Source organism: Rhodoferax sp. XS2R6, from assembly GCF_056521365.1.
Genome location: NZ_JBWMAY010000004.1, coordinates 395,602 through 452,721, shown reverse-complemented (window position 1 = coordinate 452,721; position 57,120 = coordinate 395,602). Strand labels below are relative to the sequence as shown.

The window sequence follows — 57,120 nt, the reverse complement described above, 5'->3', positions numbered from 1 at the left end:
CAAGAGGCCATCAGCGACGAGGTGGACGTGACCACGCTGCTGGACACCGACGACAACCTGAGCTTTAGACGCCCCGGCGTGGGCACCGACGTGACGCAGAAGCTGCGCAAGGGCAAGTGGAGCATCCAAAAGCAGATTGACCTGCATGGCTACCGCAGCGACGAGGCGCGCGAGGCGCTGGGTGCCTTCATCCGCGAATCACATAAACAGGGCATACGCTGCGTGCGGGTGGTGCACGGCAAAGGCCTGGGCTCGCCCGGCAAGGCGCCGGTACTCAAAGACAAGGTGCACAAGTGGCTGGTGCAAAAAAGCGAGGTGGTGGCCTTTGTGCAGGCCCAGCCCGCGCAGGGTGGCGCGGGCGCGCTGGTGGTACTGCTGCAGCCGCTGAACCGCGGCTAGCTAACCCTCCAGCCCGCCCTTGGCGTGCGACACATCCACATCGCGCGGCAGAGCCACGCCGTTTTTCACGGCCAGTATTTCGGCCATCACGCTCACCGCAATCTCGGGCGGCGTCTTGCTACCGATGTAAATACCGATGGGGCCACGCAAACGTGCCAGCGTTTGTGGTGTCTGGCCCAGGTGCTCCACCATGCGTTGGTGGCGCGCGGCGTTGTTGCGGCGCGAGCCAATGGCGCCAATGTAGAAGGCGTCGGACTTCAGCGCCTCCAGCAGCGCCAAGTCATCCAGCTTGGGGTCGTGCGTCAGCGCGATCACGCAGCTGCGGCGGTCGGGCGCAAAGGCAGTCACCACCTCGTCGGGCATGCCGCTGTTCACCACCACACCGGGCACGGCCCAGGCGCCGCGGTACTCCTCGCGCGGGTCGCACACGGTCACCGCAAAACCGCTGAACTGGGCCATGGTGGCGACGTACTCGCTGAGCTGGCCTGCGCCGATGATGAGCAGGCGGTATTCGGGCCCAAAGGTGTTGGTCAGTGTGCTGTCTGACACGCTGAGTGCCGCCGGCGTGGTAGTGGCCTGCAGGCCCACCGCGCCATCGGCCAGTTGCACCGTGCGGCGCACCAGCTGGCCCTGCTCCAGCCGGACCACCAGATCGGCCAAGCTGGCCGCATCGGGATCAAACTCCAGCAGCAGCTCCAGCGTACCGCCACAGGGCAGGCCAAAACGGTGAGCCTCATCGGCGGTGATGCCGTACTTCACGCGCTGCGGTGCGCCGCTGGGGATCTGCTGCGTGGCATCGCCACGGGTTGCACCGTCAGACGCGTAGGCCCGCGTGAAACGAAAAATTAAATCATCCTCGATGCAGCCACCCGATACCGAGCCGACCACGGCACCGTCCTCACACAAGGCCATGATGGACCCCACGGGCCGTGGCGAGGAACCCCAGGTGCGCACCACGGTGGCCAGCAGCGCACGCCGCCCGGCTTGGCGCCAGCCGCACAGGGCACGCAAGACCATCACATCAAGGTTTTCCATGGGGCTTGGTCCTTGCAGCAGGGCTAAGTGCCTACGTTGCGCATCCAGTCCGCGGTCTGGAAGAACGAGGTCTTGAGCCGCTCGCGCAGTTCGACGGGAACCCCGGTATCCCCCATGGCCTGGTCCATACAGGCCAGCCACTGGTCGCGCTCCAGAATGCCAATCTTGAACGGCATGTGCCGCGCCCGCAGCCGCGGGTGGCCAAAGCGTTCCACAAAGTAGTCGGGCCCGCCCATCCAGCCGCACAAAAACCAAAACAAGTGGTCACGCGCTTTATCCAGCGAGCTGCCGTGCGCAGCGCGCAGTGCAGCGTAGCCGGACTCCAAGTCCATCAGGTCGTAAAAGCGGTCCACCAGGCTGCGGATCACTGGCTCGCCGCCTATCCATTCAAAGGGGGTGATGCCGGTGGGGGTTTCGGATGTTTCTTCTGTCATGGAGCCATCAACTTTCGTATTTCAGTTTGTAGCGCGGGCGAGGCAATGTCGTCCAGGTCGCGCATGGCGGGGGCCAATTGGTCCAGCAATCTGCCAGTGGCACCCATGTCTTCAAACTGTGTTCGCCACTGGCGCAGCTCGCCCCAGATGCGGCGGATGATAGCCACCGCCGTGGTGCGCTGCGGAACAAATGCGCTGTAGGCGGACATAGCATTGTCCAGCGTGGCCAGCTTGCCTTGCAGGCCCACATGCAGATGCAGTTGGCGCTCAAATGCCACGCTGGGGCGCGGCACCACGTCGTAAAGCGGACTGAGGGACCAGCCGGGGAGTTGCGTGCTGCGCAAGAAACCGTGGTTACGCAGGTGGTCGTCATCGTTGCTGACAAAGATGTTGAACACCATGCGACCGAATAGCTCTTCGCAATTGGCGCGGATCTGGCTGGGGTGCACATGCTCGCGGATGGCTTGGGCCAGGTGGCCATAACCTTTGGCGCGAGATTCGAATTCATCACACGCCACCAGCGTCAGACCGCTGACAAAGGGCAGGCGTTGTTCTATGCCAGTGGCAGCCGCGATGCGGTCAAACCGGCGCACCAGCAATACGGACTTGCCGCCGATGTCCACGACCTTGGCTTCGGGTACCGCCAAGCCACAGCGACTGGCCAGTTGCAGGGTGCAGCTCTCGGCCCAGGCCATGTCCAAGGTGTCGCCCACGGCAGCGAACTTGGCCAGCCAAAGCACGCCCGCCTCGTCACGCACCGAGGCCTTGGGCCGCGCGCCACCCGCGCTGGGGCCGGCTCCAAATACATCGGCCAGTGCAGCAGGGATGGGCAGGCCTTGCTCAATGCGCTCGGCGGCCTCCAGCATGTAGGGCAGCGAGCGGATGGGCGCTGCTCCCGCGTGGACCGGACTGTCCAACGACTCGCGCACGTCCAACGCGCCCACGCGGTCGCTGCCCGCGCCCAACAAATAATCGGCCTCTGTCAGGCTGTTGGCAGGCACGCGGCGCTGGGCCTCGATGACGCGACGTCCCCACGCATCGGGCGCGGCATCCCGAATGCCGCCGAACTGGGTAAGCTGGTTGATGGGGAACAGCTCTGCACCGCGTACACGTGTTTTGTCGGCCAGACTCAGGCTGACAGGGTCGATGTCAAAAGCATCTGGCCGGTCGATATAACGAGTGCCATAGGCAAAACTGGAGGCCACCACATCGCGCTCTTGCGTGAGCGATAGTCGCCCGGCGGGCGCCCAGCCCTCGGTCAGGTGGGTGAATACATACAACGTGCGCTGCGGCATCAGAAGTCCAGCGACTGCAGTTCAGATGCTGACATGGGCCGCACGCGCTGGGTAGCCTCTGCCTGCGCCAGAGCGCTGAGCGAAGGGTCGCTCTCTTGCAGCAAGGCTGGCAGCGACAGCCCAGGGGCAATGGCCTCCAGGTAGCGATAAATCTGTGCCAGCGTGCGACTGGCGTCACCCTTTTCAATCAACACCGCGGTGGAACGGGACAAACCGGCACGTGCAGCCGCATCGGCCTGGCGGATTTTGCGGGCCTGCCGAAGCCGGGCGAGCTTGTCACCCAGCGCCTGGGCCTCTGCCAGATGCTGCGGTGTCAAAAGAGGCCGCTCTTCGTATTTCATGTCCGTAATTTCAATCTAAATCTAATTAAAGACTGATATTACAGACAAATTTACAAAACACAAGTGTGGCGTGTAGTCGTTTTCGCTTCGATGGAAGCCATTTTGGCTACACCAGCTGTGTTGCATCCATTTTCAAGTCAAATCAGCCTCTAGCGCCCATGGATATTGCGCAAGCAGCTATCAAAAGTATAGTAAATCAGGTAGCCGCGCGGCGCAGAGTCTCCACCACCGGGCGGCGCAGCACATCGCGCAGGCCCCACCACCCAGCGGCCAGGGCCAGCACCGCGCCGGCCAAAGCGCCTACCAGCGGCACCCAGAGCTGCACGGTCCAGTCGAACTCGAACACAAAACGCGCCAGCGCCCAGCCCACCGCGGCAGCCACAATGGAAGCTAGGAAGCCCGCCAACAGGCCCACACCGGCCAGCTCGGTGCGCTGCACCTGGCGCAGCAGGCTGCTGCCCGCGCCCACGGCGCGCATGATGGCGAACTCGCGTGCGCGGTCCTCGCGCGTAGCAGTGACTGCGGCAAACAGCACCACCAGGCCGGCGGCCAGCGTAAAGCCAAACAAAAACTCCACTGCACGGATCACCTGATCCAGCACCCGCTGCACCTGGTTGATGGTGCTGGTCATGTCCACATTGGTGATGTTGGGAAACGCACGCACCAGCGCGTTGTCAAAGCCCTTGGTCTCGGGCGCCTTGAAGGCGCCCATGTAGGTGCTGGGCACGTCCTTGAGCACACCCACCGGGTACATCACAAAGAAGTTGGCGCGCATGGAGCCCCAGTCCACCTTGCGCAGCGAGGTGATCTTGGACTCGGTCTGCACCCCGCCAATGTCAAAGCGCAGGCTGTCGCCCAGCTTCAAGTTCAGCGTCTTGGCAATGCCCTCTTCCACACTCACGGCGCCCTCTTCGTCCTCGGTCCAACGGCCGGCAATCACATCGTTGTGCGGCGGATTTTTGCTGCTGTGGGAGAGGTTGAATTCACGGTCTACCAGGCGCTTGGCACGGTCTTCGGTGTAGTCGTCGGGGGACACGGCCTTGCCGTTCACGGCCACCAGGCGGCCGCGGATCATGGGGTACCAGTCGAACTTGGTCACGCCACCGTCGGTCAGTGCCTTCTGGAAGGCCTCGGACTGCTCGGGCATCACGTTGATGACAAAGCGGTTGGGCGCATCGGGCGGCGTGGCCTTGCGCCAGCTGCTGATCAGATCGGTACGCAACAGCACCAGCAGCACCAGTGCCAGCAAACCGACCGACAGCGCACTCACCTGCACCACGGTGTAGGCCGGACGGGCCGAGATTTGGCGTGTGGCCAGCACCAGCCAACGCGGGGCCGTGGCCTCGTTCACGCTCTTGCGCAACACCTTCACAGCCACCCAGCTCAGGGCGGCAAACACCAGCACGGCCGCCGCAAAACCGCCCACGGCAATCAGGCCCAGCAGCAGGTCGCTGCTCACCGTCATCAACAGCGCGGCAAAACCCGCCACACCAATCGCCAGCACCCCCAGCGACGCGGGGCGCAGGTTGCCCACATCCCGGCGGATCACACGCAGCGCAGGCACCTGGGCCAGCTGCAACACAGGCGGCAAACCAAAGGCCATGAGCAGCGTGAGCCCCATGCCCACGCCCAGTAGCACCGGCCACAGCGATGCCGCAGGCAAGGCCGCATCCACCAGCCCCGCCAGCAGCGCCACAAACAGGTAATGCACACCAAAGCCCAGCGCCACGCCCAGGCCGCTAGCAAACAGGCCCACCAGCGCAAACTCAAACGCGTAGGCGCTGGCAATGGTGCGCTGGGACAGGCCCAACACGCGCAGCATGGCGCAATCGTCCAGATGGTTGGCGGCAAAGGCGCGCGCGGCCAAGGCCACCGCCACCGCGCTGAGCAAGGCGGCCAAGAGCGCCACCAAGCTCAAGAACTTTTGCGCCCGGTCCAGCGTCTGGCTCATCTCGGGGCGGCCGCTTTGCAGCGACTCCACACGCACGCCACGCACCCCGCCCTTGACTTGGGCATCGGCCCAGTCGACAAAACGTTTCACGGCAGGCTCGTTACCCGCCACCGCCAGGCGGTAGTTCAGGCGACTGGCCGGTTGCACCAGGCCGGTGGCGGCCAGGTCGGGCTGCGAGATCATGACGCGCGGCGCAAAGTTCATGAAACCGCCGCCGCGGTCGGGCTCGATCACGATGATGCGGTCTACGGTGAACTGGCTGTCGCCCAGCAACAGCGTGTCGCCCACGTTCAGGCCAATGGCTTCCAGCAGCGGCGCATCCACCCAGGCTTTGCCTTTGGCGGGTGTGTCTTTGGTGGGCGCGTCCGGGCCGTCGGCAGCCGTGCTCACACGCAGGCTGCCACGCAGCGGGTAACCCGGCTCCACCACCTTGAGCGCCACCAATTTGGCCGCCCCACCCTGCGCGTCACTGGCGCGGGCCATGGTCGGGAAGCCCAGCGTGTGCACGATCTGCAGGCCCAAGGCGCGGGCCTGTGCCTCAAAGGCTTCGGGCGGCGGGTTGTCGCTGGAGATGACGGCATCGCCTCCCAGCAGCTGGCGCGCATCGCGCTGCAGGCCGCCCTGCAAGCGGTCGGCAAAAAAGCCCACCGCGGTCAGCGCCGCCACCGCCAGCGTGACGGCCAGGATCAGCAGGCGCAGTTCGCCCGAGCGCACATCGCGCCACAAGGTACGCCAGCCCAGGGCAAAAAAAGACAATTTCAAGGGAAGCTCCTCAGGGAAGGCACACACGCCCCGCAAGTAGCCCATTATTCACCCCGCCCCCTATTCCCCAGAGCCTTAGGGGCCAGCGGAGCCAGGCGTGGGCCGACTCAGGGGGTGTAGAGGACTGCGCGTGGTGCGCGGCACAAGCCCCAGAGCTGCAGGCCAGCGTGCTGCGCCATGGCCACGGCCAAGTCGGTGGGAGCCGAAATGGTGGCCAGCAGCGGTACCTGCAGACGCACACACTTGCGCACCAGCTCGTGGCTGGCGCGGCTGCTCATGAGCACCCAGCCAGGCTCACCCTGCGGCCCCAGGCGGCCGCTGCGGGCCAGTGTGCCCAGCAATTTGTCCAGCGCGTTGTGGCGGCCCACGTCTTCCATCAGCAGCGTCACCTCACCCTCCGGCGTGGCCCAGGCCGCGGCGTGCAGCGAGCCGCAGACCGCGTTGAGCACTTGCCGCGGCGCCATGGCCTCGAACGCGCGCAGCACCGTGGCCACGGGCAGCGCACGCACCCAAGGTTGCTCGGGAATGCGGGGTGGCGCCAGGTCTAGCGCCTGCAGGCTGTCCAGCCCGCACACGCCACAACCGGTGCGGCCCGCCATGCTGCGGCGCTGGTCTTTCAGGCGGGCAAAACAGGGGGTGGCAATCTCCAGCTGCACTTCCAGCGCGGGGCTGCCGTCCATCTGCACCGGCAGTACTTCCATGCCAAAGCACTGGCTGGCGTGGTCCAGAATGCCTTCGCTCAGCGCAAAGCCCAGGGCAAAGGCTTCCAGGTCTTGCGGCGTGGCCATCATCACCGTGTGTGAGATGCCGTTGAACACCAGCGCCACAGGCACCTCGGCCGCCAAGGTGTCGCTCAGCAGCAGCCCGTCGGGCTGGCGCAGCACCTGGCTGCGACTCAGCGGGCCGGGCAGGTCCACCAGCGTGTCATCCATGGCTGCGTTGCGCACAGTGCTGGCGCCCGGCCTCGGTCAGGCTCACCACCCAGCGCCCCTCTTCATGGCGCATATGCACCCAGCCCGGCCCGACCTGGCCGCCCAGCACCGCATCGCCCATAAGCGTGAGGGCCCGCATCACCACGCTGGCCCCCACGCCCAGGCGTTTGCCCAGGCGCGGAATCGAGACCGGAGCCCCATCCTCTGCCAAGGCGCGCAGCAAGGCGCCAGACAAGTCCTCACTCATGCGGCCTGCGCCTCCTTGCGCTGGTGAGGCAGCATGAGCACAGGAATGCATTTGGACGTGGGCGTGCCCGCATTGGCCGCCACCGAGGACAGGGGCACCAGCGGGTTGGTCTCGGGGTAGTAGGCGGCCACACAGCCGCGCGGGATGTTGTAGCTCACCAGCTTGAAGCCGTCGGCGCGGCGCTCCTCGCCATCGTCCCACACGGTCTGGAAGTCGATCCAGTCACCATCTTTCATACCCAGCGCGCGGATGTCTTCAGCATTGGCAAACACCACGCGGCGCTGGCCGTAGACGCCGCGGTAGCGGTCGTCGGCACCATAGATGGTGGTGTTGTACTGGTCGTGCGAGCGTGTGGTCATCAGCGCAAACACAATCGCGTCACCCTTGCGCTCGCGGGCACGCTGCAACGGCGTGCCGGTGGGCACCTGGTGGGTTTTGAACACGGCCTTGTGGCTCGCGGTGTTCCACACCCGTTCGCTGGCGGTGTTGCGCAGGCGAAAGCCGCCGGGCACTTTGACGCGCTGGTTGAAGTCTTTGAAGTCGGGGAACACGGCCTCGATCTTGTCGCGGATGCGGCTGTAGTCTTCCAGCAGCCAGAGCCAGGGCGTCTGGCTGCGGCCCGCCAAAGTAGCAGCGGCCAGGCGGGCCACGATGGCCGGCTCGGACAGCAACTGCTCAGACGCGGGTGGGTTGATCCCCACCGAGATGTGCACCATGCTCATGGAGTCCTCCACCGTCACGCCCTGCACGCCAGCGGCCTGCATGTCGATCTCGGTGCGGCCCAGGCAGGGCAAGATCAGCGCGGCCTTGCCATGCACGATGTGGCTGCGGTTGAGCTTGGTGGTCACATGCACCGTCAGGTCGCAGTTGCGCAGCGCCTTCCAGGTCTGCACGGTGTCGGGCGTGGCGGCGGCAAAGTTGCCACCCAGCGCAAAAAACACCTTGCCATGGCCGTCGAGCATGGCCTGGATGGACTCCACCGTGTTGTAGCCATGCGCGCGCGGGGGTTCAAAACCAAACACCTTCTGCAGGTTGTCCAGCAGCGCCACCGGCGGTGCCTCCCAAATACCCATGGTGCGGTCGCCCTGCACATTGCTGTGGCCACGCACCGGGCAAGGCCCGGCGCCAGGGCGGCCGATGTTGCCGCGCATGAGCAGCAGGTTGACGATCATCTGAATGGTGGCCACCGAGTTCTGGTGCTGGGTGATGCCCATGCCCCAGCAAGCAATCACGCTGCGGGCCTGGCGGTACACCTCGGCAGCGGCGCGGATCTGCTCCTGCACCAAGCCGCACTCGGCCTCCAGCAGGTCCCACGATTCGGCGCGCAGGTCGGCCAGCAGCGCATCAAAGCCCGTGGTGTGTTCTGCAATAAAAGCCTGGTCCAGCACGTCCTCGCCCTGGTCTTGCAGCTCCACCAAGTGTTTCATCATGCCTTTGACAAAGGCAAAGTCGCCGCCAATGCGCAGCTGAAAATAGTGGGTGCTGATCTGCGTGTCGCCGCCCGTGGCCATCTGCAGCTTGTCCTGTGGGTCGGCAAAACGCTCCAGCCCACGCTCGCGCAGCGGGTTCAGGCTCACAATGCGCGCGCCGCGCTTGGCGGCCTGGCGCAGCTCACCCAGCATGCGTGGGTGGTTGGTGCCAGGGTTCTGGCCGAAGATGAAGATGGCGTCGGCCTGCTCAAAGTCGTCCAGCGTGACGGTGCCCTTGCCCACACCCACGCTCTCGCGCATGCCGGTGCCGCTGGGCTCGTGGCACATATTGGAGCAGTCGGGGAAGTTGTTGGTGCCGTACTCGCGCACAAACAGCTGGTACAAAAAAGCGGCCTCGTTGCTGGCGCGACCCGAGGTGTAGAAGATGGCCTCGTTCGGGTCGGGCAGCGCATTCAGGTGTTTGGCAATCAGCGCAAAGGCGTCGTCCCAGGCGATGGGTAAATATTTGTCAGTCGCCGCGTCATAGACCATGGGTTCGGTCAGGCGGCCCTGGTCTTCCAGGTAAAAGTCGCTTTGTGTGGCCAGCTCGGCCACGGTGTGCTGCGCAAAAAAATCAGCCGTCACACGGCGTGCGGTCGCCTCGGCGGCCACGGCCTTGGCGCCGTTTTCGCAAAATTCAAACGTGGAGGCATGGTTGCGGTCGGGCCAGGCACAACCCGGGCAGTCAAAACCATCGGGCTGGTTTGCGGACAGCAGGGTCTTGGCTCCCTTGATGGGAATGTCCTGCTTGAGCAAGGCCTTGCCCACACTGCGCAAGGCACCCCAGCCACCGGCCGGGCCGTTGTACAACACCACTTTCTGCTCACTCATATCACCCCCAGTCGTTACTGCCCCAAAGGGCAGACAGGCGCGGAAAAAAGTCTCCGCGCCTGCCTTGGTTAATACCCGCAATCCTCGCCTCAGCGCAATGCCCAACCCAAAGCCTGTTTTGCAAGTGGGGGTAAGGCTGCGCACAGCGGGGAAAGCGGTCTTCGTTACGTGTCTGCCGTTATCGGCCGATCAGGCAAAGAACTTGGCCACGCTCAGCAAGGTGCGGTACACACCCCATGCCAAGGGCAGGCCCACGGCCAACCAGGCAAAAGCCACCACCCAGGTAGGAATGGTGTCTGCGCCGCCAGAGCTGGTGCCAACTTCCGATGCCGCAGCACGCTCGTGCGCCAGCTTCTTCTCATCTGCCAGTTCAGCGTCGGTCATGAACCACTTGTTGTCCAGCGGACGCACCAGCAGGTTGCAGATCAAGCCCACCACCAGCATGCCCACCAGGATGTACATGGTCTGGTTGTAGACCTGTTCACGCGGAAGGCCCAGACCCAACTGGTACTCACGCATGTAGTTCACCACCACCGGGCCCAACACGCCAGCGGTCGCCCAGGCGGTCAACAAACGGCCGTGGATCGCGCCCACCATCTGGGTGCCGAAGATGTCCGCCAGGTAGGCGGGCACGGTGGCAAAGCCGCCGCCGTACATACTCAAGATCACGCAGAAGGCACCCACAAACAGCACAATGCTGCCTGCTGCAGCGCTGCCGGGAACGCTGAAGTACATCAGGCCACCCAACACGAAGAACACGATGTAGGTGATCTTGCGACCCATCTTGTCGGACAGACTGGCCCAGAAGAAACGGCCACCAATGTTGAACAGCGAGAGCAGCGCAGTAAAGCCGGCGGCCACCGTGGCAATTGCGGCCAGCTGGGTTTTGTCCAGCTCACCGAATTTGGCGGGGATACCGATCAAGGAACCGCCGAACACTTCTTGCAACATGGGCGAAGCCATACCGATCACACCGATGCCGGCGCTCACGTTCATGCACAGCACCATCCAAATGAGCCAGAACTGGGGAATGCCCCAGACCTTTTTCACGTGCACATGTTTTTGCGTGATCATGGCGTTGTTCACCTGTGCGGGCGGAGGGGTCCAGCCTGCGGGCTTCCAGCCAGTTTCGGGCACGCGGTAGCCAAAGGCACCGGCCATCATGAACACAAAGTAGATCAACGCCATCACCACGAAGGTCTGCATCACGCCCACATCGGTGGGGGTGGCAAAGTACTTCATCAGGTCAGCCGCCAGCGGGGAGCCGATCATGGCACCGCCGCCAAAGCCCATGATGGCCATGCCGGTGGCCATGCCACGGCGGTCCGGGAACCACTTGATCAGCGTAGATACGGGCGAGATGTAGCCCAGGCCCAGGCCAATGCCGCCAATGACGCCGGAGCCCAGAATCATGAGCCAGAACTGGTGGGTCTTGATACCGATGGCAGAGATCAACATACCGCCACACCAGCACACCGCCGACACCACGCCGGCCTTGCGCGGACCTGCACGTTCCAGCCAACCGCCCCATGTGGCAGCGCTGGAACCCAGCAACACAAAGAACAGCGTGTACATCCAACCCAGGGTGGAGATTTGCCAGTCACAACTGGTGGTGAACAGCTGCCCCCAGAAGCCGACATCGGGAGCGCATTTGATGGCGTCCTTGATACCTAAAGCTTTGGACAGGGGCAACCAGAACACCGAGAAGCCATAGGCCATGCCGATGCACAAGTGAATGGCCAGAGCGGCTGGGGGTACCAGCCATCGGTTGAAGCCGGGACCGGCAATGATCCGTTCCTTATCGAGTAATCCAGACATTAAGTCTCCTTTGGGATTGATGAAAACACTGGCTCACCAGCATCCAACGTGGCGGGCCGAAGTGTCACAGGTCAAGCCGGATGAATCCAATTGATTCATCACATGCATTGATTCAAAAAATAAATGCTGCACAGCAGCATTTATGAATGGGTCTTGAAGCTGTTAACTGCCGCGCCCAGGGTGTGAGCTTGGTCGCGCATCTTCATGGCGGCGGCGGCGGCTTGCTCCACCAGCGCCGCGTTTTGCTGCGTCATCTGGTCGATCTCGGAGACGCTGCGGTTCACGCTCTCGATGCCAGCGCGCTGCTCCTGGCTGGCATGGGCAATGCCGTCGATGTAGCGCACCACTTCAGAAATGGAGCCAGTGATGTGCTCCATGGCCTCGCGCGTCTTGTCTACCAGGGTGCTGCCAGCGGCCACGCTGCTGACCGACGCACTGATGAGGTCCTTGATCTCGTGGGCGGCATTGGCCGAGCGCTGCGCCAGGCTGCGCACCTCGGATGCCACCACCGCAAAACCACGCCCCTGCTCGCCAGCACGGGCGGCTTCCACCGCAGCGTTCAGGGCCAGGATGTTGGTCTGGAAAGCAATGCCTTCAATGAGCGCAATGATGTCGTTGATCTTGTGGGCGCTGGCCGAAATCTGCCCCATGGTGTGCACCACCTGCTGCACCACAGCACCGCCGTTGCTAGCCACCCCGGAAACTGACGCGACTAGGCTGTTGAGCTGGGCCGCCTGATCGGCCGTTTGCGCCACAGTGGCGGTCAGCTCATGCACGGCAGAGGCCGCTGCATTCACTTCGCTGGCCTGTTTTTCCGTGCGATTGGCTAAGTCCACGTTGCCATCGGCAATTTCGTTGGTGCCCATGGACACCACGGACGCGGAGCCACGCACCTTGTCGATCAACACCGTCAGCCCCACATTGATGCTGTTGATGGCCAACAGCACCTGGCCAATGTCGTCGCTGGAGTTGACATGCACCTGCTGGGTCAGATCGCCAGAGGCCATGCGCTGCGAAGCCGCCCTGCCCGCACTGAGAGGCCGGGCCACAAAGTGGTTCATGAGCCCATAGGTGCTGATCCACAACAGCACCAGCATCACGGCGGCCATCCCCCATTCCATGGGTTGGTCCAGCTGTCCGCCCAAGCCAAGAAATATGGCTTGCACCACCGCATACACCGTGGAAACACGCCATGCCATGGCGGCCGACAAACCCATGCCGGGCGAGGCGGTGATGTCCAGCCCCACAAACAAAATTCCGATCACACGGCCCGAGGCATCGTGCACCGGCTCGTAACGCGTCAGGTACTGCTTGCCAAAAATGGTGGCGTACCCCAGATGTGCACGACCTTGTAACAAATCGTTATAGGCCGGCTGCGACCGGTCCAAAGGCGTGCCGATCGCACGCTGACCGTCCTGCTTGCGCACCGAGGTGGTGATGCGGATGAAGTCATCGCCATCGCGCACAAACACCGTGGCCACCAAACCAGTGGCCTGGCTAAAACCATCGGGCAGTGCGAAGTCGAGATTGAGGGTGTGCTGGCCATTGCGCAGCACAGCGACCTGGCGGTCTTGCACCAGCACACGCTGCTTGCCATCCAGAGAAAAAACGCCTGGCAGGCTGGCAGCGAACTTGCGGGCCGCCGCATTGACCCGCCGTGCGGGACCGGTAAAAGGAAACATCGATGTCCAATCCAAAACTGCAGGACCTCCCCCGCAGACTACGAAATAACCTTTAAAAACCAGGGTCGCTAGCCGGCGTTTGTACACCAGTTTGCTTGACCAAAATCAATTAAAACGGTAACAAAAGCCCGCTATATGTCGCCGCATGGCGCAACCATGCGGCATCGTGCGCCAGCGCCTGGGCGGCCTCCATCGCCCTGGAAGGCCGCACCTGCGCATGGCTCATAAAACCGATGGGCGTGAGCACCTGCGGGCTCTCCAACGGCAGTGCCTCCAGCTCACGGTAGCCACGCACTGCCGCCACCAATGCCCCCGGCATCACACTGCACACCTGCCCGTCCACCACGCTCAAGGCCATGGTCAAGATGGAGTTGGTTTCAATGCTGGCCTGCACCTGGCAGCCCACACTGGCAAAGGCGGCGTTAACGATGGTGCGGTTGTGCATGTCGGGCGTGAGTAAGCACAGAGCGTGCCCAGCGGCGGCCTGCCAAGTGAGTGGCGCCCCCACCTGCAATTCAACCGCATGTGGCACGGCAGCACGACGTAACAAAAAGTAATGTTCCACATACTGCGGCAGGGCCTTGAGCTTGCCGCCACGCAAGCCCATGCGCTCGGTGTAACCCAGGCCCAAATCGATCGAGAGGTTGTCCAGCCGGTTCTCCAGCTCCGACGAACTAAGGGACAGCACCACAGGCATGATGCCCGGGTGGCGTGCCTGCAGCATGGCGGCAAAACGCGCTGCAATCGGCATGGCCGTGGGCACCGCCCCGATGGTCAAGCCACCGGCCGGGCGGTCCACCGTGCTCTTGAGTGTTTGCTGCAACACCAACTGTTCATGCAGCATGCGCTGCGCAGCCGACAGCACCTGCTCGCCCTCCTGGGTCAGCCCTGCAAACGTGCGCCCCCGGTGAACAATCACCACCCCAAACTCCTCCTCCAGCGCACGCAAGGCATTGGAGAGCGCGGGCTGGGTGATGTGACAGGCCTCGGCAGCGCGCGCAAAGTGGCGGTGCTCATTCAGCGCCACCAAGTATTTCATGGAAGCCAGAAGGTTCATGTCGCAAAGTCCGGTGGTTGAGGGGAGCGCGATTATGCGGGCGCGCCTGCTATTCTTGCCCCGCCATGAACACCTCCACCGCACTCGACACCCTGCTCAGCCGCTATTCGCTGGGCGTGAAACACCTGACCGAACCCGCCCCCGATACCGCCCAGCTGCAGACCATGGTGGCCGCTGCGCTGCGCGCGCCCGACCATGCCGAGCTGGTGCCGTTCCGGCTGGTGGTTGTGCGGGGCGCTGCGCGCGACCGGCTGGCCGATCTGTTTGCCGAGCATGCCCAGCGCAAGGGCAAAGACGCGGAAGGCGTGGCCATGGAACGCGAGCGCGCCCTGCGTGCACCGGTGACGGTAGCGGTGCTGGCCCGCATCGACCTGGGCCACCCGCTGGTGCCCGCGCACGAGCAGTGGATGTGTGTGGGTGGTGCCGTTACCAACTTTTTGAACGCGGCCCATGCGCTGGGTTTTGCCGGCAAGATGCTCAGCGGCGACAAGGCACGCGCGCCGCACATCGCCCAGGCCTTTTGCGAGCCTGGCGAAACCCTGGTGGGCTGGATTGCGCTGGGCACGCCCACGCGCACACCGCACGGCGAAGCACGCAAAGACACGACACAAGCGCTACGTTTTTGGTAGCTGCTCGCGCAATATCCATGGGCCTTATAGCCCTATTTCATCTAAAAATCAGCTGTTCTTGCTGATCGTGATGGTGGGGAACTTGCTGGAGAAGTCTTTGGCCTGCGCTGCAATCTTCACGGCCACCTGGCGCGCCATGCGTTTGTAGATGTTGGCCACCTCGCCATCGGGCTCGGCCACAACGGTGGGGCGGCCGCTGTCGGCCTGTTCACGGATGTGCAAGGCCAGCGGCAAGGCGCCCAGGTAGTCCATGCCGTAGCCCTCGGCCATCTTCTTGCCGCCGTCGGCACCAAAGATGTGTTCTACATGGCCGCAGTTGGTGCACACGTGCACGGCCATGTTTTCCACAATGCCCAAAATCGGCACGCCCACCTTCTCGAACATCTTGATGCCCTTCTTGGCATCCAAGAGCGCAATGTCCTGCGGCGTGGTCACCACCACGGCGCCGGTCATGGGCACGCGCTGGCTCAGCGTGAGCTGGATGTCGCCGGTGCCGGGTGGCATGTCGACGATGAGGTAGTCCAGGTCTTTCCAGTTGGTCTGGCGCAGCAGCTGCTCCAGCGCCTGCGTGGCCATGGGGCCGCGCCAGATCATGGCCTGGTCGCCATCGACCAGAAAGCCGATGGACATGACCTGCACGCCATGGTTGCGCATGGGGTCCATGGTCTTGCCGTCGTCGGACTCGGGGCGGCCTTCAATACCCATCATCATGGGCTGGCTGGGGCCGTAGATGTCGGCGTCCAGCAGGCCCACGGTGGCGCCCTCGGCGGCCAGGGCCAAGGCCAGGTTGGCAGCGGTGGTGCTCTTGCCCACGCCGCCCTTGCCGGAGGCCACGGCCACGATGTTCTTCACACCGGGCAGCAGCTGCACACCACGCTGCACGGCATGCGGAATCACCTTGGTGCTGGGCGTGATTTGCACGCTGGTGACACCGGGCACCGTCTTGGCGGCGGCGCTCAGCGCGTCCACCATCGCGGGCCACTGGCTCTTGCACGGGTAGGCCAACTCCAGGTCCAGGCGCACGTCGCCGCCCTGTAGCGTGAGGTTCTTGAGGGCCTTGGCACTGGCAAAGGTCTGCTGGGTGTTGGGGTCGATGACGCCTTGCAAGGCGTCGTGGATAACTTGTGCGGTCACGGACATGAATGAAAACTCCTGAATGCTGGGAGTCTATCGAACTGCTAGGGTTTACCCCGCGCATTTAACTGTTTACAAGCCCGGGCGGCTTTTCATAATGGACCCATGCACCAAGCCCCACCACCCCCGCCCACCACTGGCCTGCTGCTGACCGGTGGTGGCGCCCGCGCGGCCTACCAGGTGGGCGTGCTCGAAGCCATTGCCGACATCCGCCTGGCCTGTGGCGCGGGTGACCAGCCCAACCCCTTCCCCATCATTGCAGGCACATCCGCCGGTGCCATCAACGCCGCCGCGCTGGCCTGCGGTGCCGACAACTTTGACACCACGGTGCGCATGATTGCCCACACCTGGCGCAACTTCCGCGCCGAGCAGGTCTACCGCGCCGACCACCTGAGCATGCTGCGCTCCGGTGCGACTTGGCTCACGCTGCTCTCGGTAGGTTGGCTGCTGGCCAAGTGGCGGCGCATCAAGCCACGCTCGCTGCTGGACAACACACCACTGGGCGAGCTGCTGCACAAGCTGGTGCCGCTGGAGCGCATCCCTGACCTGGTGCGCGAGGGGCATCTGCAAGCGCTGGCCGTCACCGCATCGAGCTACAGCACGGGCGACCACGTCACGTTTTTTGAGGGCGACAAGCGCCTCATGCCCTGGGTGCGCACGCAGCGTTTTGCGGTGCGCGACCGCATCACCCACGCGCACCTGCTGGCGTCCAGCGCCATCCCGTTTGTGTTTCCGGCCACGCAGTTGCACATCAACGGGCGCGACGAGTACTTTGGCGACGGCTCCATGCGGCAGAGTGCGCCCGTGGCACCCGCTATTCATTTAGGTGCAGAGCGCATCCTGGTGGTGGGCGCCGGGCGTATGCACGAGCCCAAAAACGAAGCCCACCTGCACACCACCAACACCTACCCCAGCATCGCCCAGATTGCCGGCCACGCGCTGTCCAACATCTTTTTGGATGCGCTGGCAGTGGATGTGGAGCGGGTACAGCGGGTCAACCAGACCATCAAGCTGGTGCCCGAAGAAGCGCGCAAGGCCAGCGCCCTAAAACCCGTGGAACTGCTGGTGATTGCCCCCAGCCAGCGCCTGGACGCCGTAGCCTCGCGCCACGTGGGTGACCTGCCACACGCCGTGCGCACCATGCTGGGCGGTGTGGGCGTGTCGTCCCAAAAGGCGGATGTGAAAGGCGCCGCACTGGCCAGCTACCTGTTGTTTGAAAGCGGCTACACCAGCGAGCTGATGGCCCTGGGTTACGCAGATACCCAACGCCAGCGCGCCGAGGTCTGCAAGTTCTTTGGCTGGGTAGACCCCGAGGCCATCACCGAGCCCGGCGCCCTGGCCTCCACCACCCGGCCTGAGCGACGCTTGGACCCACTGCGCCTGCGCTGATCAATCGATCGAGGGGCATCCCGGCGGCAGCTTGGGCATGCCCTCGTTGTTGGTGTGTTCGTCCAAAAAATCTAGAAACCGCCGCACCGCCGGCACCATGCCGCGGCGCGACGGATACACCGCGTGGAAGATGCCGCGCGGCGGCGCCCAGCCCGGCAGCACATGCACCAGGCGGCCTTCTTCCATCTCACGCCGGCACATGTAGTCGGGCAAAAAACACATACCCGTGCCCTGCAGCGCCGCATATTTCAGGGTCAACAGGTCGTCAGCCACATAACGCGGCTGGTGCACCAAGGTATGCACCGCGCCGCCGGGGCCATGCAGCACCAGCGTGGCACGCCCATCCACCGCAGACATGGAAATCGTGTCCATGCGCGCCAAGTCATCGAGTGAGGCCGGCTGCCCCTGGCGCTCCAGCTGGAGCGGGCTGGCCACCAGCACCGTGTTGGACTCGCCCAGCTTCTTCACCACCAGGCTGCCGCTGTCGTCCAGCGTGGGGCGCACGCGCAGGGCCACATCCACCCCTTCCTCCACCAGATCGACCACCCGGTTGCTCACCCGCATGTCCACCCGCACGAGAGGGTGGCGCGCCAGAAACAGCGCCATGATGGGCCCCACCGTGCTCTGCGCCAGCGTCACCGGGCAGGCCACGCGGATGGTGCCGCGCGGCTCAGTCTGTACCTGCTCCACCGCCTCGGCCGCGGCCTCGGCCGCATCGCGCATGGCGATGCAGTGGCGCAGGTAGACCTCGCCCACCTCGGTGACCGAGAGCTTGCGTGTGGTGCGCTGCAGCAGGCGCACGCCCAGCCGGGTTTCCAGCTCGGCCACGCGGCGCGAGAGCTTGGATTTGGGAATGCCCAGATGGCGGCCTGCGGCCGCAAAACCGCCGCGTTCCACCACCTCGGCGAAGTACAGCATGTCGTTGGTGTCTTGCATGTCAGCCTCTTCATTGTTCCAAATTCAGGACAATCTAACGCAAATATGCCAACTTATCAAACATTCGACTTTCAAAGACACTAGTTCCATTGAACTAACCCCCTTTAAGGACCTGTCATGAAACTCTTGCACATCGACTCCAGCATCCTGAGCGCCAACTCTGTCTCCCGCCAGCTGACCAAGGACACCGTGGCCCAGTGGGTCAGCAACCACCCCGACACCACCGTGGACTACCTGGACCTGGCCGTGGACACCCCCAGCCACCTGTCCGCCGACTCGCTGGGCTTCCGCGCCCCCGCCGGCGCAGACCAGACTGACGTGCAAAAGCGTGAAAACGCCATCTCCGAAGCCCTGGTAACCCAGTTCCTGGCTGCCGACGTGATCGTGGTGGGCGCTCCGCTGTACAACTTCAGCATCCCCAGCCAGCTCAAGTCCTGGATCGACCGCATCGCCCAAGTCGGCCGCACCTTCACCTACACCGAGACTGGTCCCAAGGGCCTGGCCGGCGGCAAGACCGTGATCGTGGCCTCCACCCGCGGCGGCGTCTACTCCACCAACGACTGGGGCCGTGCAGCTGAGCACCAAGAGAGCTACCTGCAAACCGTGTTCGGTTTCCTGGGCATCACCGACGTGCGCTTTGTGCGCGCCGAAGGTGTGGCCATGGGTGACGCGAAGAAGGCTGAGGCGCTGGCTGAAGCGGCCAATGGGATTGCCAAGTTGGCGGCCTGATACACGCAAGCGGCGCTGGTCCACATCAGCTAGCGCCGCCAAAATAACAAAGCCCGGCACTGCCGGGCTTTGTTATTTTGGGGTCAGTGGACTTCATGTAAATCCCAAGGAGAGGACGCTCAGCAATCTACCATTAATACTGCGTGAGCCAAGCCTGCCCCAACCTACTCCTGAACTCCACTTTTCCATTGGATACAAATACGTTGGCAATAGAAATCGGATTTCGCCAGCCAGGAATGCTGATATGGATTGCATCCCCAACAATCGACCATTTGCCAGCAACCTCTCGATCCCCCGAGAAAACAATGCCCTCAGGTTTGAAAGCCAATTGGTATCTATAGTTAACTCGCCTGTCGCCAGTGGCCTCTCCTACACCAAAAAGAGTTTTTCCGGTTAAAAGGTCTTCAATTTGTCGCCCGGTAAGCTCTCCATCTGAGTACTCTTCAGCTGAAACAAGTTCAGGCGGTATATATGGCTTTGGGGATTTAGGAACCGCACCTGTACAGGCAGATAAAAGCAGAACAACACTGGCAAACAGTGTGAAAACTGTAAATGTGACAACTTTCATTGCGATGTTATTTCCGAGTTAGCCGGTATTTTTGCATGCGTGTGGGTTTGAGTTCTGATCCAAACACCGCCTGAGGATTGGCTCAACTAACCCCCTCCAAAACCCCCAACGCCTCCCTCGCCCAGGCGATGCTCCCTTCCTCGTACATGATCCCCTTCTTGAGGATCAGGTGCTGCAGCCGCTTGGCGCGCGGCATCGCATCCCCCCGCGCAAAGTCGCGCGCCTCAATCGCGCGGTAGTGCGCCAGGCGCTCTGTGTGGTGGGCGATGCGTTCGTGCAGTTCACCACTTAAATCCACCTCGCCCAGCGCCGCATCGGCGCGCAGCTTCACGGTGAATTCGTCGCGCAGATCGATAGGGGCCGTGGGTTCCTGCGTCCAGCGCACCAGCTCGGCGCGGCCGGCGGGGAGCACCTTGTATTCGCGCTTGCGGGTGGCGCCGGCGTCGGGGGCGGTGTCGGAGACGATCCAGCCTTTGTCTTCCATGCGGGCCAGTTCGCGGTAGATCTGCTGGTGGGTGGCGTGCCAGAAGTAGCCGATGGACTTGTCGAAGCGGCGCGCCAGCTCGTAGCCGGAGGACGGTTTTTCGATCAGGGAGGTGAGCACGGCGTGGGCAAGCGACATGCTGGCGAGTCTAAGGGCAGCCCTCTAACTATGCAACCAGTTGCATAAACTTCGCTAGACTTCTACACTGCTGCAACTGGTTGCATAGTTGCGCCGCAGCCACCCAACAACAAAGGAGACACCCATGACGACACCCGCCCTCACCTACCCCCACATGCTTGCGCCCTTGGACCTGGGCTTTACGACGCTGAAAAACCGCGTGCTCATGGGCTCCATGCACGTGGGCCTGGAAGAAGCGCGTGACGGCTTTGCACGCATGGCCGCCTTTTACGCCGAGCGCGCCAAGGGCGGCGTGGGCCTCATCGTGACCGGCGGCATTGCCCCCAACGACCGCGCCCGCCCCATGCCCGGCGGCGCAGCGATGACCACGCAGAAAGAGGCCGACAAACACAAGGTGGTGACCGAGGCGGTGCACGCCGCGGGCGGCAAGATTTGCATGCAGATCCTGCACTTTGGCCGCTATGCCTACCACCCCGAACTGGTCGCACCCAGCGCGCTCAAAGCCCCGATCAGCCCCTTCCGCCCGCACGCGCTGACCACCGAAGAGGTGGAACAGACCATTGAGGACTACGCCAACGCCGCCGCCCTGGCACAAAGCGCGGGCTACGACGGCGTGGAGATCATGGGCTCCGAGGGTTACCTAATCAACGAATTCATCGCACAGCAAACCAACCACCGCGACGACGCCTGGGGCGGCAGCTATGAGAACCGCATCCGCTTTCCGCTGGAGATCGTGCGCCGCACCCGCGCACGGGTGGGCACTAACTTCATCCTCATCTTCCGCCTCTCCATGCTGGACCTGGTGGAAGGCGGCTCGTCCAAGGAAGAAGTGGTGCAACTGGCGCAGGCGCTGGAGGCAGCGGGTGTCACCATTCTGAACACCGGCATCGGCTGGCACGAAGCGCGCATCCCCACCATCGCCACCAAGGTGCCGCGCGCGGCCTTTGCCTGGGTGACGCAGCAGCTCAAGGGCAAGGTGAAGATTCCGCTGGTGGCCACCAACCGCATCAACACGCCTGAAGTGGCAGAACAGATTTTGGCGGACGGCCAGGCCGACATGGTGAGTATGGCCCGCCCCTTCCTGGCGGACCCCGACTTTGTGGCCAAGGCCGCGGCCGGCAAAGCCCACACCATCAACACCTGCATAGGCTGCAACCAGGCCTGCCTGGACCACACCTTTGGCGGCAAGATCACCAGCTGCCTGGTGAACCCGCGCGCCTGCCACGAGACGCTGATGCTGGCGACCCCCGCACCCCGCAAGGAGCGCATTGCCGTGGTGGGCGCTGGTCCGGCCGGGCTGGCGTTTTCTACCGAAGCGGCCAAACGCGGCTATGAGGTCACGCTGTTTGACGCGGCCAGCGAGATCGGTGGCCAGTTCAACGTGGCCAAGCAAGTGCCGGGCAAAGAAGAGTTCTACGAAACGCTGCGCTACTTCGGCACGCAGATCAAAGCCACCGGCGTGACGCTGCAACTGGGCAAGCGCGTGAGCGCACAAGACCTGACCACCGCCGGCTTCCAGCACGTGGTGCTGGCCACGGGTGTGAGCCCACGCAAGCCCGAGATTGAAGGCATTAACCACCCAAAGGTGCTGGGTTATCTGGATGTGCTGCGCGACAAAAAGCCCGTGGGCCAGACCGTGGCGCTGATCGGCGCGGGCGGCATTGGTTTTGACACAGCAGAATTTCTTCTTCATGAGGGCACCAGCCCCAGCCTGGACCAGGCCAAGTTCTTTGCCGAGTGGGGCGTGGACACCACGTTTGCCCACGCCGGTGGACTCAAGCCCGCGCACATCGAGAAGACGCCGCGCAAGGTTTACCTGCTGCAGCGCAAGACCAGCAAGGTGGGCGACGGCCTGGGCAAGACCACGGGCTGGATCCACCGCACATCACTGAAGAACCGCCAGGTGGAAATGGTCAACGGCGTGACCTACCGCAAGGTGGACGACGCGGGCCTGCACATCACCGTGGGCGACAAGGACATGGTGCTGCCGGTGGACAACGTGGTGATCTGTGCGGGCCAGGACCCGCAGCGTGAACTGCAGGCCGAGCTGCAAGCAGCGGGCGTGACCGTGCACCTGATTGGCGGCGCCGATGTGGCCGCCGAGCTGGACGCCAAGCGCGCCATCAAGCAAGGCACCGAGCTGGCCCTGGCTTTTGGCGCCGAGAAGGCCGAAGCGCCCAAGGCCGGTGCTGCGCCCAGGCTAGAGCAAACTCTGCCCGCACCCGTGGCCGCCAGCTTGAAGCTGTGGCACCAGATGATCGAGGAGAAGAACCTGGGCGAGCTGGCCAGCATCCTGCACCCCAAGGCCGTGTTCCGCTCGCCCATGGCGCACACGCCCTACCCCAGCGCGCAGGCGGTACAACTCATCTTGGGTAATGTGATTCAGGTGTTTGAGAACTTCAAATACCACCGCGAACTGGCCAGCGCCGATGGGCTGAGCCTGGTGCTGGAGTTCAGCGCGCAGGTAAACGGCAAAGACCTGAAGGGCATTGACATGGTGCAGTTCAATGCCGAGGGCAAGATCGTGGACTTTGAGGTGATGGTGCGTCCCATGAGCGGCTTGCAGGCCCTGGGCGACGAGATGGGCAAGCGCCTGGCGCCCTACCTGGCGATGATGAAGCCTGCCAAAGCCTGACCGCGCTCACCGCAAATGCTATTGTTTTGATAGCTTCTCGCGCATATTTCACAATGGCTAGCGGCCTAAAACACTTATAAAAAGGAGACACACATGCAATTTGAAACCCTCAGCGTCACGCTGGACGCCCACATCGCCACCGTGCGCCTGAACCGACCCGACAAGGCCAACGCCATGAACGCCACCATGTGGCAGGAAATCCGCCAGGCCTTTGAGTGGGTGGACCGCACGCCCGAGGCGCGCGTGGCCGTGCTGCAGGGCGAGGGCAAGCTGTTCTGCGCGGGCATCGACCTGCAGATGATGATGGGCATGAACGCGCAGATTGCCAACGACTGCGACGGCCGCTCACGCGAAGCCATGCGCCGCGTGATCCTGGACATGCAGGACACGCTGACCAGCCTGGAGCGCTGCCGCAAGCCCGTGCTGGCGGCCATCCACGGCGGTTGTATTGGTGGCGGCATCGACCTCATCACCTGCGCCGACATGCGCTACGCCAGCGCAGATGCCTACTTCAGCATCAAGGAAATCGACATCGGCATGACCGCCGACGTGGGCACCTTGCAGCGCCTGCCCAAGCTGGTGGGCGACGGCATCACGCGCGAGCTGGCCTACACCGGCCGCAAGCTGGACGCCGCAGAAGCGCGCCAAATCGGCCTGGTAAACCGCGTGTTTGACAGTCGCGAGGCGCTGTACGCCGGTGTGCAAGAGATTGCGGCCACCATTGCCGCCAAGTCGCCCCTGTCCATCCGCGGCACCAAGGAAATGATCACCTACGCGCGCGACCACAGCGTGGCAGACAGCCTGAACTACATCGCCACCTGGAACGCCGCCATGCTGATGAGCCAGGATTTGACCGAGGCGATGACGGCGAACATGCAAAAGCGGGCGCCGGTGTTTAAGGACTGAACGTCCCTTCGCTCATCCGTCTTTGGCTGAGCCCGCAGCAGGCTTGGGGTACGTACCTCCGCTCGTGTCCCCCGCCCGCTCCAGCGGGCTCCTCCTTTACCTCGCTGCGGCACGCACCCCAAACCTGTTGCTGCGAAGAGGGGAGTTTCTTGCTGGCGAATCAAGACGCACCACGCAGGATCAGGTGGGCTGGGCGTTTTGCGCAGGTAAAGGAGGAGCTCGCGCAGCGAGCGGGGGACACGGAGCAAAACGTCCAGCCCACCTGATCCCCTACAAACGGGGGCCGACTAAAATCCCCAGTTCCTCCGTGAAAGTCGATTTCCCCATGCCCCGCCAACTCTTTGTCACCACCGCCCTGCCCTACGCCAACGGCAACTTCCATATCGGCCACATCATGGAATACATCCAGGCCGACATCTGGGTGCGGTTTCAGCGCATGCAGGGCAATGCGGTCAACTTTGTGGGCGCGGACGATACGCACGGTGCGCCCATCATGATTGCGGCTGAAAAGGCTGGCGTGACACCCGAGCAGTTCGTGGCCAACATCGCCGCCGGCCGCAAGCAGTACCTGGACGGCTTCCACATCAGCTTTGACAACTGGCACAGCACCCACTCGCCCGAAAACACAGAGCTGGCCCGCCAGATTTACCGCGACCTGCGCGACCGCGCCGATGGCAGCCTGATTGAAGTGCGCACCATCGAACAGTTCTTCGACCCCGAGAAGAACATGTTCCTGCCCGACCGCTACATCAAAGGCGAGTGCCCCAAGTGCCACGCCAAGGATCAGTACGGCGACAACTGCGAGGTCTGCGGCTCGGTCTATGCACCCACCGATTTGATCAACCCGTTCTCGGCCCTCTCGGGTGCCAAGCCCGAACTCAAGAACTCGGAGCACTTCTTCTTCAAGCTGTCAGATCCGCGCTGCGTGGAATTCTTGGAAAAGTGGACGCAAGGCCCCGATGAAAGCGGCAAGCCGCGGCTGCAGCCCGAAGTGGCCAACAAGATCAAGGAATGGTTCAGCGTTCGCACCAACCCCGATGGCACCACCAGCGAAGGCCTGGGCGACTGGGACATTTCGCGCGACGCGCCCTACTTCGGCATCGAGATTCCCGATGCCCCGGGCAAGTACTTCTATGTGTGGTTGGACGCACCCGTGGGCTACCTGGCCTCGCTGAAGAACTGGTTCGACAAGGGCGGCCCCAAGGCCAAGCACGGTGACACACGCAGCTTTGACGAATACATGGCAGCAAGCGACACCGAGCAGTACCACTTCATCGGCAAGGACATCGTCACCTTCCACACGCTGTTCTGGCCTGCGATGCTGAAGTTCAGCAACCGCAAGACGCCCAACAATGTGTTTGTGCACGGCTTCCTCACCGTCAACAACGGCGAGAAGATGAGCAAGAGCCGCGGCACCGGCCTGGACCCGCTCAAGTACCTGAGCCTGGGCATGAACGCCGAGTGGCTGCGCTACTACCTGGCGGCCAAGCTGTCCAACCGCAACGAAGACATCGACTTCAACGCCGATGACTTCATGGCGCGGGTGAACTCGGACTTGATTGGCAAGTACGTCAATATCGCATCACGCGCGGCCGGCTTCCTGACCAAGCGCTTTGAGGGCAAGCTCAGCAACAGTTTTGGTGCCACAGGCGCTGCCCTGCTGGCCGAGATCCGCGGCGCCGCAGACGGCCTGGCCACCAGCTTCGAGGCCCGCGAATACAGCAAGGCCACGCGCGAAATCATGCTGCTGGCCGACAAGGTCAACGCCTATGTGGACCAGAACAAGCCCTGGGACCTGGCCAAAGACGCCGCCAACAATGCGCAGCTGCACGAAGTCTGCTCGGTGCTCATCAACGCCTTTACCGCGCTGACCCGCTACCTCGCTCCCGTGCTGCCCGGCCTGGCGCAAGCCGTGGAAGGCTTTGTGGGCCAGAGCATGCAGCAATGGACGGTGGCGGGCGATGTGCAAGCCATCCAGCCCTACCAGCACCTGATGCAACGCGTCACCCCCGAGCAACTGGACGCACTTTTTGAGCCAAAAGAGCCTCTAGCGCCCGCGGAACCTGCGCAAGCAGCTCCTAAAAAAGTAGCAAAATCAGCACCCGCAGCTGTGCCCGCTGACCCCAATGCCCCCGGTGGCGAGGCGCTGGCGCCCACCATCAGCATTGACGACTTTGCCAAGATCGACCTGCGCATTGCGAAGATCGTCAACTGCGAAGCGGTGGAAGGCTCCACCAAGCTGCTGCGCCTCACGCTCGACGTGGGCGAGAAAAATGCCGAGGGCCAGCCCACCACACGCAATGTGTTCAGCGGCATTGCCAGCATGTACAAGCCTGAAGAACTGGTGGGCCTGCTCACCGTGCTGGTGGCCAATCTGGCGCCGCGCAAGATGAAGTTTGGTGTGTCCGAGGGTATGGTTCTTGCAGCCAGCCATGCGGATGAAACTGCACAACCCGGCATCCACATCCTCACCCCCTGGCCCGGCGCCCAGCCCGGCATGCGTATCCACTGAAAGCCCCACGCCCCGTCAGCCCACACGCCGCATGCAAGCCCCGTTGGAATTTCGCCCCAAGCTTTTGCAGGCTTTACAGGGCTATTCCCGCCAGCGGTTTTGGGGCGATGTGGGAGCCGGCCTCACGGTCGGCGTGGTGGCGCTGCCGCTGGCCATGGCCTTTGCCATTGCCAGCGGGCTCAAGCCCGAGGCGGGGCTGTTCACCGCCATCATTGCGGGCTTTCTGATCTCGGCACTAGGTGGCAGCCGTGTGCAGATTGGCGGTCCGGCCGGCGCCTTCATCGTCATCGTCTACGGCATCGTGGAACGGTATGGCCTGGCCAACCTGATCATTGCCACCGCCATGTCAGGTGTCATGCTGCTTGCGTTTGGCCTGTTCAAGCTGGGCACGCTGGTGCGCTTCATTCCCATCTCGGTGGTCATCGGGTTTACCAACGGCATTGCGGTGCTGATTGCGGTGTCGCAGGTCAAAGAGTTTCTGGGCCTGCAAGTGCCCCACATGCCGGGCAACTTCTTTGGCATTGTGCAAACCGTCTTCCAATCGCTGCACACCTTCAACGGCTACGCCACCCTGCTGGCACTGGCCTGCCTGGGCTTGATTGTGGGCTGGCAATGGGGCGTGCCACGGCTGGCCCTCACACGGCCCTGGGCGCGCAAGTGGACGCTGGTGCCGGGCTCCATCGTGGCGCTGGTGCTGGCCACGCTGCTGGTCACGTTTTGCGGCATTCCGGTGGAGACCATTGGCACCCGGTTTGGTGGTGTGCCCAGCAACCTACCCACGCTGGACTGGCCCGAATTCTCGTGGGAGACCGCGCGCTTCTTGTTGCTGCCAGCCTTCACATTGGCGCTGCTAGGCGCGATTGAATCATTGCTGTGCGCGCGTATTGCCGACGGCATCATCGATGACCGCCACAACCCGAACCAGGAGCTGATGGCCCAGGGCATTGCCAACTTTGTGACGCCATTTTTTGGCGGCATGCCCGCCACCGGCACCATTGCCCGCACGGTGACCAACGCCAAAAGCGGCGCCACCAGTCCGGTGGCCGGCATGGTGCATGCGGCCACGCTCTTGCTGGTGGTGCTGGTGGCTGCGCCGCTGGCGCACAACATTCCGCTGGCGGCCATGGCCGCCATCCTCATGTTTGTGGCCTGGAACATGGGCGAGTGGCGCGAGTTTGTGCACCTGCGCCAGTACCGCCTGCCCTACCGCGCCACGCTGCTGGCGGTGTTTTTTCTGACCGTGGTGTTTGACCTCACGGTGGCGGTGGAGGTGGGCCTGGTGGCGGCGTGTGCCACCTTCATCTACCGCATCTCCAGCCTCTCGCGCTGCGAGCAGGTCAGCACACAAGACTATCCGCCGCTGGCCGAGCTGGAAACGCGTGTGGCCGCCTACCGGCTGCATGGCGCCATCTTTTTTGGCGCGGTCAAACTCATCGAAACACTGGAAGACCGGCTGCCCCAGCGGGTGCTGGTGCTGGACTTCAAGAACGTGCTCTACATCGACTCGTCGGGTGCCGATACGGTGGCCGACCTGGTGCGCACCTGCCACAAGCGGGGTGTGCGTTTTATCGCCTGTGGGCTGGCCTTCCAGCCGCAGGACATTTTGCTGCGCTGTGGTGTGATCGAGGCCCTGGGCCCCGCCAACCTCAGCCCCACGCTGGCCCAGGCCCTGGAGCTGGCGGTGCACGACGCCCAGGGCTAGCGCACCCTCTCAACCCAATACCTTTTTGCATGTCCGCTTCTACTTCCACCTCCCTGTCCTTTGACGTGCTCATCGTGGGCAGCGGCCTGGCCGGCCTCAGCGCCGCGCTCTTGCTCGCCTCCACACACAAAGTCGCCATCCTTACCAAACGCGCGGTGCGCGAAGGCAGCAGCGGCTGGGCGCAAGGCGGCATTGCCGCGGTGTGGGACAAGGACGACAGCTTTGCCGCCCATGTGGACGACACCCTGGTGGCCGGCGCCGGCCTGTGCGACCTGGCGGCCACGCAGTTTGTGGTGGAGCAGGCGCCGCAGGCCATTGCTTGGTTGCAGAAGCTGGGCGTGCCGTTTTCGCAAGAAGACGGCCACCTGCACCTCACCCGCGAAGGCGGCCACAGCGCGCGCCGCATCGTGCATGTGACCGACGCCACGGGTGCGGCCGTGCAACAAACCTTGATCGAGAAGGTCAAGGCCAGCCCCAACATCACCCTGTTTGAACACCACACGCTAGTGGACCTGATCACCACGGCCAAGCTGGGGCAAGACGGCACCAACCGTTGCGTCGGCCTCTACGCGCTGGACGACGACACCGATGAGGTGCTGACCTTCCAGGCCCCCCACACCATCCTGGCCACGGGCGGCGCGGGCAAGGTGTACCTCTACACCACCAACCCCGACACGGCGACGGGCGACGGCATTGCCGCGGCTTGGCGCGCGGGCTGCGCGGTGCAAAACATGGAGTTCATCCAGTTCCACCCCACCTGCCTGTACCACCCGCATGCCAAGAGCTTTTTGATCAGCGAAGCGGTGCGTGGCGAAGGCGGCCGCCTGCTGCTGCCCGACGGCACACGCTTCATGCCCGCGCACGACCCACGTGCCGAGCTGGCGCCGCGCGACGTGGTGGCCCGCGCCATCGACTTCGAGATGAAGAAGGGCGGCTTTGATTGTGTCTACCTCGACATCTCGCACCAGCCGCTGGCCTTCATCCAGGAGCACTTTCCCAACATCTACGCGCGTTGCCTGGAGCTGGGTATCGATATGTCCAAGCAGCCCATCCCCGTGGTGCCGGCCGCACACTACACCTGCGGCGGGGTGCAGACCGACCTGTCGGCCCGCACCGATGTGGCCGGCCTGTATGCCGTGGGCGAAACCGCCTGCACCGGCCTGCACGGCGCCAACCGTTTGGCATCCAACTCGCTGGTGGAGTGCATGGTGTTTGCGCGAGCAGCTACACATTTAATAGCAACCGAGCTCACCCAGCGCGGTGCCACTGGCACGCTAACCCTGCCCGCCTGGGACGACAGCCGCGTGACCGACTCGGACGAATCGGTGGTCATCTCGCACAACTGGGACGAACTGCGCCGCTTCATGTGGGACTACGTGGGCATCGTGCGCACCAACAAACGCCTGGACCGCGCAGCCCACCGCATTGCGCTGCTGCAGGACGAGATCCAGGAGTTCTACGCCCACTTCCACGTGAGCCGTGACCTGCTGGAGCTGCGCAACCTGGTGCAGGTGGCCGACCTCATCGTGCGCAGCGCCCAGGCCCGCCACGAGAGCCGCGGCCTGCACTTCAGCCGCGACTACCCGGCGCTGCTGGACGCCGCTGTGCCCACCACGCTAACGCCCTGAACGGCCAGACCGCTCCTATTTCAGGAGCTGCTTGCGCAATAACCACGGGCGTTACAGGCACTTTTTACTTACAAACCGCTACTTGTACGTAGACAGCAACAGGCTGGTCTCCGTGGTGGCAATGCCGTCAATCTGCCGGATGGTGCGCAGCACCGCGTCGAACGCCTCCAGCGAATCGGCGCGCAGCTCAGCCACGATGTCCCAGCGCCCATTGGTGCTGTGCAGGGCCTGCACATTCGGGTGGCCGCGCAGCGTGGTCATCACCTCCATGGCGCGGTTGCCCTCCACCGCCACACTCATCAGCGCGCGGATGCGGGCCGCTTCGGCCGCGGGCTTGAGGCGCACGGTGTAACCGGTAATCGTGCCGTCCTGCTCCAGCCGGGCCATGCGGTTTTGCACCGTGGCGCGCGCCACGCGCAGCTTGGCGGCCAGGGCCACGGTGGACATGCGCGCGTTGTCGCGCAGCAGGCCAATCAGTTCGCGGTCGGTGTCGTCCATGGGGTTTCTTTCAAAGTGCCAGGCATTTACGGCATTTTGCACAATGTGCAGAGCTTTATGCCCACAATGTGCGCTTCTGCCTGGCGGCGAAGGCCAGAACAATGGCGCCATGCAACACCGCGTCTTCCCCCAAGCCCCCCGCGCCGTGGTCATGGTGCGCCCCCACCACTTCACGCCCAACCCGCAAACCGCGGCCGACAACGCCTTCCAGCGCAGCGACAGCCAGCGCCAGGCCCACGAGGTGGCGCAGCAGGCCTATACCGAGGTGAGCGAAGCCGCGCGCACGCTGCAGCAGCATGGCGTGCAGGTGCACCTGTTTGAAGACGAGGTGCCCGGCCGCACGCCCGATGCCGTGTTCCCCAACAACTGGTTTTCCACCCACGCGGGCGGCCACGTGGCGCTGTACCCCATGTATTCGCCCAACCGGCGGCTGGAGCGGCGCATGGATGTGATCGAGATGCTGAAGGCGCAGTACCGCGTGCAGGACGTGATCGACTACTCGGGCCTGGAACCCGACGGCCTGTTTCTGGAAGGCACAGGCGCCATGGTGCTGGACCATGTGGCGCGCGTGGCCTACACGGCCCGCAGCAACCGCGCCAACGCCATTGCGCTGGAGCGCTTTGCCACCCATTTCAACTACGAGCCTATGGCCTTTGACGCGGTGGACGCACAGGGACGCGCGGTGTACCACACCAATGTGCTGATGTGCGTGGGTACCGACTTTGCGTTGGTGGGCCTGGACCTGATTACGGACACCACACGCCGAGCCGAAGTGCGGCAGCGGCTGGAAGAAACTGGGCGCGAGGTGGTGGCGCTCAGCGCCACGCAGATTGGCGAATTTGCGGGCAATGCGCTGGAACTCAGCAATGGGCAAGAGCGTCTGCTGGCGCTCTCCAGCCGCGCGCTGCAGAGCCTGCAGCCGGCGCAAATCAAAGTGCTGGAGCGCAGCGTGCGCCTGGTACCGCTGAACGTGCCCACCATCGAACTGGCGGGTGGCTCGGTGCGCTGTATGCTGGCGGGCATCCACCTCGCGCCACGTTAGGCCTTGGCGGAATGGCAGCTACTGGTACACCGCGTCAGCCCAGACCAGCGCTTCCATTTGCGCCACATTGATCTCGCGGTACGACAGGTCCAGGCGCTGCGCGGCCTCTGAAAAAATGGTGGCGTCCTCCATTTCGCAGGCAATGGCCATGGCCAGCAAGTCCATGTATTTGCCCGTGCCCTTGAGCAGCGCCTCGGTAATGGCGCCGTCCAGCCCCAGCATCGACAGGGCATCGGCCAGCGTGCAGCCCAGCATGCGGTCCAACAGGGAGAACAGGCCGATAAGGAAAGCCTCTTCCTGCTCTTCGGGCGACAAGGTCTTGGAGCCCAGCAGCTCCATCATCTTGGCGCGCACCACGGCCATGTTGCCGGCCAGGCTGGGCTTGCCGTCCACACCCGCGGTCATCAGCATGGCGGCCCAGCGCTGCAAGCGTTCGTTGCCCAGCAGCATCACCGCCTGGCGGATGGAGGTGATCTTGGTGCGCAGGCCCAGCCCGGCGGAGTTGATCAGGCGCAGCAGGTTGTAGCCCAGCGCCGCATCCTTTTTGATGGCGAGCTCGATCTCGTCCACATCGGCTTCGCTGCGCAGTTTGTTGAACAGATTGGCCGCACTGGCCTGGCTGGGGCTAACCACCTGGCTCTTGAGCACCTCGGGCTTTGAGAACCAGTAGCCCTGGAAAAAGTGAAACCCGATGTCGCGGAACACCTCAAACTGCGCCGCGCTCTCCACCTTCTCGGCCACGGCAATGGCACCGGTGCGGCTCTGGATGGCGTCCACCAGCGTCTTGAGCTTGGCGGGGTCGATGGCCCGCACGTCCACCTTCACAAAGTCGGCAATGCCTTGCCAAGACTTGTAGACCGGCGCCACCACCGTGTGGTTAAAGGCCAACCGGAAGCCCCGCTTGCGCAGCGTCAGCATCTTGAGGCGCGCCTCTTCGATGCCGGCCGCATCGTGCCCGGGGAAGGGCGGCACCTCGATGATGGTGCGCTGGGGTACCAAAAAATCCCAGTGCGAGCCGGTCAGGCTCTCGTGTGTGGCGTTGATGAACAAATCTGCCTGGCCGTTGACCAGCTTGCTGCTGCTCTGCGCCATGACGTTGAGCACCAGCGACACATCGCTGGCCAACGTGTGCGCCCGGTCGCCCTGCATGCGGTTGAACAGCTCATAGCCCACGATGGACTTGTCCGCGTCAACGATGTGTTGTCTGGCGATGGAAAAACTGGATGCGTCAGATGTCTCTGCGTCTGAAGAATTCACGGCAACCTTTCTGCAGCCCGGTGGGTGTGCCCACCGCCTCCCTGCATGGCAATGATGCCTGAAACGGATCAGGCCGGAATCACCAGGCCACGCTCCACCGCCGGCCGCGCCACAAAGGCCGCCAGCACCCGCGCCACTTCAGGGAAGTCGGCAAACCCGACCAAGTCACCCGCACCATAAAAACCCACCAGGTTGCGCACCCAGGGGAAGATGGCGATGTCGGCAATCGTGTAGCTATCGCCCATGACCCAGTCGCGGCCCTGCAGGTGTTTGTCCAGCACACCCAGCAGGCGTTTGCTCTCAGCCACGTAGCGGTCGCGCGGGCGTTTGTCTTCAAAGTCTTTGCCGGCAAATTTGTGGAAGAAGCCCAGTTGCCCAAACATGGGGCCAATGCCACCCATCTGGAACATCACCCACTGGATGGTTTCGTAACGCTGGGCCGGGTCTTGTGGCATGAGTTGACCGGTTTTTTCGGCCAGGTAGATCAGGATGGCGCCGGACTCGAATAGCGCCAGCGGCTTACCGCCGGGGCCGTTGGGGTCAATGATGGCGGGGATCTTGTTGTTGGGGTTGAGCGAGATGAATTCGGGCGTGAGCTGGTCGTTGGTCTGAAAACTCACCAGATGCGGCTCATAGGCCAGGCCCAGCTCTTCCAGCGCAATGCTCACCTTCACACCATTGGGCGTGGGCAGCGAATACAGCTGCAGGCGGTCCGGATGCTGGGCGGGCCATTTGGTGGTGATGGGGAAGGCGGACAAAGCGGATGTAGATGGCATGGGGGAAAGGCTCCTGGTAACTACAAAAAGAATAGCTGCTTGCGCAAACCCTCTGTGCCCTGCAGGCCTTTTGTATGCCTAAATGTTCTCTCAAAACAAATATGTAGATTAATTTACATATTTGAAGAATAATCTACAAATGCTTTGGATCACCCTCATCACCAGCCTGCCCACCGAAAACGCTACCGCCCGCATGCGCGCCTGGCGTGCGCTCAAGGCTAGCGGGGCGGCCGTGCTCAAAGACGGCGTGTACCTGATGCCCGAGCTCCCCGCCTGCCGCAGCCTGCTGGAGTCGGTGGCGGCCGATGTGGTGGCCGGCGGTGGCAGCGCCTATGTGATGGCGGTGCAGGAGCCGGCCAACGCCAGCTTTCCCCCCCTGTTTGACCGCAGCGCCGACTTTGCCGCGCTGCTGGCCGATCTGCCCCCCATCCAGGCCCTGCTGGCCAGCGGTGACCGGGCCGAGGCCACGCGCCTGTGCCGCAAGACGCGCAAGGCCTTTGCCCAGGTGGTCGAGACCGATTTTTTTCCGGCCGAGGCGCAGCGCCAGGTGGAAGCCGCGCTGCAGGCGCTGGAAGCCGCCATTGCCCGCGCCGCCGCGCCCGACGAGCCGCAGGCCGTGGCCGGCCGCATTGCCCTGCTGCAGCGCGCGCACTACCAGGGCCGCACCTGGGCCACACGCGCCCGCCCCTGGGTGGACCGGCTGGCCAGCGCCTGGCTGATCCGCCGCCAGATCGACCCGCAGGCCCGCCTGCTGTGGTTGGCGCAGCCGCAAGACTGCCCGGCGGATGCGCTGGGCTTTGACTTTGATGGCGCCACCTTCAGCCATGTGGAAGGCCGTGTGACCTTTGAGGTGCTGCTGGCCAGCTTTGCGCTGGAAAGCCCGGCCCTGCAGCGCCTGGGCGCGCTGGTGCACTTTCTGGATGCGGGTGGCGTGCAGCCGCCCGAGGCCAGCGGTGTGGAGGCGGTGCTGGCCGGCCTGCGCGCCAGCATCGCCGACGACGACCAACTGCTACAAGCCGCCAGCGCCGTGTTGGACGCCCTGCTCCACCACTTTGAACCCACCCCATGACCTCGCGCCATTCCATGCCACATGACACCCTGAGCCCGACCGAGGCCCCGCCACCCATCAGCTTCTGGCAAGCCTTTGCCTTCTGGCTCAAGCTGGGCTTTGTGAGTTTTGGCGGGCCCGCCGGGCAGATTGCCATCATGCACACCGAGCTGGTGGAGCGGCGGCGCTGGATCTCGGAGAAGCGTTTTTTACACGCGCTGAACTACTGCATGCTGCTACCCGGCCCCGAGGCGCAGCAGCTCGCCACCTACATCGGCTGGCTCATGCACCGCACCTGGGGTGGCGTGGTGGCGGGCGCGCTGTTTGTGCTGCCCTCGTTGTTCATTCTGGTGGGCCTGTCCTGGGTCTACATCGCCTTTGGCGACGTGGGCTGGGTGGCCGGCATGTTCTACGGCATCAAGCCCGCGGTGACCGCCATCGTGCTGCAGGCGGCGCACCGCATTGGCTCGCGATCGCTCAAAAACAAGGCCTTGTGGGGCATTGCCACGGCTTCGTTTTTGGCCATCTTTGCGCTGCAAGTACCCTTCCCGCTCATCGTGCTGGGTGCGGCCCTGCTGGGGTATGCCGGTGGGCGCTGGGCGCCCGCCCTGTTCAACAGCACGGGCGGGCATGGTGCAGCAGCCAAGCATTTTGGCGCGGCGCTAATTGACGACCACACCCCCACACCGGCCCACGCCCGCTTCCACTGGGGCCGCCTGGCCACGGTGGTGCTGGTGGGCGCCGTGCTGTGGGCCCTGCCCATGGGCGCGCTGACCTGGGGCATGGGCTGGGACCACACCTTCACCCAGATGGGCTGGTTCTTCACCAAGGCAGCGCTGCTCACCTTTGGCGGGGCGTATGCGGTGCTGCCTTATGTGTACCAGGGTGCGGTGGGCCACTACAGCTGGCTCACCCCCACGCAGATGATTGACGGGCTGGCGCTGGGCGAAACCACGCCGGGGCCGCTAATCATGGTGGTGGCCTTTGTCGCCTTTGTGGGGGGTTATGCCAAAGCCGTGCTGGGGCCAGACCAGCTGTTTCTGGCCGGTGCCATCGCCGCCGCCCTGGTCACCTGGTTCACCTTTCTGCCGTCCTTCATCTTCATCCTGGCTGGTGGCCCGCTGGTGGAGAGCACGCACAACGATGTGAAGTTCACCGCGCCGCTCACCGGCATCACCGCTGCCGTGGTGGGCGTGATCGTCAACCTCACGCTGTTCTTTGGTTACCACGTGTTGTGGCCGCAAGGTTTTGCCGGCGCATTTGACGTGGTGGCCGCCCTCATTGCGCTGGGCGCCGCCATCGCCCTGTTCCGTTACCAGCGCAAGGTGGTGCACGTCATTGCGGCCTGCGCACTGCTGGGTTTGTTGTTGTCACTTATTCGCTAGGAGAACCCCATGGACGCCATCACCGCCACCGAACTCGCCCAACTGCAAACGCAAGGGCAGGCCTTCACGCTGCTGGATGTGCGACGCGACAGTGCACGCCTGCAAGACGGCACCCAGATTGCCCACGCCCAGTGGCACAACCCGGCCCAGTGGCTGGAGTGGAAAGACCAGGTCCCTAAGGACCTGCCGGTGGTGGTGTACTGCGCGCACGGCCACGAGATTGGCCAGGGGCTGACCACCGTGCTGCGCGTGATGGGCCTGGATGCCCGCTACCTGGATGGCGGCATTGCCGCCTGGCAGGCTGCTGGCCTGGCCACCGAGCCCGCGGTCTGACGCTGTTGGCGGGGTGCCTAGAATGGCGCTCCATGAACGCAGCCACCCCGCCCCCCACCGTCCGGCCAGATCGGGCGCAGCCATGCAGCTGACCTCCGCCGGCGTGATCTTTCTGGCCAGCAGCGCGACCTTCCTCGCCGCTGCGGTCTGGCTGGGGCGACGTGTGTCGCAGCGCAGCCAAGGCGGCAAAAAGGGGGGCAGCGCGCTGCTCGTCATCATCATCTTTGCCTTGCTCGCCTTGTTCGTGCCCTTCACCTACTGGACCGGCCAGGCCCTGTACGCCTTGGCCACCAAACCCAGCTACAGCGCCACCGTGGTGGGCCACACCTCCGAATTGCGCGACTACGAAGAAAAAGACTCCAACGGCCGCACCGTGCGCGGCCAACGCCTGATGCACACCGCCCAAGTGCGCTTTACCGGGCCGGAGGGTGAGACGCTGGAGTTGTCCAACTCGGTGGCGTCGACCGAGATCCCCAATGAAGGCGCCAGGCTCAAGGTGGTGTACGCCCCGGGCGACCGGGTGGCCACGGAGCTGAGCCCCCGCAGCGTGGGCCTGTGGCTGGGGGCCTGTGTCATGCTGTTCATCCTGGGCTACTTCTTGTGGGCCACCGTCTGGTACGCACTGGGCCGCCCCATGGCAGGCGTAGCGGCCTTCGGCGCCACGTTCCTGCTCCGCATCTTCTTGCCCGGCATCAGCTTGCTGATGGCCCTGGCCCTGGGCTATGTGGCGCTCAAGTACTTTGCCCTGGGCAACCCGGATGGCTACCCGCTCTGGGTGGCCTGTTTATGCACCTTGTTTACGCTGGCACTGCTGCCACTGCTGGTGACGCTGTTTACGCGGGGGAAAGGGGAATAGGCGGGTTGAGATATGCGGGAAGCGCGCTTGGATTGCTACTTATTTAATAGCTGTTCGCGCATACTCCGCGAGGGCTAGCGGCAGAAAACGCTTTAAAATTAGTCGGTACCGAGAGCCAGAGGCAACACGCCCCTTGGGTGCCTGCTCTCCAATACCGCACGGCTTTCCCTCGACGGTCAACGCGTCGACACGGAGACAGCTGCTTCAGCCTGAAAGCCGACTTTTGCAGCGCTCCATTGCAGTCGGAAATACTTGATATGTGAGGCGCTGACCAACTTGCCGGTCTGCATCCTCTGGCTGAAAGGGTTAGGCACCTGGCAGCCCAAGGTATCCGGCAATTGCTTTTGCGACACCTGTGGCAGCGATTTCGACCCCTACTCCTGCTGCGCCTGAGGCCGCCTTAGCAACCAAGCTCCCGATCCAGGTGCCAGCGACCTTCGACTTTTCTTGGTCGCTGTTTGACGCTGCCGCTGTCTCGAGCTCCAGCCTCATCGGCGTCAAGTCGTCATGCTTAATCCCAAAGACCTCAAGTTGCTTCTCCAGCAAATCCCAATTGCCAGCCTGCGCTTTTGTTGTCGCCGTTTGCGTAAAGTTTTCACCGGAGTTGGACACGTTTCCAACGTTGCCATGAATGTTCGTGTTGAAAATCTGTGTCATCTTTTCGCTGCTTAGTGGGGGAAGGCTGCCAATAGGGGTATCACCTGCGTTTGGTGCCTCCCGCTCAAGGTCTATTGCAAACCCCAGAATTCTGGTTTTAACTGAGTCAACTAGACCAACAACTGCTCCTATTGGAATTTCTTTCCATGCAGACACGCACTGCATATCAAGCATGACCTTTGACGCGTAATGGACAGCAAGATCTAGTGGCCACTGCTCTTGAAGGCTTCCTGTTTTATCTCCTTCAATTAGAGCCGAGTATGCACTGATGCTGCCCCCCATATAGGCGTGTCGGTATTGCTTTTGAATCTCTTTGGGAAGAACTGATACAGGAATCTGCATCCTGTTGGCCCTTGTGCCGAATGCCCCAACGAATTGACCATAGGACTCGGCGTGCACGATGCGATATTCGGGGATGGAATCAACATCAGGATATCCATTTAGCTCCCTTTCTACCCATTGGGCGAATGGCTCGTGGGATATCCGCGCGGCGAGCAACTTGCACATCCTTAAGAGCGTAGGGATGTCTACGGTCTGCGTGATCGCTGCGGCTTGAATATCGTGGATGAGAGACATATGGACCTACCGAATAACGTACTAAACAGTCATTGACATCGCAGCAAAGCAGCCAATCGCGAAGCGTACCGCCGCTACCAATTCAATAGCTGCTCGCACATATTCCACCTGAGCTAAATGCCAAAACACCAAAAAATCAGGCCGCCCCAATGTTCGGAATCAGCCCACCCACCGGCTGCCCGTTCTTCAGCGCCGCCGTAAACGCCAGCATGCGGTCAATCGGCAGACGTGCGCGGTCGAGGTACTTGGCATCCACCTGGATTTCGTTGGTGCCCAGCTCCAGCACCTGGGCCACGCCGGCCAGGCCGTTCATGGCCATCCAGGGGCAGTGGGCGCAGCTTTTGCAGGTGGCGCTGTTGCCGGCGGTGGGGGCTTCGATGAAGGTTTTGGTGGGGTTGAGCGTGCGCAGCTTGTGCAGCATGCCGTTGTCGGTGGCGACGATGAAGGTGTCGGCGTCCAGCGTCTGCGCGGCCTTGAGGATGGCGCTGGTCGACCCCACGGCGTGGGCCAGGGCCACCACGTCCTGGGGCGACTCGGGGTGCACCAGCACCTTGGCCTTGGGGTGCTCCTTGATCAGAGCCTCCAGCTCAAAGGCCTTGAACTCGTCGTGCACGATGCAGGCGCCTTCCCAGAACACCATGTCGGCACCGGTTTCGCGCTGGATGTAGCCACCCAGGTGTTTGTCGGGTGCCCACAGAATCTTCTGGCCCTTGTCTTTGAGGGCTCGCACGATGTCCAGCGCGCAGCTGCTGGTCACCAGCCAATCGGCCCGCGCTTTGACGGCGGCGCTGGTGTTCGCGTAGACGACCACGGTGCGGTCTGGGTGCTGGTCGCAGAAGGCGCTGAATTCGCTGATGGGGCAGCCCAGGTCTAGCGAGCAGGTGGCATCCAGGTCGGGCATCAACACGGTTTTGTGCGGCGACAAGATCTTGCTGGTCTCGCCCATGAACTTCACGCCCGACACCACCAGCGTCTGCGCGCTGTGGTCGCGGCCAAAGCGGGCCATCTCCAGCGAATCGCTCACCAGGCCGCCGGTTTCTTCGGCCAAATCTTGCAGGTCCGGGTGCACGTAGTAGTGCGACACCATGACCGCGTTCTTCTCTTTCAGCAGACGCTTGATCTTGTCCTTCAGCGCCACGCGCTGCGAGGGCGTGGGCTCCACGGGCACGCGCGCCCAGGCATGCTTGGTGGAGCAAGCGGGCTGTTCGTACTCGACGTCAATCACATCGCTGGCAGACATCACAGCTCCTCAAAACGCATGGAGAAATCGGTGGCCTTCACGTCTTTGGTCAGCGCGCCGATGGAGATGCGGTCCACGCCCGTGGCGGCAATGGCGCGCACGGTGTCCAGGCTCACGCCGCCCGACACTTCCAGAATCGCGCGGCCAGCGTTGATGGCCACGGCCTGCACCAAGTGGGCCATGGTCATGTTGTCCAGCAGCACCATCTGGGCGCCGCAGTCCAGCGCTTCGCGCAGTTGGTCCAGCGTTTCCACTTCCACCTCAATGAACTTGGCGCTGGCCGCGAGCTGACTGGCGCGCTGCAGCGCGGCGGTTACGCCACCGGCAGCGGCAATGTGGTTTTCCTTGATCAGCACGGCGTCGAACAGGCCAATGCGGTGGTTGGTGCCGCCGCCCGCGTGCACCGCGTACTTTTGCGCCATGCGCAGGCCGGGCAGGGTTTTGCGGGTGTCCACAATGGCGGCGCGGTTGCCGGGCACCGACTCCACGGCGCTCACAAACGTGGCGGTCTTGGTGGCCACGGCGCTCAGCAGTTGCAAAAAGTTCAGCGCCGTGCGTTCGGCCGTCAGCAGCGCTTGGGCGTTGCCTTCAATTTCCACCACCACCTGATCGGCCACGCAACGCTGGCCTTCGCGCACATGCCAGATGATGGCGGCGGATGGGTCCAGCGCCCGCACGGCGGCGGTGGCCCAGGGCTCGCCGCACAACACGGCGGCTTCGCGCGCGACCACGCGGGCGCGGGCGCGGCGGGTCGGGTCGATGAGGGAGGCGGTCAGGTCCCCCGCGCCCACGTCTTCTTGCAGGGCACGGGCCACGTCGGCCTGGGCCAGGGCGGTGATCTGGGCGGTGGAATAGTCAGAATTGCGCATAGGGCCGCAAGGATACCGGGTTTGCCGCCCGCGCAGCAGTGCGCCGGGCAGCGGCCATGGCGGCTAAAATGACCTCCAACGAGGATTCATCCATGAACATTTTCCGCCGCCCCGACTACCAATCCGAGGCTACCCAGTTTATTGACCAGCTCAAGACTGCTAAGCCCACGCTGGAAGCCGAGCAACGCCAGGGCCGCGCCCTGCTGTGGGACAAGAGCGTGGACCGCAGCGCGGTAAAGGCCTATGGCGAGGCCCGCGTGGAGCAAAAGCCCTACGTCTACCAGACCAACGCCAAATAAGAGCCAAATAGGCCTCTAGCCCGCGTGGATATTGCGCGAGCAGCTCCCAATTCAATAGCAAATCATGAGCACCCCCTCTACGGACAGCGGCTCTGACGCGACCGCCCTGGCCACCATGCCCGAGGTGGTGGACCGGGTTGCGCTGGCGCGCCTGTACGGTGAGCCGCTGTTTGCCATGCCGCAGGATTTGTACATCCCGCCGGACGCGCTAGAGGTGTTTCTGGAGGCCTTCGAAGGGCCGCTGGACTTGCTGCTGTACCTGATCCGCAAGCAGAACTTCAATATTCTGGACATTCCCATGCTCAGCGTGACCAAGCAGTACCTGGTCTACGTGGACCAGATCCGCAAGCACAACCTGGAGCTGGCGGCCGAGTACCTGCTGATGGCGGCGATGCTGATCGAGATCAAGTCGCGCATGCTGCTGCCGCCCAAAAAGACGGCCGAGGGCCAGGAAGCCGAAGACCCGCGTGCCGAGCTGGTGCGCCGCCTGCTCGAATACGAACAAATGAAGCTGGCCGCGGCCCGCCTCAACGCCATTCCGCAGTACGGACGCGACTTTCTGAAGGCCAACGCCCATATTGAGCAAAGCCTGCAGCCGCGTTTTCCGGATGTGCAGCTGGTGGACCTGCAAGAGGCCTGGCGCGACATCATGAAACGTGCGCGCCTGGTGCAGCACCACAAGATCAGCCGTGAAGAACTGTCGGTGCGCGAACACATGAGCATCGTGCTCAAGCGTCTGCAGGGCCAACGTTTTGTGGGGTTTGAAGACCTGTTTGACGCCAGCCAAGGCGCTCCCGTGCTGGTGGTGACCTTTATTGCCCTGCTGGAGCTGGCCAAGGAAACCCTGATCGAGATCACCCAGGCAGAAGCCTTTGCACCGATTTACGTGCGCTTGGCCTATTCCCCCGCCTGAGTGGTGTCACTAACCGATACGCCCGCTTGCGGTTAGTATCGGCCCCGCATCCCGCCCAACCCCCTGTTGATGGAGTCTCTGTCCATGGCCCAAGAACCTGCCGGTAACGCGTCTGCTGCGGCATCCCCTTACGGCACGCTGCCCCCAGCTTCGCCCATGGCGACCCGCAAACCCATCAGCCTGCCGCGCATTCAAGAGATGCACACACGCGGCGAAAAAATCACCATGCTCACCGCCTACGACGCCACCTTTGCGGCCGTGGCCGATGCGGCGGGTGTGGAATGTATCTTGGTGGGCGACTCGCTAGGCATGGTCTGCCAGGGCCTGCACAGCACCGTGGGCGTGAGCCTGCAAGACATGGCCTACCACACCGAAAGTGTGGCCCGCGGCCTGCGCCGCGCCCAGGGCACGGCCTGGCTGATTGGTGACCTGCCGTTTGGCAGCTACCAAGAGTCCAAGGAACAGGCCATTCGCAGCGCCAGCGTGCTCATGCAGGCCGGCGCGCACATGGTCAAACTCGAAGGTGGTGGCTGGACCACGGAGGTGGTGCACTTTCTGGTGGAACGCGGCATCCCCGTCTGCGCCCACCTGGGCCTGACGCCGCAAACCGTACACGCGCTGGGTGGCTACCGTGTGCAGGGCCGGGGCGATGTGGCCTCGGACCTGATGAAGAAACAAGCCCTGGCGCTGCAAGACGCCGGTGCTTCCATGGTGGTGCTGGAGATGGTGCCCGCACCCCTGTCGGCCGAGCTGACCCAAGAGCTGCCCCACTGCGCCACCATCGGCATTGGTGCGGGCAAGGGCACGGCTGGCCAGGTGCTGGTGTTGCACGACATGCTGGGCGTGAACCTCGGCAAAAACCCCAAGTTCGTGCGCAACTTCATGGCCGAATCCACCAGCATCCGCGGTGCCATGGAAGCCTATGTGGCCGCCGTGAAAAACGGCACGTTCCCTGACGACACCCTCCACGCCTGGTGAAATAACACGCGTATGCAACTGATCCACACCATTGCCGAGCTGCGCGCAGCGCTGAGCCAGTACCGCCACCCCGCCGTGGTGCCCACCATGGGAAATTTGCACGCCGGCCATCTGGCCCTGGTGCGCCAGGCCAAGCCGCTGGGCGACGTGACCGTGTCCACCATCTTTGTGAACCGGCTGCAGTTTGCGCCGCACGAAGACTTTGACACCTACCCGCGCACGCTGGAAGCCGACTGCGCCCAGCTGGAGGCCGCGGGCTGCGACATCGTGTTTGCCCCCAGTGAACAAGAGTTGTACCCCCAGCCCCAAACCTTCAAGGTGCACCCACCCACCGAGCTGGCCGACATCTTGGAAGGCCACTTCCGCCCGGGCTTCTTCATCGGTGTGTGCACCGTGGTCATGAAGCTGCTGGCCTGCACCCAGGCGCGCACCGCGCTGTTTGGCAAAAAGGACTACCAGCAGCTCATGGTGATCCGCAACATGGTGAAGCAGTTCGCCCTGCCCATTGATGTGGTGGGCGGTGAAACCCAGCGCAATGAAGCGGGTCTGGCCCTGTCCAGCCGCAACGGTTACCTGAGCCCGGCCCAGCGCGAAGAGGCGCTGCTGCTGTCGGCCACGCTGCGCAAAATTGTGGCGGCCCTGCGGGCTGGCGAAACGGACGTGGCGCGGCTGGAGGCAGAAGGCATGCAGGCCCTGCGCAGCGCAGGCTGGGTGCCCGACTACGTGGCCGTGCGCCGCCAAGCCGACTTGCAGGCTCCGCGCAATGGCGACGCCATGGTGGTGCTGGCGGCCGCAAGGCTAGGCAGCACCCGGCTGATTGACAACATCGAAGTCTGAGCGGCGCGCACGGGGCGTAAAAAAGCCCGGGACCAGCCCGGGCATAAAAACCTTGGAATACCGTAGGGAGCTTAGAAGGTGTACTTCAAGCCCATTTCAACCACATCACCTTCGCCATTCGCCTTGGCCAAGCCCGCAAAGTCAAAGTACAACTGCATGTTCTTGAACGGGGTGTAACCGACACCGGCAGACCACTCGTCACGGCCGTTGGTGTTTTCAGGTTTGACCTTCTGCATGGACAGGCCGAAGTCGAACTCACCCATCACGTAGGTCAATGCCAAACCGGTGTAAGAGGTCTTGATCTTGGCGGTGCTTTCCACGTCAGCAACCAGGCCCTTCAAAGCCAGATTGCCCATTTGGTAAGTAGCGGCCAGGCCCGTGGCGTAGCGGTCGGTGTTCAACTCGCCTTGGGTCTTGGAGCTGTCCGCTTTGTACTTGGCCAACTCGCTCCAGCCACCGGCCAAAGTGAGGCTGCCAATCTTGTAGGTCGCGGCCAGGGCGAAACCATTGGAGTTTTCGGGGTTGGCGGCGGGGCCAACTGCCGAGGTGTAGTCCACGGCAAAGCTCAGGTCACCCAGCTTGTGGCTGTATTGCACATGGCGACCCTTGTTGGCAGAGGCAGGCTCTGTCATGAAGGCGTTTTCGCCATGGCCCACGCCCAGCGTTTCCATGACGTTGTCTTCGATGAAGCTGTCGAACTGGCCGGCGGAGAAGCGACCAAACTTTTTGCTGGCGATGCCAACGCGCGTGTCGTCGGAGGTGAAGGCGGAGTTGTCAACGACGGGGTCGTAGTCCACTTCGATTTCGCCGAAGATGGAGATGTCTTCGTTGATGGTCTTGGTGGCCTTGATTTCCACTTGGTTCAGGCCCTTGCCCAGCACTTCGTTGATTTCACGACCAGCGGCATTTTTCTTGCTGACATAGTAAGTGCCGACGTCCACGTTCACTTCAAACTTGACGTCTTTGTCGGTGGCCAGCTCGCCAGCCTGTGCGCCCAGCGCCAGTGTTGCAACTGCGAGTGCAACAGCAGATTTTTTCAACATTCCATACTCCATTTTTTAGCGGGTTAAAAAGTCATATCAAGACAAGACACAACGACCGCGGAGTCTGAAGAGTGAATAAGACGGACCGGTTAAATTGGCATTAAGTTTTGGTTACATCGGTGCAGGGCAACGCCCTCTGCAGGCGCAGAGACACAAGAGACACAAGGAATACAAAGCGCGGCAGCGGAGCAAGGTCCGCTGTTGAACCGGAACGATCCATCCGCGCACGGGGCCGTGCGCCCCGGGGTGTTTATTTATGGCGGAAGACGATGGCTTCGAGCTGCATGCCGCGGATTTGCTTGGCTGCAGCGTCGGCCTTGGCCTTGGTGGCAAATCCGCCTACACGCACACGCGTGAGCTTGCCGACATTGGTTTCCAGCAGCTCGGTGTAAGCGGGCATGCCTGCTTTTTCGAGTTTCTGAAATGCATTGCTTGCATTCGAAGGCACGGCAAACAAGCCCACATTGATGTAGTAACCCGTCTCCATCTTCACCGGACCGGCCGGCTTGGCTGGTGCTGCTGGGGCAGCCACCGGTTTGGGTTCGGGTGGCAGGCTGGCCATGGGCGCGACTTCAGGCTTGGCCGGTTCGGCCACTGCGCTGCTGGTTGCCACCGGCGCGGGCTCGGCCGCTGCGGGGGCGGCGGGTGCTGTCGCGGTGGGTGGGGTAGCTATGTCGGCAGATGCAGGCTCGTTGTTGCCCCAGAAGGTCAGCGCCTTGGGCCAGATGGCACAGCCCGACAGCAGCAGTGCACAAACCATCGCCGTGCTGGCGATCTGGCCGCTGCGAACCATGCGGGTGCGGCGCGAAGAACTCAACAGAATGGACATGGGGCGGTGCTTTCTGGGTAAGGCTGCAGCGTACAGGTGCGCTGGCGTCAGCCCCAAAATGTACCGCAAGCCCAGGCCGGTGCGAGTGCACACTGACCTGGAAACAACACCCTACAGGAAGCGGTCCAGGATTTTCTTGCTGTGGGCGTCCAGCGCAAACTGGTCGCGCACCAAATACTGGATGCCATGGGCATCGGCAATCAGCAGGCCGTTGTCCTTGCCAATGCGGCGAATGTCCTCGTCGCCCCGCAGCACGAAATCGGTGTCGCCGCGGTCAGTCTGCACGGCCCAGGTGCAGGGCGTGGAGTAACTGGTGACCGACACAATGCGCGTAATCACCGGCATGAACTCACGTGTGGTCAGCTCGGCGCGGATCAGGTCCTGCGCAGGCTGCGGCACATCGGCCAGCAGGTCCACCCAGGCCACTTCCTTGCCATCGGTACTCACCAGCGAAATGCCGTCTTCGGGCGACTGGATGGGAAACGCGCGCACCGGCACCACGCCTTCAAAACGCTCACCGGCCTCATTGGTCAGCACCAGTTTGCCAAAAGCGGTTCGTTCCAGCGTGAAACGGCTGGCCGTCACGGTTTGCAGGGCGCTCATGCGGCGGACTCCTCAAGCATAGTGTTGTTGCGTGCCTGGGCTTGGTAGAGGTTGTAGTAGGCGCCCTCGGCCGCCATCAGCACGTCGTGGGTGCCCTCTTCCACCACCCGTCCGCGGTCCAGCACCACCAGGCGGTCGGCCCGGTGCAGCGTGGAAAGGCGGTGCGCAATGGCGATGGTGGTGCGGCCTTGCACCAGGTTTTCCAGTGCTTTCTGAATCTCTTTCTCGGTCTCCGAGTCCACCGACGAGGTGGCTTCGTCCAGGATCAGGATGCGCGGGTCGATCAGCAGCGCGCGTGCAATCGAAATACGCTGGCGCTCCCCACCGGACAGGCCCTGGCCGCGCTCACCCACCATGGAGTCGTAGCCCTGCGGCAGGCGCAGGATGAACTCGTGCGCATGGGCCGCACGCGCGGCAGCAATGATCTGCGCGCGGGTCGCATCGGGCTTGCCATAGGCGATGTTGTCGGCAATGGTGCCGAAAAACAAAAATGGTTCCTGCAGCACCAGGCCAATGTTCTGGCGGTAGTCCGAAATGGCAAACGAGCGGATGTCCACACCGTCCACCAGAATCGCGCCTTCAGACACATCGTAAAAACGGCAAATCAGATTCACCAGCGTGCTTTTGCCGGAGCCGCTGTGGCCCACCAGGCCAATCATTTCGCCGGGTGCAATCTTCAGGTTGATGCCGCGGTTTACCTCGCGGTTGCCATAACGAAACCCCACATCACGCACCTCAATGCGGCCCTGCACCTGGCCCATGGGTACCGGGTTTACGGGCTCTGGCACGCTGGAGACGTGGTCCAGGATGTCAAAAATGCGCTTGGCAGCCGAGGCCGATTTCTGGGTGACCGACACGATGCGGCTCATGGAATCGAGTCGGCCGTAGAAACGGCTGATATAGGCAATAAAGGCCGTGAGCACGCCCACGGTGATATCGCCCTTAGACACCTGCCAGATACCAAACGCCCAGACCACCAGAAGGCCCAGTTCGGTCAAAAACGACACGCTGGGCGAGAACAGGGACCAAATTTTGTTGATGCGGTCGTTCACCGCGAGGTTGTGTTTATTAGCCTCACGAAAGCGTGCAGCCTCACGCTTCTCTTGCGCAAAAGCCTTCACCACCCGCACACCCGGAATGGTGTCGGCCAACACGTTGGTCACCTCGCCCCAGACGCGGTCAATCTTCTCAAAACCTGTGCGCAGGCGGTCGCGCACAAAGTGGATCATCCAGGCAATAAAGGGCAATGGCACCAGGGTGACCAGTGCCAGCCAGGGGTTGATGGAGAACAGGATGATCGCGGTCATGGTCAGCATGATCACGTCGGTGGCGAAGTCCAGCAGGTGCAGAGACAGGAACACACAAATACGATCACTCTCGCTGCCGATGCGTGACATCAAGTCGCCCGTGCGCTTGCCGCCAAAGTACTCCAGCGAAAGGCGCAGCAGGTGTTCGTAGGTGGTGGTGCGCAGGTCCGCACCAATACGCTCGGACACCAGCGCCAGGATGTAGGTCTTGGCCCAGCTCAGCACCCAGGCCGCCACGGCCGAGCCCAGCAGCCCCGACATATACAAGGTCACCAGCATGGGGTCGATCTGCTGCCCGTTCTGGAACGGAATGAGCACGTTGTCCATGATGGGCATGGTCAGGTAAGGCGGCACCAGGTTGGCGGCCGTGCCCAACAGGGTGAGCACAAAGCCCAGCAACAGCTGCCCGCGGTAGGGCTGGGCAAAACGCCACAGGCGAAACAGCGTCCAGGTGCTGGGCGGGGTGTGGACCACCTTGGTGCAGACCGGGCATTCCTCCTGGTCCGCCTCCAGCGGGGCCTTGCAGCTGGGGCAGACCTGTGTAAGTGCCTGCGCCAGCGGGCGGCCCGACACGGTGCTCTCCAGCTGGGCCTGAAACTGGTCTACCAGGCGCAGGGCATGCAGGTTTTGGCCCAGCGTGAAGCGCCATGTACCGCGCAGGCCGGTGGCGTCCATGAAATCCAGGTGCCCCACCCCGGCGTGGTCGTGGTGTTGCAGGGTTTGGCCGGCCTGCAGGTCCCAGGACTGCCAGGGCGCTTCCGGCCCCGCCCGGCTCAGCAGGCGCCGGCTGGTGACCAACACCAGGCCTTTGACGAAGCGCAACTGGGTGTCAAGGTCAACCTCCAGCGAGGCCAATACGTTCTCTTGGGGGTGCAGCTGCTGCTGCACAGGGGCCCGCCATTGCGGAGCAAGCTCTCCGGGCAGCACAGAAACAGCAAGGGCGTCAGGGGTCATCTACTTCAAGGGAAAAGGTTTAACTCGGGATTTTGCGTCATCTGCGCGCCAAGGCGCCAAGGACAAATCCGTTACACAACACGGGGGCTGAGCGAAAATACATAACGCGCGCCGCGTCACAATGGTGCACCGCCCCTTCTCACACAGCCATGACAGCCAAGAAAACCATCGACATTCTCCGGGTCACCTACCTGCGCGGCCCCAATATCTGGACGTATCGCCCTGTCATCGAGGCTTGGCTGGACATCGGCAGCTTGGAGGACCACCCCTCCAACACCCTGCCCGGCTTCTACGAACGTCTGACCATCTGGCTACCGGGGCTGGTTGAGCACAAATGCAGCCCCGGCGTGCGCGGTGGTTTTCTGCAGCGCCTGCAGGAAGGCACCTGGGCAGCCCACATCGTGGAGCATGTGACCCTGGAAATCCAGAACCTGTCCGGCATGCAAACCAGCTTTGGCAAGGCCCGCCAGACCTCCAAACCCGGCGTTTACAAGGTGGCGTTTCGCACCCGGCAAGAGCAGATTGGCCGCAAGGCCCTGGTGGTGGCGCGTGACCTGGTGGTGGCGGCCATCAATGACACCCCCTTCGACCTGGCGGGCGAAATCACCAGTTTGCGCGACATGGTCGATGCGTTGTGCCTGGGACCCAGCACCTCCAACATCGTGGACGCGGCCACCGCCCGCAGCATCCCCCACATTCGCCTGACCGAAGGCAACCTGGTGCAACTGGGTTATGGCAATGCGCAGCGCCGTATCTGGACCGCCGAGACCGACCAGACCAGCGCGATTGCCGAAGAAATCGCCAGCGACAAAGACCTGACCAAGAGCCTGCTCAAGGCGTGCGGTGTACCGGTACCCGAAGGCACCCTGGTCAACTCCCCCGAAGCGGCCTGGGAGGCTGCACAAGACATCGGAATGCCCGTCGCCATCAAGCCGTATGACGGCAACCATGGGCGCGGTGTGTCGCTGGAGTTGATGGACCAGGCCAGTGTGGAGACCGCCTTCCAGGTGGCCAAAGAACAAAGTGGCGGCAGCGTGATCGTGGAAAAGTTCATCCCGGGCAATGAACACCGCCTGCTGGTGGTGGGCAAACGTGTGGTGGCGGCGGCGCGCGGTGAATCGGCCTGGGTGGTAGGTGATGGTGTATCCAGCGTGGCCACGCTGGTCGACCAGCAACTGAACACCGACCCGCGCCGCGGCACGGGCGAAGATGCCCCCTTGAATCGCATTGAGCTGGCAGACAACCCCGAAGTGGCGCTGGAGTTGGCGCGTGCCGGGCTGGCAGCAGACTCCGTGCCCGCCAAAGACCGGAAGGTGCTGATCCAGCGCAACGGCAACGTGGCCTGGGACGTGACCGACCAGATGCACCCCAGCGTGGCCGCCACCGCTGCCCTCGCCGCCCGCGTGGTGGGCCTGGACATTGCGGGCATCGACATGGTGATGGAAGACATCAGCAAACCCATGAAGAGCCAGCGCGGCGCCGTGATTGAGGTGAACGCCAGCCCCGGCCTGCTGGCCCACATCAAACCCGCCAACGGCGAAGGCCGCCCCGTGGGCCGCGCCATCGTGGAGCACCTGTTTGACCCGCAGGCCGATGGACGTATTCCCGTCATTGGCATCACCGGCACCCAAAACACCGGCCGCCTGGCGCGGCTGGTGGCCTGGCTGGTCCACATCAGCGGCCGCCATGTGGGCCTGGCCTGCAGCGAAGGCCTGTACCTGGATGGCCGCCGCGTGGTGACCACCGACTGCGCCCACTGGGAACCCAGCCAGCGCCTGCTGATCAACCGATCCGTGCAAGCCGCGGTGTTTGAAAACAGCAGCGCCATGATTCTGGGCGAAGGCTTGGCCTACGACCGCTGCGCCGTGGGCGTGGTGACCAACGTGGGTTGGACCGAATCCCTGCGCGACTTCGACATCCTGGACGCCGAGCAAACTTTCAAGGTCGCACGCACCCAGGTGGACGTGGTGCTGCCCAGCGGCACCGCCGTGCTCAACGCGACCGACCCGCAGGTGGTGGAACTGGCCGAGCTGTGTGATGGCCAGGTAATTTTTTATGCCCCCGATGCCCAACACCCAACCCTGGTGTCGCACCGGGCCGCAGGCGAAAAAGTGGTGTTTGTGCGCCAGGGCGAAGTGGTGCTGGCCCACAAGACCGAAGAAATCGCCCTGCTGCCACTGCACACCCTGAACCCCGTCAAGGCGGCCCAACCCGAGCTGGTGATGGCTGCGGTGGCTGCCGCCTGGGCGCTGAACATTCCTGTTGAACTGATTGCAGCCGGCCTGCGCACCTTCGACTCCAATCCCAAGAAAACTCCTTACTGAGCCCTCCATGCAAGTGAACCGCATCCGCGCCCTGCGCGGCCCCAATTTGTGGACCCACCACACGGCCATCCAGACCGTGGTGGAGTGCAGCGCTGACGAGTGCAGCATTGCCTCGCTAGTCGGGTTTGAACCCCGCCTGCGCGCGCGTTTCCCCGAGATCAGCCCCTTCCAGGCCACCGGCCATGACGACCAGGTGTCGATGGCACGGGTGCTGGAACTGGCCACACTGGGCCTGCAAGCCCAGGCCGGTTGCCCGGTCACCTTCAGCTGCACCACACCCACGGTGGAGCCGCATGTGTTCCAGGTGGTGGTGGAGTACAGCGAAGAAGAGGTGGGCAAGCTGGCGCTGGAACTGGCGCAGCAGTTGTGCCAGGCCGCCCTGAACGACACCCCCTTTGACCTGCCCGCCGCACTGGACCAGCTGCGTGAACTCGACGAAGACGTGCGCCTGGGGCCCAGCACCGGCTCCATTGTGGACGCCGCCGTGGCGCGCGGCATTCCCTACAGCCGCATGACCGAAGGCAGCATGGTGCGCCTGGGCTGGGGCAGCAAACAGCGCCGCATCCAGGCCGCCGAAATGGACGCCACCAGTGCCATTGCCGAAGCGATTGCGCAAGACAAAGAGTTGACCAAAAAACTGCTGGCCGCCGCCGGTGTGCCGGTACCCGGGGGCCGTGCGGTGACCGATGCCGACGACGCCTGGGCCGCTGCGCAAGAGATTGGCCTGCCCGTGGTGGTCAAACCCAACGACGGCAACCAGGGCAAGGGCGTGACGGTGAACATCACCACCGAAGCCCAGCTACGCAAGGCCTACCTCACAGCACGTGAGTTCCGCGACGACATCCTGGTCGAGCGTTTTATGCCAGGCAACGACTTCCGCTTGCTGGTGATTGGCGACAAGCTGGTGGCTGCGGCCCGCCGCGACCCGCCCAAGGTGGTGGGCGACGGTGTGCACACCATTGCCCAACTGGTCGAGCAGGTCAACCTAGACCCACGCCGAGGTTCGGGCCATGCCACCTCGCTCACCAAGATCCGCTTTGACGACATTGCCCACGCCTGCCTGGCTACACAAGGCCTGACCGCCGACTCGGTGCCCGACAAGGGCCAGCGGGTCAACCTGCGTAACAACGCCAACCTGTCCACCGGCGGCTCCGCCACCGATGTGACGGACGATGTGCACCCCGAAGTGGCGGCGCGTGCCATTGCCGCCGCCCATATGGTGGGCCTGGACATTTGTGGCGTGGACGTGGTGAGCGACAGCATCCTGCAACCGCTGGAAGAACAAGGCGGTGGCGTGGTGGAGGTGAACGCGGCCCCGGGCCTGCGCATGCACTTGTCACCCTCGTTTGGCAAGGGCCGGGCGGTGGGCGAAGCCATCATCTCCAGCATGTTCAAAAAAGGGCAGAACGGCCGCATTCCCATCGTGGCGGTGACCGGCACCAACGGCAAAACCACTACGGTGCGCCTGATCTCGCACCTGCTGACGCAAAGCGGCCTGCGTGTGGGCATGACCAATACCGACGGTGTGTACGTCAACGGCGAGTGCATTGACACCGGCGACTGCAGCGGCCCGAAGAGCGCACGCAGTGTGCTGCTGCACCCCGACACCGATGCCGCTGTGCTGGAAACCGCACGTGGCGGCGTGCTGCGCGAAGGCCTGGCGTTTGACCGCTGCGATGTGGCGGTGGTGACCAACGTGGGCAGCGGCGACCACCTGGGCCTGAACTACATCACCACGGTGAACGAATTGGCGGTGCTCAAGCGCGTGATTGTGCAAAACGTGGCCACCACCGGCACCGCCGTGCTCAACGCGGCCGACCCCATCGTGGCGGCCATGGCGGCCAAGTGCAAAGGGGCCGTCACCTTTTTTGCAACCGACCGCAACCACCCCGTGATGGCCACCCACCGTGCGCAAGGCCACGCGGTGGTGTTTGTCGAAGGCGGCCACCTGATCGCGGCCAAGGGCGAGATGCTGCAATCCATCCCGCTGGCCGATGTGCCGGTGACCCTGGGTGGCGCGATTGGCTTCCAGGTCGAAAACGTGATGGCCAGTGTGGCCGCGGCTTGGGCGCTGGGCCAGGACTGGGCCAGCATCCGCAAGGGCCTGGCCAATTTCTCCAACGACAGCGACAACGCACAAGGCCGTTTCAACCTGTTCACCTACCGCGGTGCCACCGTGATTGCCGACTACGGCCACAACCCCGACGCCATGCTGGCGCTGGTACAGGCGGTGGAGGCCATGCCGGCCACACGCCGCTCGGTAGTCATCAGCGGTGCGGGCGATCGGCGCGACCAGGACATCCGCCAACAAACCGAAATCCTGGGCAATGCCTTTGACGAGGTGGTGATGTTTGAGGACCAGTGCCAGCGCGGCCGCAACGATGGCGAAGTGATCGCCCTGCTGCGCGAGGGCCTGGCCAACGCCAAGCGTGCGGTCAGCCGCTCGGAGGTGTTTGGCGAGTTCCTGGCCATTGACACCGCGCTGGACAAACTGCAACCCGGCGAGTTGTGCCTGGTGCTGGTGGACCAGGTGGAAGAAGCCCTGGCCCACATCGCGGCCAAGGTGCAAAAAGGCTAGGCGCCTTCGGCGGTCGGTTCGCGGCCCATCAGGGCCATGACCGCCTGGGCCGGCAGCAGCCGGCCGTCCAGCAAATCCACCACCCCCTGGGTAATGGGCATGGGCACGCCCAGGTGCTGGGCGCGCTGCAACACGGTGCGTGCGCTGTACACACCCTCGGCCACATGGCCCAGGGCCTGCACCGCTTGGGCCAGTGTCTGCCCCTGCGCCAGTGCCAGGCCCACCTTGCGGTTGCGGGACAAATCACCAGTCGCTGTGAGCACTAGGTCGCCCAGACCGCTCAGGCCCATAAACGTCTCGGGTTTGGCACCCAAAGCCAGGCCCAGGCGGGTAATTTCGGCCAAGCCGCGCGTCACCAGGGCCGCGCGGGCATTCAAACCCAGCTGCAAACCGTCACACAGACCGGTGGCAATGGCCAGCACGTTTTTCACGGCGCCGCCCACTTCCACCCCCACCACGTCATCATTCGCATAGACCCGCAGGGAACTGCCGTGGAAAGCCGCCACCAGCGCGTCGCGCACAGCGGCATGCGCACTGGCAGCCACCAGCGCCGTGGGTTGGCCTGCCGCCACCTCTTGCGCAAAACTGGGGCCGCTCAGCACCCCGGCCAGCAACTGAGGTGCGGCCTGCGCCTGCACCTCATGACCCAGCAGGCCATGGGCGCCCTGCACCGACGACTCAAACCCCTTGCACAGCCAGGCCACAGGCGCAGACACGCCCTGCAGCTGCGTCAGCATCCCACGCAGGGCGGCCATGGGCGTCGCCACCACCACCAGATCGGAGGGCTGGACCGCCACCAACAGCGACGCCAAGGGCTGGTCGCTCAATTGCAGGGAGGGAGGCAGCGCCTGCGCTGGCAGGTAACGCGTGTTCTCGCGCCGCGCCGCCATGGTGGCCACCAGGGCCGCATCACGTGCCCACAGGGTGACCGTGCGGCCGGCCTGCGGCGCGCGTGCGGCGCTGATGGCCAGGGCTGTACCCCAGGCACCGGCCCCTAACACTATGATATTCATAGCTGCTTGCGCAATATCCATACGGGCTAGAGGCCAAAATGGCCCCTAAGCACGCTTACTGGGGCAGTGTTCCGGCAGGGGCGCCGGCTGCGTCCATCTGTTGCTGCTCGTACATGGCCTGGAAGTTGATTTCCGACAGGTGCACGGGCGGGAAGCCACCGCGCTGAATCAGGTCGGCCACGTTGCCACGCAGGTAGGGGTAGACGATTTGTGGGCAGGCGATGCCCATGATCTGGCCCAACTGCTCCTGGGGCAGGTTGCGAATTTCAAAAATACCGGCTTGCTTGGCTTCCACCAGAAACACGGTTTTGTCTTCGATCTTGGTGGTGACCGTGGCGGTCACGCAGACTTCATACACACCCTCGGCTACGGGGGCGGCTTCCACGCCGAGCTGGATGTCCACCGAAGGCTGCTCTTGCTGCAGCAGGATAGCGGGGGAATTGGGTTGCTCCAGCGACGCTTCCTTCAGGTACACGCGTTGAATCTGGAATACGGGATCTTGGTCAGCCATGGCAATAGTCTCTCTAGATAAACAGAAGCCCGCCGGCACAACACCGACGGGCTACGAAAACAAAATTCGCTGGGCAGAATTATGTCAGGCCGCTGCGCCCAACAAGGGAAGCAAGCCGCCCCGGCTGTCCAGCGCCATCAGGTCGTCACATCCGCCCACGTGGGTGTCGCCGATAAAAATCTGCGGCACGGTGCGCCGGCCGGTGATTTCCATCATTTTCATGCGCTCTTCGGGCTGGGCATCGACCCTGATTTCCTCGATGGCCTCGACGCCTTTGGACTTGAGAATCCGCTTGGCCTGCACACAGTAGGGGCAGACGGCGGTGGTGTACATCTTGACGGCTTGCATGGTCTTCTTACCTTGGGTTCAACAGGCCTGGTTCAGGCCTTGTCGACCGGAAGGTTAGCGGCTTTCCAGGCTTTCAGCCCGCCGGCCAGCGATTGGGCCTGCTCGTAACCCAGTTTTTTGGCGGTGGCCACCGCGCGGCCCGAACGGGCGCCGGTCTGGCACACCAGCACCACGGGCAAGGCCTTGTTTTTCACCACCCCGGGCAATTTGGCCTCCAGATCGGCCAAGGGAATGTTCTTGGAACCCACGATGTGGCCCTGTGCAAACTCTTCGGGCTGGGACACATCCACCACCACCGCCTTCTCGCGGTTGATCAGTTGCACGGCCGCATTCGGGGCAATGCCCACAGCCGTGGCACCTTGCAACACGGGCCACAGCAGCAGCGCGCCAGATGCCAGGGCAATCGAGATCAGCATCCAGTTGTCGATAATAAATTTCACTTTGTTCCTTGTTGGTTACTTCACACTAACCCGGCATTTTAGAATGGCGAGCTGTACGCCGCCGGGCACCCTGCCCGGTCCCCCCACTGCTTTGTGACCCATACCATGTACAAACTCGTTCTCGTACGCCACGGCGAATCCACCTGGAACCTTGAAAACCGCTTCACCGGCTGGACCGATGTGGACCTGACCCCCCTGGGTGTGGAACAGGCCAAAACCGCCGGCAAGCTGCTCAAGGCCGACGGCTACGAGTTCGACGTGGCCTATACCAGCGTGCTCAAACGCGCCACCCGCACCCTGTGGCACACGCTGGACGAGATGGACCGCACCTGGCTGCCCGTGGTGCACAGCTGGCGCCTGAACGAACGCCACTATGGCGCCCTGCAGGGCCTGAACAAGGGCGAAACTGCCAAACAATACGGCGATGACCAGGTGCTGGTCTGGCGCCGCAGCTACGACACCCCGCCACCCGCGCTGGAAGCCACCGACCCACGCAGTGAACGTTCGGACATCCGTTATGCCAAGCTGCAGGCCGACCAGATTCCTCTGACCGAGTGCCTCAAAGACACTGTGGCCCGCGTGCTGCCGTTCTGGAATGAAGCCATGGCGCCCGCCATCCTGGCTGGCAAACGTATCGTCGTGGCCGCGCACGGCAACTCCATCCGTGCACTTATCAAGTACCTGGACAACATTTCCGATGACGACATCGTGGGTGTGAACATCCCCAACGGCATTCCGCTGGTGTACGAACTGGACGCCAACCTTAAACCGATCCGCCACTACTACCTGGGTGACGCCGAGGCCGCCGCCAAGGCTGCAGCAGCCGTAGCCTCCCAAGGCAAGGCCTGAGCTGGCTAGACCAGCCCCACTGAAATAGTGGGGCTGCTGGGGAACCGGGGCGAAAGAGTGACCTCCAAGGTGTATATTGGTGCGGCACAGGAATACATATGGGTCACAAACTGAAAATTACCGGCTGGATTGCATTGGGCGCACTGGCCGGGGCACTAACCACCGTGTCGCTGCAAACCGTAGCGCGCAACACCCTGACCCCCTTGCCTCTGGAAGAGCTGCAGCAACTCGCCGCGGTGTTTGGCATGGTCAAGAGTGACTACGTCGAGCCGGTGGACGAGAAAAAACTCATCACCGACGCCATCGCTGGCATGGTGGCCAGCCTGGACCCCCATTCCCAGTACTTTGACAAAAAGTCCTTCAAGGAATTCCGCGAAGGTACGTCGGGCAAATTCGTCGGTGTGGGTATCGAGATCACCCAGGAAGACGGCCTGGTCAAGATCGTGTCCCCCATCGAAGGCTCCCCCGCCTTCCGCGCCGGCCTCAAAACCAATGACCTGATCACCAAGATTGACGACACCGCTGTCAAAGGCCTGTCGCTCAACGACGCCGTCAAACGCATGCGCGGCGAGCCCAACACCAAGGTGTTCTTGACCATCTTCCGCAAGGACGAAAACCGCACCTTCCCGGTGACCATCACGCGTGAAGAAATCAAGCAACAGTCGGTCCGCGGCAAAGTGATTGAGCCTGGTTACGCCTGGATTCGCATCAGCCAGTTCCAGGAACGCACGGTCGATGACTTCACTCGCAAGCTCGACGAGGTCTACAAACAAGACCCCAAGCTCAAAGGCCTGGTGCTGGATTTGCGCAACGACCCCGGAGGTTTGCTCAATGCAGCGGTGGCCATCTCGGCGGCCTTTTTGCCCGAAAACGTGACCGTGGTGTCCACCAACGGGCAAACCGCCGAAAGCAAACAAATCCTCAAAGCCACGGCACGCGACTACATGGGCCGCGATGGCTCAGACGCCATCAAGTCCCTGCCCGCCAGCCTGAAGAAAATCCCGCTCATCGTGCTGGTGAATGAAGGATCGGCGTCTGCCAGCGAAATCGTGGCCGGTGCCCTGCAGGACCACAAACGCGCCACCATCATGGGCAGCCAAACCTTTGGCAAAGG

General features: G+C 63.2%; 50 protein-coding genes and 1 pseudogene (2 of these 51 cut by a window edge). 22 read left to right on the top strand and 29 right to left on the bottom strand.

Annotation, left to right across the window (positions count from 1 at the left end; all coding sequences use genetic code 11):
* Window positions 1-399, top strand: the 3' portion of a protein-coding gene (locus AC097A_RS15930; protein ID WP_315478657.1) for a Smr/MutS family protein. Its footprint begins 246 nt before the window's first position; 399 of the gene's 645 nt are visible here — the last part of the coding sequence; its start codon lies off the left edge, out of view; the stop codon is at window positions 397-399.
* Here AC097A_RS15930 and AC097A_RS15925 read toward each other — a convergent pair whose 3' ends face one another.
* The 11 genes from AC097A_RS15925 to AC097A_RS15875 form a co-directional block, all read right to left on the bottom strand.
* Window positions 400-1,434 (bottom strand): XdhC family protein, encoded by a 1,035-nt coding sequence (locus AC097A_RS15925; RefSeq protein WP_479621585.1) that lies wholly within the window; start codon window positions 1,432-1,434, stop codon window positions 400-402. It abuts the gene before it with no gap.
* A 23-nt stretch (window positions 1,435-1,457) separates the two neighbouring features.
* Entirely contained in the window at window positions 1,458-1,868 is a 411-nt protein-coding gene (locus tag AC097A_RS15920; RefSeq protein ID WP_479621584.1) for a group II truncated hemoglobin, read from the bottom strand.
* Window positions 1,865-3,163: a type II toxin-antitoxin system HipA family toxin gene (locus tag AC097A_RS15915; RefSeq protein WP_479621583.1), complete on the bottom strand. Its 1,299-nt coding sequence runs from the start codon at window positions 3,161-3,163 to the stop codon at window positions 1,865-1,867. The genes AC097A_RS15920 and AC097A_RS15915 overlap by 4 nt, the downstream gene beginning before the upstream one ends.
* Complete coding sequence (locus AC097A_RS15910) at window positions 3,163-3,504, bottom strand: helix-turn-helix domain-containing protein (protein ID WP_479621582.1); 342 nt, start codon at window positions 3,502-3,504, stop codon at window positions 3,163-3,165. Before AC097A_RS15910 ends, AC097A_RS15915 begins: the two co-directional genes overlap by 1 nt.
* A 196-nt stretch (window positions 3,505-3,700) precedes the next feature.
* Window positions 3,701-6,217, bottom strand: a complete 2,517-nt coding sequence (locus tag AC097A_RS15905) for an ABC transporter permease (protein ID WP_479621581.1) — start codon at window positions 6,215-6,217, stop codon at window positions 3,701-3,703.
* Between the two features lie 107 nt (window positions 6,218-6,324).
* Window positions 6,325-7,149, bottom strand: coding sequence for a formate dehydrogenase accessory sulfurtransferase FdhD (gene fdhD, locus AC097A_RS15900; protein ID WP_479621580.1), 825 nt, complete (start codon window positions 7,147-7,149; stop codon window positions 6,325-6,327).
* The gene (locus AC097A_RS15895; RefSeq protein ID WP_479621579.1) at window positions 7,142-7,396 is read right to left on the bottom strand and encodes a hypothetical protein; all 255 of its coding nucleotides are present in this window, start codon (window positions 7,394-7,396) and stop codon (window positions 7,142-7,144) included. The genes fdhD and AC097A_RS15895 overlap by 8 nt, the downstream gene beginning before the upstream one ends.
* Window positions 7,393-9,696, bottom strand: a complete 2,304-nt coding sequence (locus AC097A_RS15890) for an FdhF/YdeP family oxidoreductase (protein WP_479621578.1) — start codon at window positions 9,694-9,696, stop codon at window positions 7,393-7,395. Before AC097A_RS15890 ends, AC097A_RS15895 begins: the two co-directional genes overlap by 4 nt.
* A gap of 189 nt (window positions 9,697-9,885) precedes the next feature.
* Complete coding sequence (locus AC097A_RS15885) at window positions 9,886-11,514, bottom strand: OFA family MFS transporter (RefSeq protein ID WP_105260141.1); 1,629 nt, start codon at window positions 11,512-11,514, stop codon at window positions 9,886-9,888.
* Window positions 11,515-11,654: 140 nt separating this feature from the next.
* The gene (locus AC097A_RS15880; protein WP_479621577.1) at window positions 11,655-13,196 is read right to left on the bottom strand and encodes a methyl-accepting chemotaxis protein; all 1,542 of its coding nucleotides are present in this window, start codon (window positions 13,194-13,196) and stop codon (window positions 11,655-11,657) included.
* Window positions 13,197-13,305: 109 nt separating this feature from the next.
* The gene (locus tag AC097A_RS15875; RefSeq protein ID WP_105260143.1) at window positions 13,306-14,253 is read right to left on the bottom strand and encodes a LysR family transcriptional regulator; all 948 of its coding nucleotides are present in this window, start codon (window positions 14,251-14,253) and stop codon (window positions 13,306-13,308) included.
* Window positions 14,254-14,318: 65 nt separating this feature from the next.
* Between AC097A_RS15875 and AC097A_RS15870 the strand changes: the two genes are divergently transcribed.
* A complete protein-coding gene (locus AC097A_RS15870) occupies window positions 14,319-14,882 on the top strand; it encodes a nitroreductase family protein (protein WP_315473599.1) in 564 nt (187 codons plus the stop codon).
* Between the two features lie 48 nt (window positions 14,883-14,930).
* Here AC097A_RS15870 and apbC read toward each other — a convergent pair whose 3' ends face one another.
* Window positions 14,931-16,022 (bottom strand): iron-sulfur cluster carrier protein ApbC, encoded by a 1,092-nt coding sequence (gene apbC, locus AC097A_RS15865; RefSeq protein WP_479621576.1) that lies wholly within the window; start codon window positions 16,020-16,022, stop codon window positions 14,931-14,933.
* Between the two features lie 99 nt (window positions 16,023-16,121).
* Between apbC and AC097A_RS15860 the strand changes: the two genes are divergently transcribed.
* Window positions 16,122-17,405 (top strand): patatin-like phospholipase family protein, encoded by a 1,284-nt coding sequence (locus AC097A_RS15860; RefSeq protein WP_315478663.1) that lies wholly within the window; start codon window positions 16,122-16,124, stop codon window positions 17,403-17,405.
* On the opposite strand, the gene AC097A_RS15855 is transcribed toward AC097A_RS15860, so the two are convergent.
* The gene (locus AC097A_RS15855) at window positions 17,406-18,341 is read right to left on the bottom strand and encodes a LysR substrate-binding domain-containing protein (protein ID WP_315848012.1); all 936 of its coding nucleotides are present in this window, start codon (window positions 18,339-18,341) and stop codon (window positions 17,406-17,408) included.
* 117 nt (window positions 18,342-18,458) lie between these two features.
* On the opposite strand from AC097A_RS15855, the gene AC097A_RS15850 reads away from it, so the two are divergent.
* Window positions 18,459-19,070, top strand: a complete 612-nt coding sequence (locus tag AC097A_RS15850) for an FMN-dependent NADH-azoreductase (protein WP_479621575.1) — start codon at window positions 18,459-18,461, stop codon at window positions 19,068-19,070.
* Between the two features lie 133 nt (window positions 19,071-19,203).
* On the opposite strand, the gene AC097A_RS15845 is transcribed toward AC097A_RS15850, so the two are convergent.
* Both AC097A_RS15845 and AC097A_RS15840 read right to left on the bottom strand, forming a co-directional pair.
* On the bottom strand, window positions 19,204-19,638 hold the full coding sequence (locus AC097A_RS15845) for a hypothetical protein (RefSeq protein WP_479621574.1): 435 nt from the start codon (window positions 19,636-19,638) through the stop codon (window positions 19,204-19,206).
* An 82-nt stretch (window positions 19,639-19,720) separates the two neighbouring features.
* Window positions 19,721-20,260 (bottom strand): PadR family transcriptional regulator, encoded by a 540-nt coding sequence (locus AC097A_RS15840; RefSeq protein ID WP_479621573.1) that lies wholly within the window; start codon window positions 20,258-20,260, stop codon window positions 19,721-19,723.
* Between the two features lie 124 nt (window positions 20,261-20,384).
* Here AC097A_RS15840 and AC097A_RS15835 point away from each other — a divergent pair.
* From AC097A_RS15835 to nadB, 5 genes and pseudogenes are all read left to right on the top strand, one after another.
* Window positions 20,385-22,406 (top strand): annotated as a pseudogene (locus tag AC097A_RS15835) (oxidoreductase); the annotation flags it as partial.
* A gap of 582 nt (window positions 22,407-22,988) precedes the next feature.
* Complete coding sequence (locus AC097A_RS15830) at window positions 22,989-23,801, top strand: crotonase/enoyl-CoA hydratase family protein (protein ID WP_479621572.1); 813 nt, start codon at window positions 22,989-22,991, stop codon at window positions 23,799-23,801.
* A gap of 325 nt (window positions 23,802-24,126) precedes the next feature.
* A complete protein-coding gene (gene metG / locus AC097A_RS15825; protein ID WP_479621571.1) occupies window positions 24,127-26,313 on the top strand; it encodes a methionine--tRNA ligase in 2,187 nt (728 codons plus the stop codon).
* 31 nt (window positions 26,314-26,344) lie between these two features.
* On the top strand, window positions 26,345-28,015 hold the full coding sequence (locus AC097A_RS15820; RefSeq protein ID WP_479621570.1) for a SulP family inorganic anion transporter: 1,671 nt from the start codon (window positions 26,345-26,347) through the stop codon (window positions 28,013-28,015).
* Between the two features lie 29 nt (window positions 28,016-28,044).
* A complete protein-coding gene (gene nadB, locus AC097A_RS15815; protein ID WP_479621569.1) occupies window positions 28,045-29,643 on the top strand; it encodes an L-aspartate oxidase in 1,599 nt (532 codons plus the stop codon).
* 78 nt (window positions 29,644-29,721) lie between these two features.
* On the opposite strand, the gene AC097A_RS15810 is transcribed toward nadB, so the two are convergent.
* A complete protein-coding gene (locus AC097A_RS15810) occupies window positions 29,722-30,141 on the bottom strand; it encodes an Lrp/AsnC family transcriptional regulator (RefSeq protein ID WP_479621568.1) in 420 nt (139 codons plus the stop codon).
* 109 nt (window positions 30,142-30,250) lie between these two features.
* Between AC097A_RS15810 and ctlX the strand changes: the two genes are divergently transcribed.
* Window positions 30,251-31,183, top strand: coding sequence for a citrulline utilization hydrolase CtlX (ctlX, locus tag AC097A_RS15805; RefSeq protein ID WP_479621567.1), 933 nt, complete (start codon window positions 30,251-30,253; stop codon window positions 31,181-31,183).
* A gap of 18 nt (window positions 31,184-31,201) precedes the next feature.
* Here ctlX and AC097A_RS15800 read toward each other — a convergent pair whose 3' ends face one another.
* Complete coding sequence (locus AC097A_RS15800; protein WP_315473612.1) at window positions 31,202-32,440, bottom strand: EAL and HDOD domain-containing protein; 1,239 nt, start codon at window positions 32,438-32,440, stop codon at window positions 31,202-31,204.
* Window positions 32,441-32,508: 68 nt separating this feature from the next.
* On the bottom strand, window positions 32,509-33,216 hold the full coding sequence (locus AC097A_RS15795) for a glutathione S-transferase N-terminal domain-containing protein (protein WP_479621566.1): 708 nt from the start codon (window positions 33,214-33,216) through the stop codon (window positions 32,509-32,511).
* 139 nt (window positions 33,217-33,355) lie between these two features.
* Here AC097A_RS15795 and AC097A_RS15790 point away from each other — a divergent pair, with 139 nt between their 5' ends.
* From AC097A_RS15790 to AC097A_RS15775, 4 genes are all read left to right on the top strand, one after another.
* Window positions 33,356-34,285: a chromate resistance protein ChrB domain-containing protein gene (locus AC097A_RS15790; RefSeq protein WP_479621565.1), complete on the top strand. Its 930-nt coding sequence runs from the start codon at window positions 33,356-33,358 to the stop codon at window positions 34,283-34,285.
* Between the two features lie 14 nt (window positions 34,286-34,299).
* Window positions 34,300-35,649, top strand: coding sequence for a chromate efflux transporter (gene chrA / locus AC097A_RS15785; RefSeq protein ID WP_479621607.1), 1,350 nt, complete (start codon window positions 34,300-34,302; stop codon window positions 35,647-35,649).
* 9 nt (window positions 35,650-35,658) lie between these two features.
* A complete protein-coding gene (locus AC097A_RS15780; RefSeq protein ID WP_479621564.1) occupies window positions 35,659-35,982 on the top strand; it encodes a rhodanese-like domain-containing protein in 324 nt (107 codons plus the stop codon).
* 82 nt (window positions 35,983-36,064) lie between these two features.
* Window positions 36,065-36,838, top strand: coding sequence for a uracil permease (locus AC097A_RS15775; protein ID WP_479621563.1), 774 nt, complete (start codon window positions 36,065-36,067; stop codon window positions 36,836-36,838).
* A 306-nt stretch (window positions 36,839-37,144) separates the two neighbouring features.
* On the opposite strand, the gene AC097A_RS15770 is transcribed toward AC097A_RS15775, so the two are convergent.
* From AC097A_RS15770 to nadC, 3 genes are all read right to left on the bottom strand, one after another.
* Complete coding sequence (locus AC097A_RS15770; protein WP_479621562.1) at window positions 37,145-38,071, bottom strand: AbiTii domain-containing protein; 927 nt, start codon at window positions 38,069-38,071, stop codon at window positions 37,145-37,147.
* Between the two features lie 136 nt (window positions 38,072-38,207).
* Window positions 38,208-39,311: a quinolinate synthase NadA gene (nadA, locus tag AC097A_RS15765; protein ID WP_479621561.1), complete on the bottom strand. Its 1,104-nt coding sequence runs from the start codon at window positions 39,309-39,311 to the stop codon at window positions 38,208-38,210.
* On the bottom strand, window positions 39,311-40,180 hold the full coding sequence (nadC, locus tag AC097A_RS15760; protein ID WP_315473619.1) for a carboxylating nicotinate-nucleotide diphosphorylase: 870 nt from the start codon (window positions 40,178-40,180) through the stop codon (window positions 39,311-39,313). The genes nadA and nadC overlap by 1 nt, the downstream gene beginning before the upstream one ends.
* A gap of 92 nt (window positions 40,181-40,272) precedes the next feature.
* On the opposite strand from nadC, the gene AC097A_RS15755 reads away from it, so the two are divergent.
* From AC097A_RS15755 to panC, 4 genes are all read left to right on the top strand, one after another.
* Complete coding sequence (locus AC097A_RS15755) at window positions 40,273-40,479, top strand: DUF3460 family protein (RefSeq protein WP_105261497.1); 207 nt, start codon at window positions 40,273-40,275, stop codon at window positions 40,477-40,479.
* A gap of 64 nt (window positions 40,480-40,543) precedes the next feature.
* Window positions 40,544-41,392, top strand: coding sequence for a segregation and condensation protein A (locus AC097A_RS15750; protein ID WP_479621560.1), 849 nt, complete (start codon window positions 40,544-40,546; stop codon window positions 41,390-41,392).
* An 84-nt stretch (window positions 41,393-41,476) separates the two neighbouring features.
* On the top strand, window positions 41,477-42,370 hold the full coding sequence (gene panB, locus AC097A_RS15745; protein ID WP_105261498.1) for a 3-methyl-2-oxobutanoate hydroxymethyltransferase: 894 nt from the start codon (window positions 41,477-41,479) through the stop codon (window positions 42,368-42,370).
* Between the two features lie 12 nt (window positions 42,371-42,382).
* Window positions 42,383-43,207, top strand: coding sequence for a pantoate--beta-alanine ligase (panC, locus tag AC097A_RS15740; protein ID WP_479621559.1), 825 nt, complete (start codon window positions 42,383-42,385; stop codon window positions 43,205-43,207).
* Between the two features lie 71 nt (window positions 43,208-43,278).
* On the opposite strand, the gene AC097A_RS15735 is transcribed toward panC, so the two are convergent.
* From AC097A_RS15735 to AC097A_RS15720, 4 genes are all read right to left on the bottom strand, one after another.
* Window positions 43,279-44,250 carry a porin gene (locus AC097A_RS15735; protein WP_161499912.1) on the bottom strand — a complete coding sequence of 324 codons (972 nt, stop codon included), beginning with the start codon at window positions 44,248-44,250 and terminating at the stop codon, window positions 43,279-43,281.
* 250 nt (window positions 44,251-44,500) lie between these two features.
* Window positions 44,501-45,079: an SPOR domain-containing protein gene (locus AC097A_RS15730; protein ID WP_479621558.1), complete on the bottom strand. Its 579-nt coding sequence runs from the start codon at window positions 45,077-45,079 to the stop codon at window positions 44,501-44,503.
* A 111-nt stretch (window positions 45,080-45,190) separates the two neighbouring features.
* Window positions 45,191-45,682, bottom strand: coding sequence for a cyanophycin metabolism-associated DUF1854 family protein (locus tag AC097A_RS15725; protein WP_479621557.1), 492 nt, complete (start codon window positions 45,680-45,682; stop codon window positions 45,191-45,193).
* Entirely contained in the window at window positions 45,679-47,943 is a 2,265-nt protein-coding gene (locus AC097A_RS15720) for a cyanophycin metabolism-associated ABC transporter (RefSeq protein ID WP_479621556.1), read from the bottom strand. Before AC097A_RS15720 ends, AC097A_RS15725 begins: the two co-directional genes overlap by 4 nt.
* 149 nt (window positions 47,944-48,092) lie before the next feature.
* On the opposite strand from AC097A_RS15720, the gene AC097A_RS15715 reads away from it, so the two are divergent.
* Both AC097A_RS15715 and cphA read left to right on the top strand, forming a co-directional pair.
* Window positions 48,093-50,267: a cyanophycin synthetase gene (locus AC097A_RS15715; RefSeq protein WP_479621555.1), complete on the top strand. Its 2,175-nt coding sequence runs from the start codon at window positions 48,093-48,095 to the stop codon at window positions 50,265-50,267.
* A 7-nt stretch (window positions 50,268-50,274) separates the two neighbouring features.
* Window positions 50,275-52,845 (top strand): cyanophycin synthetase, encoded by a 2,571-nt coding sequence (cphA, locus tag AC097A_RS15710; RefSeq protein WP_479621554.1) that lies wholly within the window; start codon window positions 50,275-50,277, stop codon window positions 52,843-52,845.
* Here cphA and AC097A_RS15705 read toward each other — a convergent pair.
* The 4 genes from AC097A_RS15705 to AC097A_RS15690 all read right to left on the bottom strand — a co-directional run bounded on the left by AC097A_RS15705 (window position 52,842) and on the right by AC097A_RS15690 (window position 55,157).
* Window positions 52,842-53,858, bottom strand: a complete 1,017-nt coding sequence (locus AC097A_RS15705; RefSeq protein WP_479621553.1) for an NAD(P)H-dependent glycerol-3-phosphate dehydrogenase — start codon at window positions 53,856-53,858, stop codon at window positions 52,842-52,844. The genes cphA and AC097A_RS15705 overlap by 4 nt on opposite strands.
* A 55-nt stretch (window positions 53,859-53,913) precedes the next feature.
* Entirely contained in the window at window positions 53,914-54,369 is a 456-nt protein-coding gene (gene secB / locus AC097A_RS15700; RefSeq protein ID WP_105261063.1) for a protein-export chaperone SecB, read from the bottom strand.
* Window positions 54,370-54,453: 84 nt separating this feature from the next.
* On the bottom strand, window positions 54,454-54,717 hold the full coding sequence (gene grxC / locus AC097A_RS15695) for a glutaredoxin 3 (protein ID WP_479621552.1): 264 nt from the start codon (window positions 54,715-54,717) through the stop codon (window positions 54,454-54,456).
* A gap of 32 nt (window positions 54,718-54,749) precedes the next feature.
* Window positions 54,750-55,157 carry a rhodanese-like domain-containing protein gene (locus AC097A_RS15690; RefSeq protein ID WP_479621551.1) on the bottom strand — a complete coding sequence of 136 codons (408 nt, stop codon included), beginning with the start codon at window positions 55,155-55,157 and terminating at the stop codon, window positions 54,750-54,752.
* 105 nt (window positions 55,158-55,262) lie between these two features.
* On the opposite strand from AC097A_RS15690, the gene gpmA reads away from it, so the two are divergent.
* Complete coding sequence (gene gpmA / locus AC097A_RS15685; protein ID WP_105261066.1) at window positions 55,263-56,006, top strand: 2,3-diphosphoglycerate-dependent phosphoglycerate mutase; 744 nt, start codon at window positions 55,263-55,265, stop codon at window positions 56,004-56,006.
* Between the two features lie 98 nt (window positions 56,007-56,104).
* Window positions 56,105-57,120, top strand: the 5' portion of a protein-coding gene (locus tag AC097A_RS15680; RefSeq protein ID WP_479621550.1) for a S41 family peptidase. It continues 421 nt past the right edge of the window; the window shows 1,016 of its 1,437 coding nt (coding positions 1-1,016); it begins with the start codon at window positions 56,105-56,107; the stop codon falls past the right edge of the window.

Coding starts and splice junctions, on each gene's coding strand:
- secB (WP_105261063.1), bottom strand. CDS start 54,369: ATGGCTGACCAAGATCCCGTATTCCAGATTCAACGCGTGTACCTGAAG.
- AC097A_RS15845 (WP_479621574.1), bottom strand. CDS start 19,638: ATGAAAGTTGTCACATTTACAGTTTTCACACTGTTTGCCAGTGTTGTT.
- grxC (WP_479621552.1), bottom strand. CDS start 54,717: ATGCAAGCCGTCAAGATGTACACCACCGCCGTCTGCCCCTACTGTGTG.
- AC097A_RS15890 (WP_479621578.1), bottom strand. CDS start 9,696: ATGAGTGAGCAGAAAGTGGTGTTGTACAACGGCCCGGCCGGTGGCTGG.
- AC097A_RS15860 (WP_315478663.1), top strand. CDS start 16,122: ATGCACCAAGCCCCACCACCCCCGCCCACCACTGGCCTGCTGCTGACC.
- AC097A_RS15880 (WP_479621577.1), bottom strand. CDS start 13,196: ATGTTTCCTTTTACCGGTCCCGCACGGCGGGTCAATGCGGCGGCCCGC.
- cphA (WP_479621554.1), top strand. CDS start 50,275: ATGCAAGTGAACCGCATCCGCGCCCTGCGCGGCCCCAATTTGTGGACC.
- AC097A_RS15925 (WP_479621585.1), bottom strand. CDS start 1,434: ATGGAAAACCTTGATGTGATGGTCTTGCGTGCCCTGTGCGGCTGGCGC.
- gpmA (WP_105261066.1), top strand. CDS start 55,263: ATGTACAAACTCGTTCTCGTACGCCACGGCGAATCCACCTGGAACCTT.
- AC097A_RS15730 (WP_479621558.1), bottom strand. CDS start 45,079: ATGTCCATTCTGTTGAGTTCTTCGCGCCGCACCCGCATGGTTCGCAGC.
- panC (WP_479621559.1), top strand. CDS start 42,383: ATGCAACTGATCCACACCATTGCCGAGCTGCGCGCAGCGCTGAGCCAG.
- AC097A_RS15870 (WP_315473599.1), top strand. CDS start 14,319: ATGAACACCTCCACCGCACTCGACACCCTGCTCAGCCGCTATTCGCTG.
- AC097A_RS15875 (WP_105260143.1), bottom strand. CDS start 14,253: ATGAACCTTCTGGCTTCCATGAAATACTTGGTGGCGCTGAATGAGCAC.
- AC097A_RS15795 (WP_479621566.1), bottom strand. CDS start 33,216: ATGCCATCTACATCCGCTTTGTCCGCCTTCCCCATCACCACCAAATGG.
- AC097A_RS15885 (WP_105260141.1), bottom strand. CDS start 11,514: ATGTCTGGATTACTCGATAAGGAACGGATCATTGCCGGTCCCGGCTTC.
- AC097A_RS15840 (WP_479621573.1), bottom strand. CDS start 20,260: ATGTCGCTTGCCCACGCCGTGCTCACCTCCCTGATCGAAAAACCGTCC.
- chrA (WP_479621607.1), top strand. CDS start 34,300: ATGCCACATGACACCCTGAGCCCGACCGAGGCCCCGCCACCCATCAGC.
- AC097A_RS15705 (WP_479621553.1), bottom strand. CDS start 53,858: ATGAATATCATAGTGTTAGGGGCCGGTGCCTGGGGTACAGCCCTGGCC.
- nadB (WP_479621569.1), top strand. CDS start 28,045: ATGTCCGCTTCTACTTCCACCTCCCTGTCCTTTGACGTGCTCATCGTG.
- AC097A_RS15790 (WP_479621565.1), top strand. CDS start 33,356: ATGCTTTGGATCACCCTCATCACCAGCCTGCCCACCGAAAACGCTACC.
- AC097A_RS15850 (WP_479621575.1), top strand. CDS start 18,459: ATGAAACTCTTGCACATCGACTCCAGCATCCTGAGCGCCAACTCTGTC.
- apbC (WP_479621576.1), bottom strand. CDS start 16,022: ATGTCCGTGACCGCACAAGTTATCCACGACGCCTTGCAAGGCGTCATC.
- AC097A_RS15910 (WP_479621582.1), bottom strand. CDS start 3,504: ATGAAATACGAAGAGCGGCCTCTTTTGACACCGCAGCATCTGGCAGAG.
- AC097A_RS15895 (WP_479621579.1), bottom strand. CDS start 7,396: ATGAGTGAGGACTTGTCTGGCGCCTTGCTGCGCGCCTTGGCAGAGGAT.
- nadA (WP_479621561.1), bottom strand. CDS start 39,311: ATGTCTGCCAGCGATGTGATTGACGTCGAGTACGAACAGCCCGCTTGC.
- metG (WP_479621571.1), top strand. CDS start 24,127: ATGCCCCGCCAACTCTTTGTCACCACCGCCCTGCCCTACGCCAACGGC.
- AC097A_RS15750 (WP_479621560.1), top strand. CDS start 40,544: ATGAGCACCCCCTCTACGGACAGCGGCTCTGACGCGACCGCCCTGGCC.
- nadC (WP_315473619.1), bottom strand. CDS start 40,180: ATGCGCAATTCTGACTATTCCACCGCCCAGATCACCGCCCTGGCCCAG.
- AC097A_RS15775 (WP_479621563.1), top strand. CDS start 36,065: ATGCAGCTGACCTCCGCCGGCGTGATCTTTCTGGCCAGCAGCGCGACC.
- AC097A_RS15820 (WP_479621570.1), top strand. CDS start 26,345: ATGCAAGCCCCGTTGGAATTTCGCCCCAAGCTTTTGCAGGCTTTACAG.
- ctlX (WP_479621567.1), top strand. CDS start 30,251: ATGCAACACCGCGTCTTCCCCCAAGCCCCCCGCGCCGTGGTCATGGTG.
- AC097A_RS15920 (WP_479621584.1), bottom strand. CDS start 1,868: ATGACAGAAGAAACATCCGAAACCCCCACCGGCATCACCCCCTTTGAA.
- AC097A_RS15915 (WP_479621583.1), bottom strand. CDS start 3,163: ATGCCGCAGCGCACGTTGTATGTATTCACCCACCTGACCGAGGGCTGG.
- fdhD (WP_479621580.1), bottom strand. CDS start 7,149: ATGGATGACACGCTGGTGGACCTGCCCGGCCCGCTGAGTCGCAGCCAG.
- AC097A_RS15810 (WP_479621568.1), bottom strand. CDS start 30,141: ATGGACGACACCGACCGCGAACTGATTGGCCTGCTGCGCGACAACGCG.
- AC097A_RS15725 (WP_479621557.1), bottom strand. CDS start 45,682: ATGAGCGCCCTGCAAACCGTGACGGCCAGCCGTTTCACGCTGGAACGA.
- AC097A_RS15780 (WP_479621564.1), top strand. CDS start 35,659: ATGGACGCCATCACCGCCACCGAACTCGCCCAACTGCAAACGCAAGGG.
- AC097A_RS15720 (WP_479621556.1), bottom strand. CDS start 47,943: ATGACCCCTGACGCCCTTGCTGTTTCTGTGCTGCCCGGAGAGCTTGCT.
- panB (WP_105261498.1), top strand. CDS start 41,477: ATGGCCCAAGAACCTGCCGGTAACGCGTCTGCTGCGGCATCCCCTTAC.
- AC097A_RS15770 (WP_479621562.1), bottom strand. CDS start 38,071: ATGTCTCTCATCCACGATATTCAAGCCGCAGCGATCACGCAGACCGTA.
- AC097A_RS15830 (WP_479621572.1), top strand. CDS start 22,989: ATGCAATTTGAAACCCTCAGCGTCACGCTGGACGCCCACATCGCCACC.
- AC097A_RS15715 (WP_479621555.1), top strand. CDS start 48,093: ATGACAGCCAAGAAAACCATCGACATTCTCCGGGTCACCTACCTGCGC.
- AC097A_RS15855 (WP_315848012.1), bottom strand. CDS start 18,341: ATGCAAGACACCAACGACATGCTGTACTTCGCCGAGGTGGTGGAACGC.
- AC097A_RS15735 (WP_161499912.1), bottom strand. CDS start 44,250: ATGTTGAAAAAATCTGCTGTTGCACTCGCAGTTGCAACACTGGCGCTG.
- AC097A_RS15755 (WP_105261497.1), top strand. CDS start 40,273: ATGAACATTTTCCGCCGCCCCGACTACCAATCCGAGGCTACCCAGTTT.